This is a genomic window from Actinomycetota bacterium (assembly GCA_019347675.1).
GTDB lineage: Bacteria > Actinomycetota > Nitriliruptoria > Nitriliruptorales > JAHWKO01 > JAHWKW01.
In genome coordinates this window covers 56,872-105,674 of record JAHWKW010000017.1, presented here as the reverse complement: position 1 = coordinate 105,674, position 48,803 = coordinate 56,872, and the positions used below count along the sequence as shown (strand labels likewise).

The following is a 48,803-nucleotide window of genomic DNA, read 5'->3' as shown; positions in this document are numbered from 1 at the left end:
CACCCCACGCCGCCGCAGACCCCCGCAACCCGGAACGAACCGACCCAGCGTCGCATCACTGACCGCCGGGGCGGCCAACCAAGGTCAAGCGCCGGGCGCGAGGCGCGCCCCCGCCAGCTCGGCGACCTCGACGAGGATCTTGGTCAACTCGTAGTCCTTCGGGGTGAAGATCGCCGCCACCCCCGCCGACCGCAGCCGCTCGTCGTCGCCGATCGGGATGATCCCCCCGGCGACGACAGGGACGTCGTGTCCCTCGGCCTTCAGACCCTCGACGATCTGCGGGATCAGGGCGAGGTGGGAACCCGACAGGATCGACAGGCCGACGAGGTGGACGTCCTCGTCGACCGCGGTCCGCACGATCTGCGCCGGGGTCAGCCGGATGCCCTCGTAGATCACTTCCATGCCCAGGTCGCGGGCGCGGACGGCGACCTGCTCGGCGCCGTTGCTGTGCCCGTCGAGTCCCGGCTTGCCGACCAGGATCCGGAGCTTCCGCCCGAGCCGGGCCTCCACCGCCCGCACCCGGACCCGGGCCTCCTCCAGGCGCTCCCGCAAGGGCCCGCCGTCGGCGACGGTCCGTGCGCTGACCCCGGTCGGGGCGCGGTACTCGCCGAACAGCTCGCGCAGTGCGCCGGCCCACTCCCCGGTCGTGGCCCCCGCCTTGGCCGCCGTGATCGATGCCGGCATGAGGTTGTCGCCGGCCTCCCCCGCGTCACGGAGCCGTTCGAGCGCGTCCTTCACCGCGGTGTCGTCGCGCTCCTCGCGCCACGCCTTCAGCCGGGCGATCTGCTCGTCGTCGGCCACGTCCGGGACCTTCAGGATCCCCCCGTCCGCGTCGATCAGCGGTGATGGCTCGTGCTCGGTGAAGCGGTTGACGCCGACGACGGTCTGCTCGCCGGACTCGATCCTGCGGATCCGCTCGGCGTTCGACCGCACCAGCTCCTGCTTCATGTGATCGAGGGCGGCCACCGCGCCGCCCAAGTCGAGGATCCGCCCGAGCTCCTCCCACGCCGCCTCGGCGATCTCAGCGGTGAGCGCCGCCATGGTCTGCGAGCCGGTGAACAGGTCGTCGTGGTCCAGCAGGTCGGTCTCGAAGGCGAGGATCTGCTGCATCCGCAGGGACAGCTGCTGGTCCCACGGACGGGGTAGACCGAGCGCCTCGTTCCACGCGGGCAGCTGGATGGCACGGGCTCGCGCGTCCTTCGACAGGGTCACGCCGAGCATCTCGATCAGGATCCGGGCGATGTTGTTCTCCGGTTGCTGCTCGCTCAGGCCGAGCGAGTTCACCTGCACCCCATAGCGGAAACGCCGCAGCCTGGGATCCTCGACCCCGTACCGCTCGCGGGTGATGCGGTCCCACAGCTCGACGAACGCCCGGGTCTTGGCGACCTCCTCGACGAACCGGATCCCGGCGTTCAAGAACCACGAGATCCGCCCGACCACGACCGGGAACCGCTCTTCGGGCACCCGCCCACGTTCGCGGACCGTGTCGAGGACCGCGCAGGCGTTCGCCAGCGCGAACGCCACCTCCTGCACCGGCGTCGCGCCCGCTTCCTGCAGGTGGTAGCTGCAGACGTTCAGCGGGTTCCACTTCGGGATGTGACCGACCGTGTACTCGATCAGCTCGGCGGTCAGGCGCATCGACGGTTCCGGCGGGAACGCGTACGTCCCCCGTGACAGGTACTCCTTCAGGATATCGTTCTGGGTCGTGCCCCTCAGCGCCGAGACGTCCGCGCCCCGCTCATCGGCCACCGCCACGTACAACGCCAGCAGCCACATCGCGGTGGCGTTGATCGTCATCGACGTGTTCATCTGCTCCAGCGGGATGCCGTCGAACAGCCCGCGCATGTCCGCGATCGAGCTGATCGGCACGCCGACCTTCCCGACCTCCCCGCGGGCCAGCTCGTGATCGGCGTCGTAGCCGGTCTGGGTGGGCAGGTCGAAGGCGACCGACAGGCCGGTCTGTCCCTTGGCCAGGTTGCGGCGGTACAGAGCGTTCGACGCGGCCGCCGAGGTGTGCCCTGAGTAGGTGCGCATGATCCAGGGTGGGTCGCGGTGTGAGCCTCGCATCTGTTGCCTCCGGCGCCTGGACGCCGTGCGAGCGTAACCACACGGTGTTCGCGCACCGAACCCACGCGTGGCCGTCAGTGGCGAGGCCGGACGACTTCTGGCAGGCTCCTCCGATCGGAGGGACGATGCAGGCCGACCGAGCCTGCCACGATGTTCGCGGCGACGGGGCGATGGGTCCACCCCGGGGGCGCCCACGTCGACTGACCGAGGGGACAACCCAGCAGCATGCTCGCTGACGCAGGCGCGCGCCGAGCCGCGCGGCCAGGTCTCAGCAACCGACCACCGGTAGGCACGCGACCCCGGCGGTTGCTGCTGGCGTTGGTCGTCGCCCTTTCGGTGATCGTCCCCACCGGCGCCTGGGCCCAGGACTTCGAGGCCGTCGAGCGCCAGAAGAACGCGCTCGAGGACCAGATCGACAAGGCCGCGGCCGAACTCGACGACCTGACGGCGCGCATCGCCTTGACCCGCGACGAGCTCGGTTCCCTCGAGCAGCGCGCCGCCGACCTCGAGGCCGAGGCGCGCGAGGCCGGCGAGGCCCTGGAGGTACGGGCGCGTGCCACCTTCAAGCGGGGCGAGTCCAGCGGGCTCGAGTCGCTGTTCACCTCCGACGGACCCGACGGCGCGCGCGAGCGTGCCCGCTTGCTGGCAGCGCTGTCGCGGCGGGACCTGGCCGCCTTGCAGCACTCCTCGGCGCTGCGCACGCAGCTGCAGCAGACCGGCGAACTGCTGGCCGCCAGGGCCACCGATCTGTTGCAGCTCGAGGCGCAGATGGTGCAGCGCGGGGAGGAGCTGCAGGCACGGTTCGTCGAAGTGTCGGAGGTGTACCGCGAGTTGAAGACCCGCAAGGACCGCCAGCGGCTGATCACTCGCGGCGCTCAGCAGGGCCTGTACGCCTGCATCATGCAGGGGGCCTACCACTTCCGCGACACCTGGGGCCATCCCCGATCCGGTGGCCGGCGCCACAAGGGCACCGACGTCATGGCCCCGTACGGGGCGCCGGTCTATGCCTTCACGACCGGGCGGATCCGGCAGTTCTCGAGCAGCGGGCTGGGCGGCATCGGGCTATACCTGTGGGGCGACGACGGCGTCCAGTACTACTACGCGCACCTGAAGGGCTACGCGGCCGGGATCCACCCGGGGAAGCGGGTCGAGGCCGGCCAGCTCGTCGCGTACAACGGCAGCACGGGGAACGCCGACCGGGGCGCCCCCCACGTCCACTTCGAGGTCCATCCCGGGGGGGGCGGAGCGATCAACCCGTATCACTGGCTGACGCCCGTGTGCTGAACACGCCCGTGTGCTGAACACTCACGCCACCCGGAGTGCCACCACGACACCGTCGCGGAGCGGCACCAGGCTGCTGACGAACCGTCGATCGTCGGCCACCAGCCGGTTGTGCTCGCGGATCGCCTCGGTCCAGCCGGGACGGCCTGGGGTCGGTTCTCCGGTCGCGGCCCGCCCGAACCACAGCGTGTTGTCGCACAGGTACACCCCGCCGACCCGGATCCGTTCGGCGGCCGCCCGCCAATGGTCGGGGTAGCGATCCTTGTCCGCATCGCAGAAGATCACGTCGAACGCCCCCTCGGTGGCCTCCAGGACGTCGAGCGCGTCACCGACCTCGAACCGGACCCGGTCCCACAGCCCGGCCGGCGCCAGGAAGCGCTCGGCCGCCTCGGCGTTGGACGGGTCGAGGTCGGTGCACACCACCTCTCCGTGCGCACCGACCGCCTGCGCGAACCAGTACGCCGAGTACCCGAATCCCGAGCCGAGCTCGAACACCCGCCGGGCATCGACCGCGCGGGCCTGCAGCTGCAGGAACCGCCCGACGGTGGGGCCGACGATGGGGAAGTCCCGCTCGCGGGCGTGTCGCTCCAGCTCATCCACGACGGGGTCGTCGACGGCGACCAGCTGGCGCAGGTAGTCCTCGACCGCGGGATCCACGATCCCGTCCACGGGCGCTCCGTCGTTGGCTGGGGGGCGAGCCTACGATGACCCGGCGGATCGGAGGGGAACATGGGTCGTCACCTGCTGGTGTGGGACGCCCCGAACGTCGACATGACCCTGGCCAACATCATCGATGGGAAGCCGACGGCACGGGAACGCCCGGACCTGGACGTGCTCGGCCGTTGGCTCGTGGACCGGGCCGGCCCGCACGACGAGGCGGAGGCCTGCATCTTCGTGAACGTCGCGCCGCACGTGGCCGGACCCATGCGCGGGTGGGTGATGTGGTTGCTGGAGGAAGGGTTCCGGGTCTTCGCCAAGCCCAAGGTCGGCGACAGCGACGTCGATCGCGACATGCTCGACCACGTCCAACGCCGCCGCGCCGAGGGGGATCTCGCCGCCGTGTACGTCGGATCCAACGATGCGCGCAACTTCCTCGAGCCGCTCGAGGAGATCGCCGCCGACGGGCTGGACGTGACCGTGCTCGGGTTCGCCGAGTACGCCGGCGGGCTGTCGTCCAGCGATCGGTTGGCGTTCATCGACCTCGAAGACATCGCAGGCCTGTTCGCCCAGCCGCTGCCGCGGATCACGCTGGAGACCCTCCCGCCCGACGGCCGCTGGTTCGAACCCACCGGGCAGCTGGGAGCCACCGGTGGCGAGCAGCCCGACGCCGTCCTCCCCGAGGACGTGGCAGTCTGATCTGCTCGCGACGGTGCTGTGACTCCTGTACGGTCGCGAGCCATCCGTAGGCTGCTGTTCCTTCCCTTGTGGAGGCACCGTGCGTCCGACCCGCCGCCTGGTCGTCCTCCTGGCCGTCGTCGCCCCGCTGCTGGTGTGGCTGCCGGCCCCGTCGGCGATCAGCCAGCCGCCGCAGGCAGCGGCCCGCGCCTTCCAGGTGACCGCCTGGGAGCGGCCTGTTCCCGCCGCGGGCGAGAACCGCTGGGTCGTGTCGCGCCCGGTCGCGGCCGGCGACACGGTCCTGGTCGGCGCCGACTGGGGCGGCGACCCGGAGGTGGAGGTGCACCTGCGCGTCCGGCGCGGTGAGCGCTGGGAGGAGTGGGGCGACCTGCACCTCCCGCACGACGAGCACGCACCCGATCCGGGGACGGCTGAGGCTGCACGCGAAGTGCGCACCGCGACCGACCCGGTGTGGGTCGGGAAGGCTGACGCGCTGCAGCTGCGGGTGGCCGACACCGCACCCGACGCGGTCACCCTGCACGCCGTGGAGATGCGGGGCGGCGACGGGATCGACTGGCTCCCCCCGGAGCTGCGGGCCCGCCCCGGCGCGGCCGTGGCCGCACCGACCGAACCCACCATCGTCCCCCGCCGCTCGTGGGACCCACGCGACCAGTGCACGCCGAAGTCCCCGCCCGGGTACGCCGGCGACGTGCGCCTCGCCTACGTGCACCACACCGCGTCCACCAACAGCTACAGCGCGTCGCAGGGGCCGGCGCAGATCCTGTCGTTCTGCCTGTACCACCGTGACGTCCGCGGCTGGGACGACATCGGGTACAACGCCCTGGTCGACCGGTACGGGACGATCTACGAGGGACGTGCCGGGGGCTTGACCGAGCCGGTGATCGGCGCGCACGCGTCGGGCTTCAACGCCGGGTCGTTCGGCGTGGCCACCGTCGGCAACTTCGCGGAGACGCCCCCGCCCGACGCGCTGAAGGCCGCTTTGGCCCGCCTGCTGGCGTGGAAGCTGGATCTGCACCACGTCGACCCGCAAGGCGACACGACGGAGATCTCCGGCGGCGGCGCGACGAACAAGGTCCCCGAGGACCGGGTGGTGACGCTCCCCACCATCCTCGGCCACCGCGACACGGGGACGACCGATTGTCCTGGCGGGTACCTCTACCAGTACGTCAGCGGGCAGCTGCCGGCGGACGTCGCCGCCAGCGGGGCACCCAAGCTGTACGGCGGGCCACGCGCCCGCGAGGAACAGCCGGTCATCGGAGAACGCCCACGGTGGGACGTCACCGTGTCGCCGTCGGGCGGGTGGGAGCTCGCGATCCGCGACGCGAACGGCCGGCCGGTCCGCGCCACCCGCGGGGCTGGGAGCAGCGTCGAGCTGGCCTGGGACCTGCGCGACTCGACCGGCCGTGAGGTCGCGCCCGGCACCTACACCGCCCGGCTGTCCACCGCCGACGCCACCCCGATCGATACGACCTTCGCCGTGAGCCCGGCGGTCGAGCGGCGCTCCGCCTCCGAACGCATCGGTACGGCCGTGGCGCTGTCGCGGTGGGCGTTCGACCACCCCCAACGGGTGCAGGCAGGCTTCCCGATCACCGGGCACGTCGTGATCGCCTCGGCGGAGGTCTACGCCGACGCGCTGGTCGCCTCGCCGCTGGCGGGGTCGGTCGGCGCCCCGGTGCTGCTGACCGGCCGTGACACGCTCGACCCGTCGGTGGTGCAGGAGATCAAGCGTCTGGGTGCCACGACCGCGTGGCTGGTGGGCGGCGAGGCGCGCCTGTCGAAGCAGATCGAAACCGATCTCGATCAACGCACCGACGTGGGCGCGGTCCGGCGGCTCGCCGGCCCCACCCGGTACCACACCGCCGGCCAGGTGGCCTGGGAGATCGTCAAGCGCGAGAAGCCTTCGGAGGTCCTCCTCGCGCTCGGCGACCACTCGCAGCCCAGCCGCGCCTTCCCGGACGCGTTGGCCGCCGGGGCGTTCGGCGCCGCCGAGGACCTGCCCGTCCTGCTCGTCCAGCAAGACAGCCTGCCCGAGCCCACCCGCCGGGCGCTGAGCCACCGCCCCGCCGGCGACCGCGCCGAGCCCGGCGCGTGGGCCAAGACCGTCACCGTGTTCGGTGGGCGCAAAGCGGTCACCGACCAGGTCGTCGCCGAGGCCGTCCGCGTCGCCGGTGGCGCCACCCTGGAGCGTTTCGCGGGGGTGACCCGGTACCACACCGCCCAGCTCGCGGCGGACGACCTGCTCCGCCGCTGGGCGGAAGCGCCCGCCGATCCCAACTCCTACAGCAAGGGGCTCGAGGTGGTGCTGGCCACCGGCGACAACTGGCCGGATGCTCTGGGGGCCGGTGCCGCCGCCGACCAGCGCGACGCGGCGTTCCTTCTGGTTCCCACCGGCACACTGGCGCACGGGTCGGCGACTCGGGCCTGGCTGGAGGAACGCGCCGACGCCCTGGTCCACGCGGTCGTGGCCGGCGGCGCGGCGGCCGTCTCCGACACGGTCCTGGTCGAGGTCGAGGAGACGATCCGGTCGGCCGGCCCGCACCGTGCACCTGTGGAGACGTGGGGCCTCGGTGGGGACGTCGGCCAGGCGCTGCCGCTGGGGTGATCCGGTGACCACCGTCGGGATCCGTTCCGAGGTGGGACGCCTGCGGTCGGTTCTCGTGCACCGCCCCGACCTCGAGCTCGCCCGGGTCACACCCGACAGCATGGACGAGCTGCTCTTCGACGAGCTGATCTGGGTCGACCGGGCCCGCGACGAGCACCGGCAGTTCACCTCGATCCTCCGCCAGGCCGGGGCGGAGGTGCTGGTCCTCGGTGAGCTGCTGGCTGAGGTGCTGGCCGATTCGGAGCTGGCCCGGCAGGTCGTCGCCGCGCACGTCACCGACATGACGTGCGGTCCGGCGCTGGCCGCACGGGTCCGTGGCTACCTCCTGGACCTGCCGCCAGACCAGCTCGTCCGCCACCTGATCGGCGGGGTCACGCTCGAGGAGGTCTCGGTTCAGGCCGACCGGGACAGCCTCGTGGCAAGCGTCCACCAGCCGTTCGAGCTGTTGGTCCCGCCGCTGCCCAACGCGGTGTTCACACGCGACTCGTCGGCGTGGATCGGCGACGGGGTCGTGATCTCGCCGATGAACCGGCTGGTGCGCCGGCGCGAAGCCGACCTGCTCCGGCTGGTCTACAGCGCCCACCCGCGGTTCGCTGACGCCTCGATCTGGTTCGGCGCCGAGCCCGTCGAGTACTTCCCCGCCACGGTGGAGGGCGGCGACGTCCTCGTCGTCGCCGACCGGGGCCTGGCGATCGGGTTGTCGGAGCGCAGCACCGCGTCGGGCGTCGAGATGCTGGCCGCGCGGCTGTTCGAGGCGGACGTGGTCGAACGCATCGTCGTGGTGGACCTGCCCAAGGCGCGCACCACCATGCACCTGGACACGGTCGTGACCATGGTGGACTTCGACGCGTTCGTCCTGTACCCGCGGATACGAGCGCAGGTCCGATGCCTGCGGATCACGCCCCGCGACGGTCTGCTCGACGTCCGTCCCGGCGGCGACCTCCTGGACGAGCTGGCGTGGGCCGCCGACCTCGACCAGGCCCGCGGCATCGAACCGGAGTTCGGCAGCGTGCGGGCCGAACGCGAACAGTGGAACGACGCCAACAACGTCCTGGCGATCGCCCCCGGCGAGGTCGTGGCCTACGAACGCAACGCCGCCACCAACGCGATCCTGGAGGACGCCGGGATCACCGTCCACCGCATGCCGTCCAACGAACTGCCGCGCGGGCGGGGCGGTCCGCGGTGCATGACTTGCCCGGTGCGACGGGACCAGCTGTGACACCCGGCCCCTACGATCGCGCCTCGCGAACAGGTGGTGGGCATGGGTGAGGCGTTCCTGCGGCGGGATCGCACCCAGCGAGAACGCGAGGAGCGACGACTGGCTCCCGCCGCGACCCGCTCCACGGCATCGCAGGGTCGGGTCCGTCACGAGCCGGAGGACCCCTTGCGCACCTGCTTCGAGCGGGATCGCGACCGGATCCTGTACTCCAAGGCCTTCCGCCGCCTCAAGCACAAGACGCAGGTGTTCCTCAATCCCGAGGGGGATCACGTCGTGACCCGGCTGACCCACACCCTGCAGGTCAGCCAGGTCGCCCGTTCGCTGGCCACCGGGCTGGGGTTGAACGAGCCGCTGGCCGAGGCGATCGCCCTGGGCCACGACGTCGGCCACACGCCCTTCGGACACACCGGCGAGGAGGCGCTGTCGCCGTACGTGGACGGCGGCTGGCACCACGCGGCGCAGAGCGTGCGGATCCTGTCGGTCCTGGAGGACCTCAACCCCACCGCTGAGGTGCTCGACGGGGTCCGGGCCCACTCGTGGCGGGTCGAGCCCCCGCCGGCGACCTGCGAGGGGGAGGTGGTCCGCTTCGCCGACCGGATCGCCTACCTCTCGCACGACGCGCTGGACGCGATGCGCGCCGGCGTGCTGTACCGGGAGGATCTACCGGCCGGCGCCCGCCGCTGCTTCGGCGAGCCCGGCAGCCAGTGGATCGGGGCGATGATCGACGCGGTCCTCGACGAGAGCCTGGCGACCGGGACCGTCGCGATGGACCCGGCGGCCCTCGAGGTGATGCACGAGCTGCGGGCGTTCCTGTTCGAGCGGGTCTACCGAGCCGAGGACACCGCCCGGAAGAAGCAGGCCGCGACCACGATCATCCGCCAGCTCGTCGACTACCACCTGCAGCACCCCGGCGAGATGCCATCGTCGTACCGCGACACCGAAGCCGACCGGGCCACCCAGGTGATCGACTACGTGTCGGGGATGACCGACCGGTACGCCCTGGCGCTGCACGACCGCCTGTTCCGCCCGGTCCTCCCGGTCGACGTGCTCGCCCCTTGGACATCGGCGTGATCTCAGCGCTGATTGCGGGGCCGATGGGCTGGCGGGTGAACGCCTACCGCATCAGAGGTCCGGCGGAACAGGCGGGGCGCCGTTCCCGCCGAGCAGCCCGGCGAGGTCGACCACACCCACGGTTGGCACGGTGGGCGCCGGCGCAGGCAGCAACGCGGGATGGATCTTGCCTGCCACCAGGTCGGTGAGCTCGAGCAACCCCTGCAACGGCGCAGCCAGTTGCAGGATGGTCGCCGCCCCTTCGTCCGCCAGCAGGTCCTGTGCCTCCTCGTCGTCGTCGCCGGCTTCAGATCGAACGCCGCCGTGGTGGTGCGGGCGTCGTTGGTCACCCGCAGCGTGTCCGACACGGTCTCGATCTGGTGCGGGGCGGTGGTCGGGGCGGTCTCGAACCAAACCCGCACCCACGTAACGCGCACCTCCCCCGACGCCAGGAACTGTCGGTAGGCCTCCCCCCACCACGTCGCCGAGCCAGCCGGGCAGATTCACCGGCGACGGAGGACGGGCAGTCAGGCGCAGGTCGAGGTCACCGAGCGCGTCGGGGAGGACCCCCCCACACGGAGCGAGCACCGCGCGGTCGCCCCGTCCGCGGCCAGGCGAACCCGGACCGGCGACGACCCGCCGATCGACACCTCGAGGTCGGCGCCGAAGACGCTTGCGGCGTAGTCGATCACGAGGTGAACCACGCTGATGGCGCGGCCGCCGGCGAGCCGCTCACCGATCGCCCGAGCCAAGGTGTCGAAGTGTCCCGCGAGCCGGGGGTCGAGCAACGCGGGCTCGAAGTAGCGCCGGTACTCGACGATGTCCTCGTCGGTGAAGACGGGCTCGTCCTTCTTGACCTGCGCGACCAGGGGCACAGCCCGGATCTCCAGCACGTCCTCGACGTGACTGGTGACGGCGTAGTTCTCGTACAGCGTCCAGCGCAGCAGGTTGGTCACCCGCGACAGCAGCGGCGACACCTGATCGACGCTTCGCCGGGCCTGACGGGTGACATCGTCGAGCGTCGACGTCGCCTGCCGCACCGCCCGGTTGAGCTGGGAGGTGGCGGTCTGCAGCAGGGAGTTGGCGTACAGGGATGTGGCGGTCCGGGTTCGACCGGCTGCTTGGTCATCGTCGGCAGCAGGTGGACGCGCAGAGGTTCTCGGAACCTGTCGATCTCGGCCGCGGCCAGGCGCGCGGTGTGCTCCTCCGAGGCCGTGTCCACGATCTCGTCGAACCGCGCACGGCCGATCACCTCGGCGACGCGGGCGGTGACGCGTTCGCCGACGGCGTCACCCAGGTCGATCCTGTCATCCGGCCTGTCATCCGGCCTGTCATCCGGCATGGCGTCCCCTACCCGACGAGTGATCGATTATTGGTCAGGGTCGGGGAGTACGGTCGTGGCGCTCGTTCCCCGTCAACGGGGCCGCGCTAGGGCATCACGTTCTTGACGGCGTCGCGGGCGCGGTCGAAGACGCCGGCGATCGGTCCGACGCTCAGGCGAACCTCGGGCGTCTGCGGTGTCCTGGGGTGTGGGTGCGTGGGCGCCTGCTCCTTGACCCGGCGGAAGCCGTCCGCCATCTCGTGGAGCCGCTGACCGGTGAGCTCCGAGCGCAGCTGCGGGTGCTCCTCGCGTTCCTCGTGCTCGGCGTGGTTCAGGACCATGTCGCGTAGCCGGCGGAAGGCGTCGAGGAACTGGGCGCCCTCGGGGTCCATCTTCTCCATGTCCGCCAACAGCCGTTCAGCTTCCTCCTCCTCGTTGAGGATGGAGGTCGCAACCGCCTCACCCTGGGCCACCTCGTCGCGCAAGGTGGGGTGCACGAGTGCCTCCTCGGTGGCTTCGTGGCGGGCGAGCTCGTGAACCAACCGGCCGAAGAGCTCGTCGCGCTCGTTGGCCGGCGCCTTGTCGATCTGCTCGAACAGCCTGCGGATCTCCTCGTGGTCGTCTCGGATCAGGTCGATGACGTCCTTGTCGGCCATGGTTTCTCCCTGTCGCTGGGTCTTGGCCGACTGTGGCGGCGATCCCCGCGGTGTTCACGGGCTGGAACCGCCCCATCGACCCCGGCCAGGGTTCGCCGGTGGCTGCCGTGCAGATCTCGGACGGCGGTGGCTAGCGTCGACTGGGTGGCGCGTCAACCTGCCGTGGAGGAACGGCCCCAAGGGCTGGTGTCCCAACGTGACTTTCTCGACAAGGACGAGGAACGCCGCGCCCTGGCCGTGGTCGCGGAGATGGAGTTCGACGAGATCCGGATGCGCGGCCAGGCGGCGCGACGGACCGTGCGACACTTCGGGTACGCCTACGAGTACGAAACGTGGCGGCTGCACCCGACCGAGCCGCTGCCACCGGAGCTCGGATGGCTGCGGGACAGGGCCGGCGCGTTCGCCGATGTGCGCCCCGCCGACTTCGCACAGATCCTGGTGTCGAGGTACCCGCCCGGCGCGACGATCGGCTGGCACCGCGACGCACCGATGTTCGGGGCGAAGGTCGTCGGCGTCTCGCTGGGGGCACCTTGCCGGCTACGCCTTCGGCGGATACGCGGAGGGACGCGCTCGGTCTTCGCCCTCGACCTTCCGCCCCGCTCAGCCTACCTGCTGTCGGGTCCTGCCCGCTCCGCCTGGCAGCACAGCATCCCCCCGGTCAAGGACCTGCGCTACTCGGTCACCTTCCGGACCGTCCGACGGCGCGACCGCGGCGACGAGTGATCCCGCACGGGCGTGGACTGTGTGGTGCACCGCGACAGCCCAGGCGCCGGACCCATGTGGTGCGCCGGGGAACAGCCCGGACTCTGGACCCATGTGGCACGCCCGGAACGGCGCAAGCGCTGGACCCGGCCGGCTGTCGTTGACAGGATGGACCACCCGGCAGGACCGACCGGCAGACAGGAGCCCCGGATGAAGGTCGCGTACGTGTTGGCCACGCCGAGCGCAGCGGCGTACAAGCTCGGCCAGATGATCCTCCCGCAGCTCGAGGAGGACGGCCACGGCGCCGATGTCCTCGGCATCTTCTTCTTCGACGACAACAACTGGGTGCTGCGCAAGGGCGACCCACTCGGGGAGCGCCTGGCCCGCCAGGCGTCGGAACGCGGCATCCTGCTGATGATGTGCGACCGTTGCGCGATCGCCCGCGGCCTGGCCGAAGGTGAACCCGGTGACTGCAAGCCGACGAACGTGGTCGAGGGCGTGCAGGTCGGCTGCTTCCCGGACCTGTACGCGGCACTGGCAGCCGCTCCGCCCGACCACGTCATCACGCTGTAAGGGTTCGTCTCGAACGACACAGTGAGCGCCACGGACGGTCGCCCGCCCGTCGGGCGGATGCACCCGTCGAACTGGCCCATGCGGATCATCAACCCCGTGACGCGGTTCCTGATGGACCGCCACCGCGCCCGAGACGGTGCCAAGACGACGACCGGTCGGGTCTGGGCTCGGCCACGTCGGCGTCACGGCGGCCGATCGGCTGCGGCTCGCCACGGGTGGTGTCGCGCCGGGTCTGATGCTCCAGCTGCGCGTCCAGTTCAGCGCCGATGAGGATGGCGAACGCGGTGAGGAAGAACCACAGCATCAGAACGATCACGCCCGCCAGCGAACCGTAGGTCTCGGCGTAGGACCCGAACGAGTTGACGTACCACGCGAAGCCGCCGGAGGCGATCAGCCAGATGATGGTCGCGACGACAGAGCCGGTACTCATCCAGGTCCAGCGGGGCTCGTCGCGGTCGGGGGCGTACCGGTAGATCACCGCCAAGCCGAGGACGACGGCGATCGCCAGGATCGGCCAGCGGCCCCAGCGGATCAGCGTCTGGCCGATCTGGCCCAGACCGAGATCGCCGAGTACAACCGGAACCACAGCGATCAACCCCATGGTGATCAGAGCGAAGAAGATCGCGCCGATGGTCAGCGCCAGCGCGATCCCCCGCACCCTGAGGAACCCGCGCGTCTCATCTTCGTTGTAGGCGGCGGTGACCGCGTTCATGAGGCCTTTGGTGCCCGAGGAGGCGGCCCACAGAGCACCCAGCAGCGATGCCAGCAGCGCCCAACCCAGGGTCCTCGAGGATGTCGCCGCGATCCGCCCGACCTGTTCGCTGATGAGCTGCGCTGCGCTCTCCGGCAGCGCGTTCGACCAGGTGGCGACGGTCTGCTCGATCTGCGCGGGCTGCGACACCAGCCCCCACAGGGTGATCGCCGCGATCAGCGTCGGCACGATGGCCAACATCGCGTAGAAGGCGACACCGGCCGCCATCAAGCCGACCCTGTCCGCCTTGATCTCGTCCTTGGTTCGCAGCAGGATCTGCTTCCATCCCCCGGCAGGGCTGTCGCTGGGTTCGGTCGCAGTCGCTCCGGGGAGACGTTCCTCGTCCGGATGCTCGGCCTCCATCCCGTCTTCGGTACCTGCCCGGCCGTCCGCCACGGCCAACTCCTCGCTCGATCGAGTCGTCGAACAGCCTGGCCTCGCGGCGACGGATGCGTTCGTCGGTGCCGGGCCGGTTGGACGGGAACCACCCGGCCGCCGGATACGGCGGCACAGCACTACGCGTCGTAGTCACCCGGCTGATCGGCTGCGAGCATGAATCGGTCACGGCCCGGTGTGGTCAACGCGGCCCGGGCCACATCCGGGTCGTGGTCGACGAACCGCCCGTCGGCCGCCCACAGCTTCGTCCCCTGCGGCAACCACAGGTACAGGCCACGCGCCGCACCGAGCGTCCGCTCGGGATCGCGCGGCCAGCTGAGCCGTCGTGTCGCGACATCGAGACGGCGACGTTCAACGGCCGACGGCGAGAACCGTCCGACCCAGCGTTCGAGGTGCGGATGCACGGCGGCGAAGGCGTTCCGCTTCGCGTTGTTGCAGCCGCTGTGCGCTGCGACGAGGTTGTCGAGCCCGTTGTCGGGATGGCGCGACCACGGGATGAAGTGGTCGACCTCGACACGGCTGCGGAGTTGACCACGGCAGTAGAAGCAACGGCCCCGCTGAGCTCGGGCGAGCGAACGTCGTACCGGCGTGAGGGAGATACGCGCCGCTCCGAAGAGGAACTCGTCGAGGTACGCCTCGTCGGTGCGTTCACGGTTCCGATCAGCGACGAACGCCGCCCACTGCTGACGGATCAGTGGTCGCAGCAGGCCGGAGAGCCGCACGAGCAGCTCTCCCGCTCGTTTTTCGAGCCACAGCCGGTCATCGAAATCCGGACGTCGGACGCGCGACGCCGCGACTTCGTCCGGCCAGCCGATCCGGTAGATGAAGCGATCCTCTGAGACCGCGACTCCGCTCCCGAAGCGCTGCAGCTTCGGCAGCGGCATCCGGATCACGGTCTCGATGACGTCGCACTCCAGCGACGCCATCTCGCGCGGGAACGCCGCCTGGGCCTCTTCCAGCGAGGTGCCCGCCACCACGCCATGTTCCAAGCGGAACCGCAGGATGCGCTCGGCGATATCACCGCACGTGGTGCTCTGACGGAGTGGTACTCCGTCGAAGGGAACAGCTTGCGGCCAGTACATCGCGAAGACCCGGCGGCCGATCTCACGTCCCGACAGCGACGGAGGTGGTAGCCCGTTCTCGTCGGCCGACTCCACACAGAGGTCGATCAGCGACAGAAGGACCGCGTACTTGTACGTCGCCGTGAACCGGCCGGTGTCGAGGATCGAGATCACCTTCTCGCCGAAGGCGATCGCGTCGTCATCTCGCCACGTAGTCACGGCGCCTCCCAGTACCGCGCCTTGTGGGGAACCACGCAGCGAACGCCCCCTCGAGGGTCAGCGACATCACCGTGGTACCGAGGGATCAGGTGGACGTGCGCATGGTCGACCGTCTGGCCTGCAGAAGCCCCGACGTTGACGCCGATGTTGAAGCCGTCCGGCGACAGTTCCCGACGCAGCCGCCCCATCTCGCGCCTGACGGCGCGCCACATGGCGATGAACTCCTCTCCTCCGAGATCATCGAGGGCCGCGACGTGGCGAACGGGGACGACCAGCGTGTGACCGTCGGTCAGCGGGTAGCCGTCAGGGAACGAAGCGGCGACGCCGCCGCGACGCAGCACGTCTCCGCGCGCGATGCGGCCGCAGAAGGGACACACTTCCCGATCGACGGAAGCGCCCGGTGCGTCCACGTTCGGACATCCCTCCGTTCGCCCTCCGGAACAGTAGGTCGGCGATGCCGGCTTCGAGGTCGGGGCCGACAGAGGTCGCCACCCGCGCTGTCGCACCCCACGGTTACCGTGAGCGACCCATGGACAACCTCGAACTGTTCACGACACCGTACGGCCGCGACGCCGCGGCGCTGCTGCGCGAGCGGATCTCGGCGGCCAAGGCCGACGACCCGCTCGCGCCGGTCGCGGTCGTCGTGCCGACCAACTACGTCGGCGTGTCGACGCGTCGGCTGCTCGCCAGCGGTGAGCTCGGACCGATCACCGCACCCGGTAACGGCATCGCCGGGTTGACGCTGCTGACGGTCTACCGGCTCGCCGAGCTCCTCGGCGCCCCGCGCCTGGCCGCCGCCGGTCGCCGTCCGGTGTCCACGCCGGTCATCGCCACCGCCGTCCGCGGGGTCCTCGCCGACGACGCCGGCGTCTTCGGGCCGGTCCGCGAGCACCCGTCGACCGAGGAGGCGCTCGTCCGCTCGCACCGCGAGCTGTCGGAGCTGCGCCCGGCCAGCCTCGACACGCTCGCCGCGCAGAGCCGCCGGGCCTGGGACGTGGTCCGCATCCACCGGGCGGTGCGCGACCGCCTCGCCGACGACTGGTTCGAGGAGGCCGACCTCATGGCGGCCGCGTGCGACGCGGTCGCCGACGGCTCCAGCGTCGTCGCCGACCTCGGCACGGTCTTCGTGTACCTGCCGCAGGACCTGTCGCTGCCCGCCGCGGACCTCCTCCGCACGGTGGCACAGGTCGCCCCGGTGGAGGTGATCGCCGCACGGACCGGCGCGAGCGACGCGGACGCCGACGTCGACCGGACCCTGCGCCGTGTCGGGCTCGAACCGCCTGCGACGCGGGAGGCCGACCCGCCGGTCGCGACGCGGATCGTGTCGGTCTCCGACGCCGAGGAGGAGGTCCGGTCGGCCGTCGAGGCGGTCATCGCCGCCGCCCGCGAGGACGCCACCGCGCTCGAGCGGATGGCGGTCTGCTACCCCTCCCCTGAGCCGTACGCCCGCATCGTCGCCGAACAGCTAACCGCGGCGGGCATCGCGTTCAACGGTCGTGCCGTCCGCCCCCTCGCCGACCGGCTGCTCGGACGCTGGCTGCTCGACCTGCTCGCCCTGCCCGACGAACGCTACGCCCGCCCGGCGGTCACCAGCCTGCTCGCCGAAGCACCCGTGCGCACCGGACACGGTCGGCCCGTCCCGTCGGGGGCGTGGGAGCGGATCAGCCGCGACGCCGGCGTCGTCCGCGACCGCGCCGAGTGGACCGACAAGCTGCGCCGCTACGCCGACACCCACCGCGCCGAGGCCGACACCGAGGCCGCTTCCGAGGGCTGCCGCGAGTGGCTCGTCGAGCGGCTGCGGCGCGACGCCGACCACGCCGACGCGCTGTGCGGGTTCCTCGGCGGCCTGTTCGACGACCTCACGCGCGCCCAGCGGCTCACGCGGTGGTCGAAGTTGGTCGCCTGGTGCCACGATGCGATCGGCCGCTACCTGGGTGGCGAACGGGCCCACGAGCGCTGGCCGGAGGTGGAGCGGGAGGCTGCCGAACGGGTGGAGGCGTCGCTGGACCGGCTCGCCGGACTCGACGCCGTCGAGGCGGCCACCGACCTGCGGGTCTTCCGCCGGACGTTGCAGCTGGAGCTCGACGACGACCTCGGTCGCGTCGGCGACTTCGGCCACGGCGTGCTCGTCGGCACCCCGTCGGCCGCGCTCGGGGTCGATCTCGACGTGGTGATCGTCCTGGGCCTGGCCGAGGGTGTGTTCCCGACGCGTCCGCGCGAGGACTCGCTGCTGCCCGACGCCGAACGTCGCCCGGTCGCCGACGAGCTGCGTCCCCGCGCGGTGACCTGCGCCGCAGCATCGAACGGGCGCCGTCGCGGTGGCTGCTGGACTCCGTCGAGGCGCTGCGCGGCGACGACACCGACGTCCCGCGGTCGCTGCCGCGCGCCGCCCCGTGGTTCGAGCAGGTCGCCTCGTTCGCCGGCCGGGTGCACCACGTCGCGTTCCCGGCGACCCGGCAGGAGTACGGGCTGCGGGCGCTCGCTGACCGCGGAGGCGTGCCGCTCGCCGGCCACCCGCTCGTCGCCGGTGACGACGCGCTGCGCCGTGGTGTCGAGCTGGCGACCGCCCGGGGCGACGATGCCTTCACCCGCTTCGACGGCAACCTCGGCCACCTGCGCGGTGAGCTGCCGTCCCCGGTCGACCGGGTCGTGTCGGCCTCGCAGCTCGAGACGTGGCTGAACTGCCCGCACAGCTACCTCATGCAGTACGTGCTGAAGGTGCAGCGCGTCGAGAACCCCGAGGAGCTGCTCGAGATCGACGCGCTCGAGAAGGGCTCGCTCATCCACGACGTCCTCGAGGGCTGGCTGTGCGAACTGCTCGAGCGGGACCTGCCGCAGCCGACCCACCCCTGGCCGCAGGAGGCGCGGGCCCGCCTGCGTGAGATCGCCGAGGCGGCCTGCGCGGACGCCGAGGCGCGGGGCGTCACCGGCCACCCGCTGCTGTGGCGGCGTGACCGCCGGCGCATCCTGGTCGACCTCGAGCTGTTCCTGCGCCACGACGACGCACGCCGCCGCAAGTTGTCGGCCTCGCCGGTTGCGGCCGAGCAGCCGTTCGGGATGCCACGCGGGTCCGGTCCACCGGTCGAGATCGACCTCGGTGACGGGCGCACGATCTCGGTCCGGGGCCGCATCGATCGGATCGACCGCACCAGCGACGGCACGCTCGTCGTCGTCGACTACAAGACCGGCAGCACCCGTCACTACGACGATCTCAGCGACGAGCAGCCGCTCGGCGACGGGACGAAGCTGCAGTTGCCGATCTACGCGCTCGCCGTGCAGGCCGCCGACCAGGACGCACCGGGGGTGTGGACCGAGTACTGGTTCGTGTCGACGAAGGGTGAGTTCCGGCGCGTCGGCTACGGCCTCACCGACGAGGTGGTCGAAGAGCTGCGCGAGGCGCTGCGCGTCGCGGTCGGTGGCATCGAGACGGGGTTGTTCCCGCTGCGGCCGCCCGAACCCGGCTGGAGGCCGTTCACCGAGTGCATCTACTGCGATCCCGACGAGCTCGGCACCTCCGGCCGCTACCGCGACTGGGAGCGGATCCGGCGGGTACCCGAGCTGCGCGACTACGTCGCGTTCGTCGAGCCGACGCCATCGAGGACCCCGAGGAGCAGCGGTGACCGCCCTGCGTGACCAGGCAGCGCGCGACCGGATCGCCGGCGACCTCGACGCGACGCTGTTCGTCGAAGCCGGCGCCGGCTCGGGCAAGACCCGATCGCTGGTGCGACGGGTCGTCGAGCTCGTCGCAGCCGGCGTCGAGATGCGCGAGATCGCCGCGATCACCTTCACCGAGAAGGCCGCCGCCGAGCTGCGCGACCGCATCCGTACGGCGTTCGAGACGCAGTCGAACGGCGCGTCGCTCGACGACACCCAGCGGACCCGCTTCCGGACCGCCGTCGAGCAGGTCGACACGGCGGCCATCTCGACGCTGCACGCCTTCGCCCAGCGCATCCTCACCGAGCACCCGATCGAGGCCGGGCTACCACCCAACGTCGACGTGCTCGACGAGGTCGCCTCACAGATCGAGTTCGCCGACCGCTGGGCCCGATTCCGCGAACAGCTCCTCGACAGTCAGGACCTCGAACGCTGCCTGCTGCTCGCGTTCGCGGCCGGCATCCGCCTGGATGACCTGCGCCACCTCGCCACCACCTTCGACGACAACTGGGACCTGGTCAGCGAGCCGCAGCGTCTGCCGTGGGAGCGCCAGGACCCGCGTCCCTGCGACGTCGAGCGGTTTATCGCGCGCATCGAGGGTGTGCTGGCCCGCCGCGCCGAATGCTCAGACGACGCGGACCTGCTGTACCGCCATGTCGAGGACCAGATCGCGCCCTACCTGCAGCGCCTGCAGGACGCGCCGGACGAGTTCGAGCAGCTGCGGCTGCTGAAGTCGCAGTACCCGCGCTTCGGTTTCGGGTACGGGCGGCAGGACAACTGGGACGACAAGGAGTCCGTGAAGCAGGAGCTCGCCGCGATCGGCCAGGACAAGGCCGCGCACGCCGACCAGGTCGCGCTCGCGAGCCTCTACCGGGTCGCGCGCGAGGTCGCCGACTTCACCCTCGAGGCGGCCGAGCAGCGTCGCACGAGCGGCCGGCTGGAGTTCCACGATCTGCTGGTCCTCGCCCGGCGGCTGCTGCGGGGACCCGACGGTGTCGAGGTACGACGGGCGCTGCGGCGCCGCTACCGGCGCCTGCTCCTCGACGAGTTCCAGGACACCGACCCGATCCAGATCGACCTCGCGGTCCTGATCGCGTGCGACGACCCCGACGCCGCGCGCAAGAACTGGTGGGAGATCGACGTCGAGCCGGGGCGGCTGTTCTTCGTCGGCGACCCGAAGCAGTCGATCTACCGCTTCCGCCGTGCCGACATCGACCTGTTCCTGCGCGCCCGCAGCGTGTTCGGCGAGCCACCGGTGCAGCTCACGACGAACTTCCGCACCTCCCCGCCGGTCATCGGGTGGGTGAACGCGGTGTTCGCCCAGCTGATCACCGACGAGGCCGGCTCGCAGCCCGAGTACCAGCCACTCGATGCGGCCCCGACACGGCAGGCGCCGCCCGACGGGATGCCGGTCGTCGTCCTGGGTCGTGACGAGCACGTCGACGACCCGAACGCCGACGAGCTGCGCCGCCGCGAGGCCGAGGACGTCGCCGAGTCGGTGCTGACGGCGCTCACCTGGCAGGTCAGCGAACGACGAACCGACGGCTCGGAGACCTGGCGCCCCGCGCAGCTGGGCGACGTGACCGTCCTGCTGCCGGCGCGGACCTCGCTGCCCGCTCTCGAGCGGGCGCTGGACGCCCGCGACATCCCCTACCGGGCCGAGACCAGTTCGCTCGTCTACTCCACCCGCGAGGTCCGTGACCTGCTCATGACCGTGCGGGCGCTGGCCGACCCCACCGACCAACTCGCGCTCGTCACGGCGCTGCGTTCGCCGGTGTTCGGTTGCGGTGACGACGACCTGTTCACCTACAAGGTCCGCTACGGCGGGGCGTTGAGCTTCCGGTGGCGTCCCGACGGCGTGCCCGACGACCATCCGGTCGCCGAGGCGCTCGCCTACCTCGCCGACGTCCATGCCGACGTCGCGTGGCTGAGCCCATCGGAGCTGCTCGACCGCATCGCGCGGGGCCGGCGGCTGTTCGAGTTGGGTTACGCCCAGGGCCGTCCGCGCGACCTGTGGCGGCGGCTGCGGTTCGTGATCGACCAGGCTCGGGCCTGGAGCGAGGCCGAGGGCGGGACGCTGCGCGAGTACGTCGACTGGGCGCGCATGCAGGCCTCGGAGAGCGCCCGGGTCGCCGAGACGATCCTGCCCGAGACCGATGACGACTCGGTACGGATCATGACGATCCACGCGTCCAAGGGGCTGGAGTTCCCGATCGCGGTCGTGTCCGGGATGACGACCCAGGCGCGCGGGCGCAACCAACGGGTCGAGGTGATGTTCCCGCCGGACGGGGCGGTCGCTCTCAAGGTCGGCAAGGAGGTCGTCACGCCGGAGTTCGAGGCGTTCCAGCCGATCGACGAGCAGATGGACCACCACGAGCGACTGCGACTGCTGTACGTGGCCTGCACGCGGGCGAAGGACCACCTCGTGGTGTCGCTGCACCGCAAAGCGCGCAGGAACCCCCAGACGGACCCGCGCAAGTGCACCAACGCCGAACTGCTCGCGCAGGCGTCCCAGGACGCGCCTCACGCCGTCGAGTTCACGCTCGGCGGAGGCGGTGCGCTCACCCCCCCAGCCAGGGCGTGGCCGCAGCCGCTGCCCACGCTCGACGAGTGGGAGGTCGAGCGGGCTCAGAAGCTGTCGGCGAGCTCGGTGCGTCGCAGCCTGGCCGCCACGGACGTGGGGAAGCTGGTGCTCGACGCGGAACTCGACGAGGAAGCGCGGGCTGGCGTTGAGAAGGGTCCGCGCGACCTCGAGCTGCCGCCGTGGCAGAAGGGCCGCTACGGCACCGCGATCGGGCGGGCCGTGCACGCGGTGCTCCAGACCATCGATCTGGCGACCGGCAACGGGCTGGAGTCTGCCGCGGCCGCGCAGGCGGCCGCCGAGGGCGTCATCGGGAGGGAGGAGACGATCATCCAGCTGGCCCGAGCAGCGCTCGACTCCGAGGTCGTGAAGGAGGCGCTCGGCTACCCGCGCTGGCGCGAGACCTACGTCGCCGCCCGGTTCGACGGCCGCACGCTCGAGGGCTACATCGACCTGCTGTTCCGCGCCGACGACGGCCTCGTCGTCGTTGATTACAAGACCGCGTCGGCATCGGCCGACCTCGACCGTCGGATGGCTGAGTACCGCGCACAGGGCGGTTCGTACGCGCTGGCGGTCGAAGAGTCGGTCGGTGAGCCCGTCAGCCGGGTCGTGTTCGTGTTCCTGACCCCGAACGGAGCGCTCGAGCGTGATCTGGCCGACGTCCGCGCGTCGATGGAAGCGGTCCGCGCGGCGGTCTTCACCCGGACCTCTCGCGACGGCCACGGCGTCCGCCGAAGTTCACGAAGTTAGCGACAGCTCGCGCACCGGCCACGATGCATCGAACGACCACGGGCGGTGCCCGCCGCGCCCGGACGCGCGGGATCGCGCGGCCCGACCTCGGCGGACCCCCCTACGCAGCGGTTCGGCTGCCCAGCTCTGCCGGCGGCTCTTCATCGAGCTGCGTCATCCGTCGCGTGTTCCACCACAGAGTGACCAGCAGGGCTGCGACCGCGGCGGGGAAGAACCAGCTGCGCACGGCGACGAGGAAGACGGTGAATTGAGCACCGACGACGAGGGCGACTGCCGGAACGCAGCAGACGAAGCCGCCGAGGAACGCGGGAAGGGCGCCGAGGATCCCACCGAACGCGTTGGTCTTGCATGCGCGCGCCGTCGCGACGGCATGCCAGGCGACCGCGACGTTCAGACCGACGAGCACGCCGAGCAGCGTTCCCATCGCGATGTTCATGGGGGCGACGAGGATGGTCACGTGGTTGACGGGATAGACGGCTGCGACCGGCTCGAAGGCGAACGGCGCGATCTGCTCGAACATGCGCGAGGCCCAGCCCGGGACGACCTGCACGCTGGGGACGTCGACGAACCTGCGCAGGTCACGTCCCGGGGAGACCCTGATGTCCTGGATCGCCAGCAGGTAGATGAGCAGATAGACGGCGCCGGAGAGTGCCGCGGCCCACCGGTACCGCCGTTGACGAAGCGTCTCGGTGACGGCTCCAAAGGTCACGCGACGACGTCCGTGTGCGGGAAGAACGCCACCCACGAGAACCACATGACGTCGTAGGCGAGGACCCGTTGGAGCATGCGACCGGCCAGCGGCCCGTCGACGGCCTCGCCGCGTGCGTTCCACCGGGTCCCTGCCGTCGCGTCGAGGTACGTCCCGTCGCGTGAGTCGGGCGAGAGGTCCAGACGCTGGCCGTCGACCTGCGCGAGGAACGCTCTGCCGGTGTCCAGGGCGGGGTCGTACAGGAAGATGACCGGCCCGTCCGGAGCCGAGGCCGCGACCACGCGCCGGTCGCGGACCAGTGACTTCCGCACGGCGAGACGCCCATCGCCGACCTTCGCCCCGAAGAAGACCTCCTTCGCCGGGAACCGCTCGTCCTCGTGCATGACCGGGAACAGGCGTCGACTCTCGGCCTCGTAGTAGCCGCCGAGCGGGTTGTACGAACCGTACGGATCGGATCCGTAGTCGCGGAGGTAGCCGGTCTCCGTCGACAGGACGGCCGTGTCGGGGTGAGCCTCGCGCCACCGTCCCCACGTCGTCCACTCGACCGGGAACTCCTCGAGTTCGTCGCCGCGCCGCGGGCCGTCGATCGCCTGGCCGAGGATCTGCGGCCAGTTGCTCTCGTGCGCCCGGTCGTACATCAGCAGGTTGGAGTTGACCAGGTTCCCGCTCGTGCCGAGCTCGTCGATGCCGGCATGGGGTCGGAAGCCAACGACGGACCCGGTCAGGGGGCAGTAGGTGACGGAGATGGGTCCGCGGCTGTCGTGATCGTTGACGATCTCGTGCCAGACGAGCACGAGCTGCGGGTAGGCGCGCGGTTCACCGTCGACGACGTGACCGAAGACGACGTCGGCATCGTCGAGGAAGTCCGCATCGCCTGCCGACACGTACACCGGATCGTCGATGGGTGGGATCCCATCCGGGGGCGGGCCGCCACTTTGGATGGCGGACACGAAGTCGTCGAGCTCGTGAGGCCCGACCAGTGGTTCGGACCCGACCGGTTCGTCGCCCGGCAGCCCACCACCGTCCGGGGACCCGGCGGTTTCCTCGTCGAGGAGACGTCGGGCGGCCAGGTACCCGCCCGCGCCGACGAGACCAGCGACGCCGATGCCCTTGAGGATCGCTCGCCTGCTGACGTGGGTCCGGTCAGGTCCCTCAGGCGGTTGAGGTGTGTCCGTGTGGGGCTCCACGATCGTCTCTTCCGCCGCTACGAACGGCAACCCGCCAGCCGCCGTCCTCCTTCCAGACGCCACGGCCGCGTCGAGGACGTCGGCGCGGTTCACGCTGAGGCGCCGATCGTACGCACCGATCACGTTGAGCTTCCACCTGCAGGAACGTTTACCGTGTCCCACGAACCGATGGGAGGAGCACGTATGGCGACCCAGACGACGCTGCAGATCGCTGGGATGGACTGCAGTCACTGCGCGTCGCGACTCGGCCAGGCGTTGGAGCGGGCGGAGGGTGTGATCAAGGTGGAGGTGGATGCCGGTGGGACGGCGACCGTCCGCTATGACGAGTCGCGGATCGACGAGGACGAGCTCGGCGAGCGGGTCCGCGCCGCCGGCTTCGAGGTTGCCTGACTAGAGGATCGAGGCGAGGAACCATGGCTGCAGCAGAGCAGCAGGCCGAAGACGGCCAGCAGGGCGGTCGGCAGGCGTCGTACCGGATGAAGATCGGTGGGATGTCGTGCTCGTTCTGCACGAACACGATCCGCAAGGCGTACTCGCGGATGGATGGTGTGCACGACGTGGGGGTGTCGCTGGCCCACGAGGAGGGCCTGGTCCGCTACGACCCCGACAAGCTCAGCGAGGACGAGCTGCGACGCACGCTCGAGCAGGTGGGCTACACCTACCGCGACCCGGAGAAGGTGCGCTCGTTCGAGGACGAGGAAGCCGAGCTGCGCACCGCGCGCGACCGGCTGTTCGTCGCCGGTGCGTTCACCGCGATCGCCGCGGTGCTGATGTTGCTGGGGATGGAGCCGTTCTGGACGGTGCTGGAGCATCCGTTCCTGATGTGGGTGATGTTCGCGCTGGCGCTGGAGACGATGTTCGTCACCGCGTGGTTCGTGAAGAAGATGGCGTGGGCGTCGCTGCGTCGGGGGATCTTCAACCAGCACGTGCTGTTGGAGTTCGGCGCGTTCGCGGGGCTGGTCGGCGGGTTGCTGGGGATGTTCGTCGATCCGCAGTTCCCCGCGGGGCACTTCTTCGCGGTCTCGGTGTTCGTCACCGCCTACCACATCCTGTCCGACTACGTCTCGCAGGTGGTCCGCACGCGCTCGTCGCAGGCGGTGCGCCAGCTGATGGACCTCCAGCCCGACACGGCGCGGGTGATCCGTGACGGGCAGGAGGTCGAGGTCGACGTCGACGAGCTGGAGGTGGGTGACCGTGTGCGGGTGCGTCCGGGCGAGTCCGTTCCGGTGGACGGCGCGGTCGTGGATGGCGCTTCGGCGGTCGATGAGTCAGTGGTCACCGGTGAGCCGATCCCGGCGGAGAAGGTCGAGGGCGACGAGGTGATCGGCGGGTCGATCAACCAGACCGGCAGCCTCGTCATCGAGGTGACACGGGTCGGTGAGGAGTCGTTCCTGTCGCAGGTCGCCCGTTCGATCGAGGAGGCTCGGGCGCTCAAGCCGGGCGTGCTGCAGCTCGTCGACACGGTGCTGCGCTACTTCGTTCCCGGCGTGCTGCTGTTCGCCGCAGGCGGGTTCGTGGCCTGGACACTGGGGCCGCTGCTGTTCGGGGGCTCACCGAACTTCTTCCGTGCGACGTTCGCAGCGCTCGCGGTGCTGGTGCTGGGCTACCCGTGCGCGCTGGGCATGGCGACACCGTTGGCGATGATCCGCGGTGGTGGGGAGGCGGCCCGTCAGGGGATCCTGATGCGGTCGGGCGAGGCGTTCCAGATCATGGGCGAGATCGCCTCGATCGTGCTCGACAAGACCGGGACGATCACCGAGGGTGAGCCCTCCGTCGGTGAGGTCGTCGGTGTCGGACACGGTGAGGACGAGGTGCTGCGCGTCGCGGCGTCGGCGGAGTCGGCCAGCGAACATCCGCTGGCGCGGGCGATCGAGGACGCCACCGAGCAGCGCGGGCTGGAGGTCACCCTCGCTGACGACTTCGCCAGCCACACCGGCAAGGGGGTGCAGGCCACGGTCGACGGAACGCGGGTGGTGGTCGGCAAACCGGGGTTCCTCGACGAGCAGGGCGTCGACCTGACCGGCGCCCGCGAGCGCTTCACCCAGCTCGAGGAGCGGGGCTTGACCGTCGTGGGGGTCGCCCGCGACGCCGAGCTGCTGGGGATGATCGGCATCGGTGACGAGACGAAGCCCGACGCCGCCGAGACGATCCAGCGGATGAAGGACGCCGGGATCACGCCGGTGATGATCACCGGCGACAACCGCCGCACCGCCGAGGCCGTCGCGGGTGAGGTCGGCATCGAGCGGGTGCTGGCCGAGGTCCTGCCCGACGACAAGGCCGCCGAGGTGCGCGAACTGCAGGACGAGGGCCAGCGGGTCATGATGGTCGGCGACGGCATCAACGACGCGCCGGCGCTCACCCAGGCCGACGTGGGGGTGGCGATCGGGGCGGGCACCGATATCGCGATCGAGTCGGCTGACATCGTGATCATGAGCGAGCGGCTGGGCGCGGTGATGGATGCCCGCGACATCGGTGTGCGTTCGTACGCGAAGACGAAGCAGAACCTGGGTTTGGCGTTCACCTTCAACGGGATCGGGGTGCCGGCGGCCGCCACCGGGTTCGTGCACCCGATCTGGGCGATGATCGCGATGGTCGCCTCGGTCACCGCCGTCCTGGCGAACTCGTTCGGCGGGCGGATGCTGCGCCGTGCGCGTGGCGAGCGCGAGCCCGAGTCCGACGAGGTGCTGGCCGAGCAGCACCGTCGTGAGCACGATCACGGCGGGCTCGACACGCCGGAGGAGGCCGAGCACGTCGAGCATGCCCACGAGTCTCCGCCGGCCGAGCACGCCGGGGCGGGAGAAGAGGCGGCCGAGCGCGCGGAAGAGGTGCAGGAGACGGTCGACCAGGGTGCGCGGACGTTCGCGCTGAAGGTCCCGATGCACTGCAGCAACTGCTCGCAGCGGATCGAGGACCGCCTGGCAGCCCTCGATGGGGTCCGCCGGATCCGCGCCGACCACGAGGCCGACACGGTCACCGTCGAGCACACGCCGAAGCTGTTCGAGGGGCAGGTCCGCGCGAAGCTGCACCAGATGGGCTTCGACGTCGTCGGGTACGCAGAGTCCCGACAGGAGGCACGCTCATGACCGACACGAGCCAGGCGACACAACCGGACGACGCCGCGGGCGTTCAGACGCGCTCGTGGCTGGAGGCCGACGTCGACGGGCGGCCAGTGAAGTTCTGGATCGCCGTCGCGGTCGCCATCGCCGTCGTCACGCTTGGGGTCGGCGCCTTCTGGGTGTGGGGGCTCGACCGCGGGATGCAGATGGCCGGCGACATGGGAGGCATGGGCGGCGAGATGGGCGACATGCCCAGCACCGACGTCCGTCTACCGCCGGTCGCGGGCTTCTACGCCGGAGAGGAGATCTTCTTCGTCCACCCCGAGGCGTCCGACCCGAAGGTGGCGGGGATGCTCACCGAGATGATGGGCGGCTCTCCGGTCCTCGTCGTCCCCGAGCTCGCTGCGGTGCCCGCCGCCGCGCGCGGCGACATCTACGTGTTCACCAACGGCGTCGAAGGCCACGGGCCGTTCGGGTTCCAACCGGACGTGCTCCCCTCCGCCCCCGGCGACCCCGGCTACTCGCCGCTGCGGACGATCGTGCTCGTCTCGTGGGTCGACGCGGCCGAGGCACGTGAGCTGCGCTCCGCCGACGAGGTCACCGCGGCTGCGGACGCCGGCGAGATCACCCTCGAACGAAAAGACGTGGTCGTGAACATGCCGTTCCTGACCTGGCCCGAAGGGGGTCGCTGATGCCACAGTTCATCGACCGTGACGACGTTCAGCGCCTGGTCGACGAGCGCGACGCGACCGTCGCGGAGGTGCTGCCCGCCGCGGAGTACGAGTGGGCGCACCTGGCGGGCGCGATCCACCTGCCCCTGAAGGGCTGGGACGTCGAGAAGGTTCGGGCGAAACTCGACCGTGAGCGGCCGGTCGTCGTCTACTGCAACGACTACCAGTGAGACATGAGCCCCCGAGCCGCGTGGCGGCTCGACAGCCTCGGCTACGACGCGTACGACTACGTCGCCGGCAAAGCCGACTGGCTCGCGTTCGGACTCGCCTCCGAAGGTGCCGCCACGCTGGCCGCCCGGGCGCTGACCACTGACGTGCCGACGTGCGGCTTCCGCGACCGGCTCGGCGACGTCCGGAACATCCTCGAGGAGAGCCGGTTCGGGATGCTCGTCGCGCTCAACGCCGAGGGGATCGTCATGGGTCGCCTCGACGCCCGCACCGCGGAGAACGCGGACGACGACGAGACGACCGTCGAGCAGCTCATGCGCGAGGGGCCCACGACCGTGCGTCCCAGCGAGGAGCTCGGCCCGTTGGCCGAGCGGATGCGCCGCGCCGACGTCGACGCCGTTTTGGTGACCAGCTCCGACGGGCGACTTCTGGGCCTGCTCGAACGGCATCAAGCAGAAGAAGCACAGAAGGAGTAGCCAGGCGCATCGGCGAACTCGGCCGAACAGGTCAGCGTCAACGCCAAGACGATGCGCGACGACGAGTCCATCCGACGTGCAGCCCCGAAGGTCGACCATGTGATGTTGAGTCTGTGGGATTACCGGCGCCGCGTCTTCGCGCTGTACGACGCCGTCCGTGCTGGTCCCGGCGACGCCGGTACATGGAGCGAGTGGGTGGAGGGGCGCGATCGACTCTTCGGGACGCACCCGCAGTCGCCGCTGGCATCTGCGGCCCAGGCAACGTTTCCCGGCCTTGCATACTTCGACCACGATCCCTGCCTGGTCTTCGACGTCACCGTCGAGGACACTGAGCCGGTCACCGCCGAGGTGGCGCACAGCGGCGAGGGGACCACCCGGTTGATCCGCTTCGGGCGTGCGAGGTTCACGGTCGAAGGTGAGGCGTGCGCGCTCTCCCTCTATTGGCTCGATTCCTACGGCGGTGGGATCTTCCTTGCCTTCCGGGATGCGACCTCAGGCGACGAGACCTACAGCGGTGGTCGCTACCTCCTCGACACCGTCAAGGGAGCCGACCTCGGGCACACAGGGCGTACGGTGCGTCTCGACTTCAACTACGCCTACCACCCTTCGTGTGTCCACGATCCCCGCTGGTCGTGTCCACTCGCCCCGCCGGAGAACTGGCTCGACGTCGCCATACGCGCGGGCGAGCGTCTCCCTTGGCAGGACGGGGAACGAACGAGCATGAGTGCCGTGGCTGAAGCGACGCAGCCCCTCACCGGTGGGAGTCGATCGGAAGAACAAGCCGAGTACGAGACCGCCTACTACCGTGCCACTCCGCCCTCACCGAGGTCGGATGAAGCCCAGAGAACGCCCTCGACGCAACGCGGGGCGGTTCAGAGCCCGAGGAGAGCATGGTCGGAAGGCTTGTTGCGGCTCTCAACCAGGTCGGGCATTACACCCAGCAGCCTCAGACCTGGGCCGGATTCGCGGTTGTGCTCGCCGTCGGTGGAGGCCGGAAGGGTCGGCGGGCGGCCCTACGAGGCAGCGCCTGCTACACGATCACCGCAGCCGTCGCCAACCTTGTCATCAAACCCCTCGTCGACCGCAGCAGGCCCTCCGGCGCACACGAGGGTGAACTCGGGCCGCTGACATCGTCGTTCCCGTCCGGACATGCCGCTTCGGATCTGGCCTTTACCTTCGGCGCGGCCCAGGAGCTCCCGGCGCTGTTCGTGCCATTGGCGGCGGCGACCTTCCCCGCTCATTGGTCACTGGTGCGCAGCCACGGCCATCACACAAGTGACGTGGTGTTCGGTGGCATGGTCGGGATCGCCGTGGCCTGGGGCACATGGAAGCTTTGGCCGGTCGCACACGGAAACGAGGACCGCACCGTCCCAGCCAGGAGGAGATCGGCCGATGACCGACCTCCGGCTGGGATTTGAGCCACGCCCGCCGGGCTCGATCCGAGTCCAGGATGAGGACGTCCCCGCCCCGCCGGCGAGCAGCGCGCGAAGGTGGCCGCCAGCACCGACTTGAGCCGCCCCGCCGTTGCCCACGAACGCCACTTCGCATGGTGCGGCCGTAGAGGGCGGGGCGGCCCCCTTCGGCCAAGAATCAGTTATGCCGACTCGCTCGCCGTCCGGGTGCTCGCGATCTGCGTGGTCGCGGTGCGGTCCCGGGTGGTGACGGCATGGGCGATGCCGGCCACGATCACCAGCAGGGCTGAGGCGAGGGACAACCAGGCCCAGATGTGGATGTCGGAGGTCTCCTCGAACTGGCCCGCCACGGCCGAGCTGTGGAACGGCGGGGCGATGATGCGGTAGGCGATCCTTGAGATGGCGATGAAGCCGAACAACCCGATGAGCGCCCCGGCCGCACTGGGGCTGACGGGTGCGCGGCTGCGGGCGGCCGAGATCACGAGGACCAGCACCGCGAGGCTCATCAGGAGCACGAGGCTGCCGGTGTGCGGGGTGGCCAGCCATCCGCTCCACGAGCGGCTGCCCCCATCGCCCGTGAAGTTGGCGGTGTAGAAGTTGAACACGGTGTAGCCGAACACGAATTGCCCGACTGCGCCCAGTGCGGCCAGTCCGAGCCACGGGGTCATGCCGATCTGCCGGTCGGCGATCCAGGGGCGGGCCGGCGTCCGGGCGGCGGTGGCGCTAGCCGCGTGGACGATGCCGCCCACGACGGCCCCGATCGTGCCGACGAACGCGATCCACATGCCGGGCAGGATGGTCGCGTCGACGTTGGGTGAGAACCCGCAGTTGTAGGTGAGGCAGCCTTTGAAGGGCGGCACCAGCATGCGGTAGCCGGTCTGGAGTAGAACGATCAGCCCGACCGCCGCGATCGCGCCGCCGACCCAGCGCCCCCGCACCGGCTGGCGGTTCGCGGCCGACAGGCCCGCGAGCGAGACCGAGGTGAGCGCCGACGCCAGGAGCAGCGCCGACACGTGCGGCACGCCGAACCAGGCGTCCTTGATGTTGTCCTCCCAGCTGTAGAAGTCCGAGCCGAGCGCCGTGAACTGCAGCACCGCCCCCGCCAGCGCGATCCAGAGGCCGATCGAGAGCCGTGACATACCGCGCTCGTCGACGGCGAGGTCGGACCTGTGCGTCGCTGCATCGGTCATGGCGTGTGCCTCTCCTGCTGTCTCGGTCTGCTCGCCAGTGGCAACAACCTACGTCGCCAACGGTAGGGAGGTGGGTCCGTTGGAGTAGATGCGGACGACATCTAGCTGCTCGGTGCATCTCGTGCACCCTTGCCTATCTTCCAACCTGTCTGTGCCGAGGTTCCAAGGGTGGAGGGGGGAGGCGGTGGCCGAGGACGGGCGCGCCGGAGCCGGCCGCCGGCCCGCTGGGCGGCTGGTAGACCTCGTGTCGTCGCCCCGCTTCCGCTTCGCGCTGCTGGTCGTGCTGCTGGCGGGCGCCGCCGCGGCGGTGTTGCTCATGGGCGGACCCAGCCGCGAGGGAGTGCAGCGGTTCGTGGAGTCGGCCGGAGTGGCCGCCCCGCTCGTCTACGTCCTGGCCTACGCCGGTCTGACGGTGCTGCTGGTGCCAGGCGCGGTCCTGACCATCGCGGGGGGTGTGCTGTTCGGGACGGCGGCGGGGACGGCCCTGGCCGTGGTCGGGGCGTCGCTCGGTGCCGCCGCCGCCTTCGCGGCGGGGCGACGCCTCGGCCGCGACCAGGTGGAGCGGATGGCGGGCAAGCGCCTCGGGCGCCTGGACCGGTGGCTGGAACGCCGGGGCTTCCTCGCAATCCTCTACCTGCGTCTCTTCCCGGTTGTGCCCTTCAACGCCCTGAACTACCTGGCGGGTGTCACGGGGTTGCGGACGCGTGATTACCTCCTGGCGACCGTGGTCGGCATCGTCCCCGGGGCGTTCGCCTACGCCGCGCTGGGGGGTTCGTTCGACGACCCCACCGCCCCGGAGTTCATCACCGCCGTAGGCCTTCTCGTCGTCCTCGTGATCGGCGGCCCGTTCATCAACCGGTCCCTCCGGCGGCGCGGCGCAGGCCCCCCCGAACTGCCCGACGAGGACCAGACCGGCGAGGACCGGACAGAGGCGACCGAAGAGAGGGGGCCAAGCACGCGATGAATGGGAGGATGTGGCAATCGGCCGCGGCTGGACGTTGGATCCCGGTGGTCCTCTCCGCCGTTTTGCTGACCGCCTGCGGCGGCGAACAGACGACGGCGGCTCCCACCGCCAGCGCCACGCCCACCGCGACGGCTGATAGCGACTGGGCGCGCACGCTGGAGGAGGCGGAAGGACAGACCGTGCGGTGGTGGCTCTTCGGCGGCGACGAGCGGGTCAACCGCTACATCGACGAGTACGTGGTGCCTGCCGCCGAGGAGCTGGGGGTCACGCTCGAACGTGTGCCCGTCGACGACACCGCCGACGCGGTGCAGCGGGTCGTGGCCGAGAAGCGCGCCGGCAGGCGACAGGGCGGCAGCGTCGACCTCGTCTGGATCAACGGGGAGAACTTCGCGCAGGGCAAGGAGGCCGACCTGTGGCTCGAGGATTGGTCGCGTGACCTGCCCAACGCGGAGCTCGTCGATTGGGAGGACCCGACCATCAACACCGACTTCGGGGTGCCCGTGGACGGCCAGGAGTCACCATGGAGCCGCGCGGTGTTCATCTTCGCCTACGACCAGCAGCGGACGCCGGAGCCGCCCCGCACCTACGACGAACTGCTCGAGTACGCGCGCGACAACCCCGGCCGCGTCACCTATCCCGCTCCGCCGGACTTCACGGGGTCCGCGTTCGTGCGTCAGGCCGTGTACGCGCTGGGCGAGGAGGAGGCCCTCCGCCTGCTCGAGGAGCTGAAGCCGCTGCAGTGGCGCGAGGGCGAGGCGTTCCCCTCCAACGAGGCGGAGCTCAACCGCCTGTTCGGGGACGCGCAGGTCGACTTCGCCATGAGCTACGACCCCGCGTTCGTGGAGACGGCGGTGGCCAAAGGGATCTTCCCCGACAGTGCACGACCGTTCACGTTCGAGACGGGTGCTCTGCGCAACACCAGCTACGTCACCATTCCCGACAACGCGGGTCGCCGGGCCGGTGCGCTGGTCGTGGCGAACCTGCTGCTGCGCCCCGACCTCCAGGCCATCAAGGCCGATCCGGAGGTCCTTGGCATCCCCACCGTCCTCGACGTGTCGCGCCTCCCCGGGGAGCAGCGGTCGAGGTTCGAGCAGCGGACCAACAGTCCCTACCTGCTGACCAGCGAGGAGCTCGGCGAGGGGCTGCGCGAGCTACCCGCTCACCAGGTGCCCGAGATCGAGGACCGCTGGGAAGAGGTGGTGCTGCGATAGGGGCGCCGACACCGCATCTGCACTGCCGCGGGCTGGTCGTCGCGCCGGGCGGCACGAGAGTGCTCGAGGACGTCGATCTGGAGGTGCCGGCCGGGCGGCTGACGGTGCTTCTCGGACCCTCCGGCGTCGGGAAGACCACGCTGCTGCGCGCGGTTTCCGGATTGGAGCCGATCGAGGCGGGCGAGATGAGGCTGGGGCACCGTGACCTCCGCAGAGTGCCCGCGCATCGCCGCGGCCTCGCGATGGTGTTCCAGGAACCGCGGCTGTTCCCCAACCTTTCCGTCACCGACAACGTGGCGTTCCCGCTGCGGGCCCAGGGAGCCGGCCGCGCCCAGCGGCGTCGCCGCGCCCGGGAGCTGTTGGACGAAGTTGGCATCGCCCAGCTCGCGGACCGGCGCCCACGGGGGCTGTCGGGCGGCGAGGCCCAGCGGGTCGCGCTCGCCCGGGCACTGTGCGCCGAGCCCGAACTGCTGCTGCTAGACGAACCCCTCTCGGCCGTGGACCCCGAGCGGCGCGAGGAGCTACGCCGGCTGCTGCGCGCCGTCCAGCGCGAACGGTCGCTGACCACCCTCTACGTGACCCACGACCGGGCGGAGGCGGCGGAGCTGGGCGACGAGCTGGCGCTTCTTCTCGGCGGTCGAGTCGTGCAGCAGGCGTCACCGCGCACGCTGTTCGAGCAGCCGCACACGGTGGAGGCAGCCCGGTTCCTCGGCGCCAACGTGCTGCGGGGCGCGGTCACCGCTGGACGTCTCCACCTTGATGCCGGCAGCGTCCCGGTCGACGCGCCGGACGGGCAGGCGACTTTCTCGATCCGTCCCGAGCACCTCCAGCTCCGCACCGACGCCCCGTTGCGCGGACAGGTGGTGGCCAGCGACTACACGGGCGGCCACAGCCGGGTGGTGCTGCGGGTCGGGGCGCAGCAACTGGCTGCCCTCCTGCCGCCGGATCAAGCGCCGACCACGGGCGCGACCGTCCGCATCGACCTACCCGAAGCGCATCTGTGGCGCATCCCCGAGGGCATCGACGACGGCTCGACTCCGGAAGGGCATCCTGCGACGGGACGGACGGCGACATGACCGCGCGCTACGGGCTGGTCGTCATCGGCGGGGGCACCGCCGGGCTCGTCGCGGCCGTCGGTGCCGCGGGGGTCGGGGCACGGGTCGCCCTGATCGAACGTGACCGCACCGGCGGCGAGTGCCTGTGGACGGGCTGCGTGCCCAGCAAGAGCCTGATCGCCGCGGCCGATCTGGCCCACCGCATGCGTGACGCGGCCGCGGTCGGCCTCGACCCGGTCGAGCCGCACGTCGACTTCGAACGCGTGATGGCGCGGGTACACGCCGCCCGCGAGAGGCTCGCCCCGCACGACTCGCCCGAGCGGCTCCGGGAGGAGGGGGTGGAGGTCATCCACGGCCACGCCCGATTCGCGGGACCGGGGCGGGTGATGGTGGGCGACCGCATCCTGCACTACCGCCGTGCCCTGGTCGCCACCGGCTCCTCCCCGGTCGTCCCCCCGGTCGAGGGCATCGACCGGTCCGGCGCGCTCACCAGCGACGACGTGTGGGACCTCGAGGAACTCCCGAGCCGCCTGGTGGTCCTCGGTGGTGGACCCACCGGGTGTGAGCTGGGCCAGGCGTTCGCGCGTCTCGGCGCCCGGGTCACGATCGTGGAGATGACCGACCGGCTGCTGCGACGGGAGGATCCGGAGGCGAGCCGGCTGGTCGCCGAGCGGCTCCGTTCCGAGGGCATCGACGTCCGCCTGGGTGCCCGCGCAACCCGCATCGACCACGACGGCGGCGAGCAGCGCCTGGAGATCCGCCAGGACGGCGAGGTGGGGGCGGTCGCATTCGACCGGCTGCTGGTCGCGGTCGGTCGGCGGGCGGACGTCGACGGGCTGGACCTTGACACCGTCGGGGTGGAGACGGCCGGCGACGGCAGCGTCGTCGTGGACGGCACCATGCGCACCACCGGACGGGGGATCTACGCCGCAGGCGACGTCACGGGCGGCCCGCCATTCACCCACGTCGCCGCCTACCAGGCCGGCCTGGTCGTGACCAACGCCCTGTTCCATCTGCGGCGCAAGGCCTCCTACGCAAACATCCCATGGGTGACGTTCACCGACCCGGAGGTGGGCCGCGTGGGACGCACGGAGAAGAAGGCCCGTGCCAGGTGGGGAGCGGGCGCCATCGTGCGGCGCTTCGACTGCGCGGAGCTGGACCGGGCAGTGTGTGCGGGACAGGCGTACGGTTTCGTGAAGCTGGTCGCTGACCCGCGCGGCCGGCTGGTGGGGGCGACAGTCGCAGCCCCGTGGGGCGGAGAGACGATCGCAGGCATCGCGTCCTTCATGCGGCACGGCGCCACGATCAGCGACGTCTCCCAGACCGTCCTTCCCTACCCCACGTTCAGCGAGGGCGCCCGACGCGCCGCCATCGAGCACCTGCGCGACAAGTGGCTCAGCGAACGGGTGCGTCGCGTGACCCGCCCGGTCCTACATGTGCTGCGCGCCATCGAACGGCCATGACGGGGCGCGGCCGGCCGTCACCCGGCGCGGAGCACGCGCATGCCCCACACGATGCGCTGGAGCGCCGTGATCCCGACCGCGACCGCGAACCCCCACGCGATCGGGGCCGCCCGCTGCGGGAACAGGCAGAAGAGGCTGTGGACGAGGATGGTCTCCCCGCCCTCCGCCAGGCCGCCGACGAAGTGCAACGACCGCTCGTCGGGGCGCTCGCGGGCGCGTCGCTCGGCCAGCGACGACAGAGCAAGGAACGCGCTGCCGTTGACGTAGTAGGTCGCGAGGAGCACGGCGCAGGCGAGGCGGGCCTCGGGCAGCGCGACCGCCACTCCGACCACGAACCCGCCGTACACCACGAAGTCGGCCATGACGTCGAGGAACCCGCCGCGCTCGTGTTCGCCGTCCCGGGCACGGGCAACGTGGCCGTCCACACCGTCCACCGCGCGGTTGAGGAGCCACAGTGCGAGCGCCAACCACCAGCGGGCGAACCCCGCAGCGACGCAGGCGCCCAACCCGACGACCAGGCCCAACGCGGTGAGCCGGTCCCCAGTGAAGCCCGCCCGTACCAGCGGACGCGCGATCGCGCGCTCGAGTGGAGCGGCCATGGCGCGCAGGTGGCGGTCGAACACGGGGGGATCATGGCATCGGGCGGCCGCTGATGGCGTCACGCGTCGCGCGTGTTGCGTGGGCGGGTGGCACACGACCGGCCGCCTTCGTCGTCGTGGTCCTGTTCGGGGGGGCGCTCGCCGGAGGGATCCTCACCAGCGTGCAGCCGCTGCCCGACGGCGAGGTGAGCCTCGACGCCTGGCGGGTGGTGCTCGCCGACGGCGCCTTTCACGACGCACTCGTGTTCACGTTCCGCACCGCGGTTGCCGCCACGCTCGTCTCTGGGGTCCTCGCGGTGGCGTTCGCGGCGGTGCTGCGACATCACCGCACGTTCCTGCGCGCACTCTTCGCACTCCCGGTTCCCATGCCCCATCTCCTCATCGCCGTGGTGGCGGTCGTGTGGCTCGGAGCCGGCGGGCTCATGGACCGAGTCGGTGCGCTGCCATGGCCCCTGGTCCGGGACCGGGCCGGCATGGGGGTGCTCCTGGTGTACGTCTACAAGGAGCTGCCGTTCCTGGCGCTGCTGGTCCTCGCCGTGTGGGGGCGCGGAGTCGACGATCTAGCCGAGGCCGCCGCCGTGACGGGAGCCGGCCCTTGGCAGCGGCTGCGCTGGGTGGTGTGGCCCCAGATCCTCATGCCGCTCGCCGTGGGTTGTCTGATCGTCGCGGCGTTCGTGCTCGGCGCCTTCGAGGTGCCGCTACTCGTGGGGCCCACCTACCCCCCCATGGTGGCGGTGTACGCGCTGCGGGAGACGCAGACCGTGGACCTCACGGGCCAGGCCCGTGCAGCCGCCAGCCTGCTGACGATCGCGGCCGCGACCGTCGCGCTGGCTCTGCTGGCGGTCCGCCCGGTGCGGCGTTCCGGTCTCTGAGATGCGCCTGTCGCCACGTCTGGTCCGCGGTGTCACGGCGATCCTCGTGATCACGTACGTCGTCCCTTTCCTGGCGCTGCCGGTGCGCGTGTTCGCCAACCAGTGGCGTTTCCCCGCGATCGCCCCCCAGGAGTGGGGGCTGCGCGGCTGGAACTACGCGCTGTCGCCCGGCGTGGGCGCGGTCCAGGCGCTGCAGAACTCGCTCCTGGTCGCGCTCGCGGTAACGGCGGTGGGGCTCGTCGTCGGGTGGCCCGCCGCCCGGGCACTGGGCGAGGGCCGGGTGCGCCGCCCGATCGCCACGGTGACGCTCGTCGCCCTGCCGCTGCTGGTCCCCCAGTACGCCGTCGGCACCGGCCTGGCGGCCTGGTTCATTCGGGTCGGGCTGGCTGACCGCCTCTCGGGGGTCGCGTTGGCGCACCTTCCCTACGTGCTGCCCTACGTGGTCCTGCTTCTCGCCCCCGGGTTCGGCGCTCGCGTCAAGGCGCTTGAGGAGGCGGCGCGGAGCCTCGGGGCGGGTCCGCTCCGCCGCATCCTCGTCGTGACCGTCCCGGCGGTGCTGCCATCACTCGCCACGGCGGCGCTGCTGGGGTTCCTGGTGTCCTGGAGCCAGTACGGGACCAGTCTCGCGGTCGGCGGTGGGCTGCCGATGCTCCCGCTGGTGCTCGTGCCGTTCGTCGGCCCGGATCCGCAGGTGGCGTCGGCGTTGGCTCTGCTGCTCATGGCACCGGCGGTGGCGGCCCTGGTGGTCGCGTTGCGCGCGGCGCGCGAACCGATCTAGTGCATCAGCCGATCGGCTAGCTCAAACCTGGAGCAGCTCCCGCTCGCCGCGTGGAACCTCCACGGCGGCGTCGCCCTCGAGGTCGTCCAACTGCCGCTTGAGCGCCGCCCAGGCGGGCTCCTCGGCCGCTCCGCCCCAGCGGCGGAACATCCAGATGGTCGCGGCGAGGAAGAAGACGCCGACAAGCCCCAGGATGGCGATTTCGCCGGCCCCGAGATGCGGCACGAGGTTGGACTTCACCGGTGGCCCGGCCCGCACGATGCCGCAGAAGCACACACCCCTGGCAGGAAGGTTTCGCACGGCACACACCCCCGAACTGCGTGGCTTCACGGTAGAGAGCGTTCAGCCCTTCGGTCAACGGCCGTTGCTCTACCCATCGGCGCCGGCAGCGAGTCGCTCCAGGCGATCGACGAGCTCACCGACGGGTGGGCGATCGTCGCGCCGCTGCGGGCGCGAATACGCGACCGTGCCGTCCGGCGCCACCAGGAAGGCGCCTCCCAACTGCAGCGGATCCTGCCCGGATTTCCGCAGGCGGTCGCCACCGACCATGATCTTGAGGTACTGCCACCACACCTTGAGGTCGAGAAAAATGGTGGGCGCGCTCGCGCGCCGCAGCCCCCATGCGGCGTACGCCTCGCGTTCCAGATCCACGAGCACGGGATAGGGCAGCTCGACGTCCTCCAGCATCGTGCGCTGCACCAGGTCGGGCTCGTCGTGGACCACGAACACAGGCAGTGCGCCGACCTCGTCGAGCCGGTCCCGGCGCTGCACCACCTTCACGAGGTGGTTGCGGCAGATCAGTCAGCCCGCGTGCCGCAGGAACGACACCAGCACGGGGCGGCCGCGGTGATCCTCCAGCCGGAAGTCCCCTCCTTCCAGCTGCGGCACGATGAGGGGCGGTGCGGGGTCACCGACCGCCGGCGCGTCGTTGCCCATGGTCACCTCCGCGGAACACGGCATCAGGCTAGTGACGGTCCCCGATGTCCGAGCCGGCGTTCGTCCGACCGAACCACTGCCGCAGCCGCGGCCGGAGGAGGTACAGGACGAGCGCGACCATCAGGACCAGCTCGACGATGCGCACGATGTCCCCGTAGTGGCGCGAATCCCAGTAGCTGACCGGGCTCTGGAAGCGGATGGTCCACTGGAAGGGGAAGAACAGCAGCGGGCCGTCGTCGTGGTGTACCGGGATGTCCAGCGCGACGTGGACCACCGCCCCCAGGAGGAACCACAGCATGCTGTGCGCCGCAGCGGGGCGCCGACGCCGGAACAGCGTCAGCCCAGCGAGCATGACCAGCAGCATGGTCGGTGACTGGAGGAGGTTGTTGGCGGCGATCCACAATGGGTTCTCGAAGTAGAGGCTGCGGAAGATGCGCTCGAAGCTGCGGCCGAGCGACCAGCCGTGGCGCAGCGGATACCAGGCCATGGCACCGGCGGTCATCGCGATCAGCGGCAGGTCCGGCGCCGCCCCGCCCCACAGGAACGATTTCGTGGCGATGGGGTGGTCTCCGGAGGCGTCCCTTGCGGACCGGTGCTCCCGCACCCGCCGGTCGATGGCGGCGTTCACCAGGACGTGCGTGACGGTGTTCACGCCGCGAGCACCGCTCCGCGCTCAGAGAATCTGCGACATGAAGGGCTTGGTGCCCTCGTCGCGGGGATTATCGAAGAAGTGCTGCGGCGTGCCGGACCGCCGAGGGGGCAGCCGCCGAACCGCGGCGACCCGCCTCTCCGTGGTTCCACAGGTTCCTCGACGCGGCCGCCGGCACCCCGATCTCCCTCGGCCAGGCCCAGGACGATCACGACGTCGAGATCGACGCCGGCGAGCAAGCGACGCTCGCCAGTATCCGGGGCCGGCTCGCCTCGTTCCCCGGCGTCGCGCTGGGCGCTCGTCGACCACCACGAGGAGCAGGTCCGACATCGGTCCCACGTCTTTTGTGTTCGGACAGCATCCGGTCGTTGGGCCGTCCTGCACGCCTCTTGGTTGCAACACCAATGAGCGGAGCCGGCGGTGGCGGTGCTCGTCGAGGAAGCGGCGGCAGTGGACATCTCCTCCCTCATTGTCCAAGCCTACGTTTCGACCGATGCCGCACGACGTGTCTGTCGGGGCCTGTCGACCCGACAGACAAACTGCGCGCAGGCCGGGCGTTGCTTTTCGGGTTGGGGACCATGTCGGTGGCCGGACACACGACACCACCGTGCCGGCCGTGGAGCCGGCCGTAGGCTGCTACCGAGGGGTCATGCACCACGACGAGGTTGAGCACCGCCACCACGAACCCCGGACGGGGTGGCGGTGCGCGCTCGCGACCGTGCGCGCGTTCCTCGGCCTGGGCGGCCAGCACGAGCACCACCACGGTCATCCCCTGCCGGGCGACCTTGAGGACGACCGCCGGGGCGTCAAAGCCGTGGTGGTCTCGCTCGTCGCCCTCGGGGTGACCGCGGCGTTCCAGCTGGTCGTGGCGCTGGTGACAGGCTCGGTCGCGCTGCTCAGCGACACGCTGCACAACCTGGCCGACGCGGGGACGTCGTTGCCGTTGTGGGTCGCGTTCGTGGTGGGGCGGCGTCGCCCAAACCGGCGGTTCACCTACGGCTACGCGCGAGCCGAGGACCTGGCGGGTCTGGTCGTGCTGGCCGTGATCGCCGCGTCGGCGGGCCTGGCCGCCTGGCAGGCGGTGGAGCGGCTGCTCGACCCGCACGCCCCGCGCCACCTGTGGGCTGTGGCGGCCGCCGGCGTGCTCGGGGCGCTCGGCAACGAGGCCGTCGCCCGCTACCGGATCCGGGTGGGACATGACATCGGCTCGGCCGCGCTGGTCGCCGACGGGCTACACGCCCGCACGGACGCGTTGACCTCGCTGGGCGTGGTCGTCGGCGCCGCCGGGGTGGCGGTCGGCTTCGCGCTCGCCGACCCGCTGGTGGGGCTGGTCATCGCCGCGGTGATCGTCCGGATCCTCATCGAGACGGCCCGCGACCTGCTCCTGCGCCTACTGGACGGCATCGAGCCGGGCCTGGTCGACCGGGTCGAGGAGGTCGCCCGCTCGGTGGACGGCGTGCTGGACATCGGCCAGGTCCGGCTGCGCTGGCTCGGCCACCGACTTCACGGCGAGGTCGAGGTAGCCGTGGCCGGCGACCTCACCGTCGCGGACGGCCACGAGGTGGCCGAGGCGGTCCGCCACGAGCTGCTCCACGAGGTGCCGCACCTGTCCAGCGCCATCGTGCACGCCGACCCGGTGTCGGCCTCGGGTATCGACCCCCACCTGGACCTGGCGCACCACCAAGACCCGCTGGCAGCCACGGACAAGGAGGCGACAGATCCCCGGCGTTAGCCGACCGGTCGCAGCCGCACCGGCAACCGATCCTCGGGACCGGCACACCGTACAGTCCGGGGCAGCTCGTAGCCGTCCCCAAGCTCCCACCGGAACCGCCGCAGCACCTGCGGGTCCGTCACTTCTTCGAATGATCCCGACGGTACGGTCGTCAACGTCATGTCGCACGGAGCGAGTCCGGCGCCCTTAGGGACGTTCCGTACGCGTCACCCGACCCCGGGGGACCGTCGCCGCCTACGTGTGGGACTACGACGATCCCGACTTCTTCCTCACACGCTTCTGGCGACCCGTGGCTCGTGCGACCGGGACCGGACGCCGAACGACGAGCGAGGGCGGTGCGCCTCTGCTCGTCCACACCGCTTGTCGCACCGCTCCGCCCACAACGGCCCGTTGGCCACAACGTCGGTCCATTGATCCCCCCCTGCGATGCGACTACTCGCCAGGCGGCCGTTGCTCTCATCTTCTGCTCAACGGAACCGTGCACACTTTGTACACACCACGGGAGTGCGGCCGGCCAGCAGAGTCCCCGGAAACAGCGAAATCCGGCCGTTAGGGCCGGATCCGCGTTGCGCGCTGGGAGGGATTCGAACCCCCGGCCGCCTGATCCGTAGTCAGGTGCTCTATCCGGACTGAGCTACCAGCGCATGTTGTGGGTGAAGCGGAGGCTGAGGGATTCGAACCCTCGAGGGGCTTGAGCCCCAACGGGATTAGCAATCCCGCGCCATAGACCAGACTAGGCGAAGCCTCCGGATGATACGACCACACGGCCACGGCAGGGTAGCGGCGGCACGACTCGGCGACGAGCCTCGCGGCCGACCGCGCCCCGCATGCGAACCGCCCCGCGTACGGGAGCTTGGCCCGCATCCGGACCTGACGAGCCGTACGGTCGCAGCGAAGCAACAACAGCAACGGAGGACCGGATATGCCGACACGCACCGCCGAGGCTCGCTGGGAGGGGACGCTCGACGAGGGCAAGGGCACGCTACGGCTGCCGAGCCAGGGTTACGAGGGCCCGTACACGAAGGGTTCACGCTTCGCCGACGCTGCCGGGACCAATCCCGAGGAACTGGTGGGGGCCGCGCACGCCGGGTGCTTCTCGATGTTCCTGTCAGCACTGCTGTCGGACGCCGGTTACGAGCCCAACAGCATCGCCACCACCGCTGACGTCACGATCGAGACGACCGACGCCGGACCGACCATCACCCGGATCGACCTACGCACCGAAGCGGACGTCCCGGGCCTCGACGAGGACGAGTTCCGTGACAAGGTCCAGGCGGCCAAACAGGACTGCCCGGTGTCCAAGGCCCTGGCCGGCGTCGGCGAGGTCACCGTCGAGGCGTCGCTGCGCTAGCGCGAACACCGCCCCGCCACACGGGGCACGTGTGCGGCGAGGCGCGGGCACACCGCCGGGAGCGCGAACACCGCCCCGCCACACGGGGCACGTGTGCGCGGACGCTCGCGAACACCGCCGGGAGCGCGAAGGCCGCCCCGCGAGGGCCGCCGCGACGCGACGACGGACCTCCAAGCTGCCAACGCGCCCCGCGAACTCATCAGGCGCGCTCGCCCGGACGGTCCGAGCGCGGGCCGGGCATCTCGCGTCGTCCCGGCAGCGGCTCGCCCCAGTCCTCGCTGCTGCGCTCCTCGGGCCGTCCCGCCTTGGTCGGCATGAACTCCCGCGCCGGCGTCGGCCGTCCCGGTTCGCGCTCCGCTACCTCGGCGACCGCGACCCACGTCCCCGCCGCGGTGGCGTAGATGGTGCCGTCCTCGCCCACCAAGGCCGACACCCCATGCAGGTAGCGGTCGGGGTCGTCGGCCTCGAACTCCAGCGACCGGCCGCTGGCGCCCTCGAACCCGACGGTGCGCAGAACGGTGCTGGGCCGCGCGTCGGCGTGGAAGTGGACGTCGAGGTCAACCAGCGTCGCCGCCGGCTCTGGCCGGGCCCCGAGCTGCTCACGGCAGGCCCACAACGTGGGGCAGGCCAGCATCGCGCAGATCAACAGCGGTGAGACCGCCGGAGCGGCCGGCCCGCCTTCGGCGTAGCGCTCGTCGGCGATCAGCCGCGACACCACCCGCCCGTCGGCGAACCACCCGGGAACCAGCTGGAGCCCTTCCGGGTTGTCCTGACCGCACACCCAGCAGTCGGCGAACAGCTCGTGGGATTCGGCGTCGGGCTTCGGCACGGCTGCCAGCTGTCGAGCGTCGGCGAGGTCGGGTGCCGGCTCGTATCCCCCGAACCGCACCACCCCCTCCACCAACCGCTCGACCGTGTCGGTCTCGAGGTCCGGCGGGAGCAGCCGTTGGATGGTGGCCTGGTGGGCGGCTTCGTCTCCCGGGCGGAGCACGACCTGCAGGTGATCGCCGAGCGGGACCGGCCGGCGCACCGATACGGCCACCGACGTGGGCGGCTGCGCATCCAGCCCAAGCAAGCGGCCGGCTGCGACCAGGGCCGCCGCGGCGACGCCACCGTGCAGGTACCCGGGGGCCTTGTGGTACTTGGTCGCCGGATAGAACGCCCGCTCCAGGCTGCCCTCATCGCGCTCCGTCGTGTGGTGTCCCCAACTCAGCTCCAGCAGCGGTGGTCCGGTCGTGACCAGGTCGGTCATCGGCTGTCTCCCTCGGGATCCGGCGTCACCCCCAGCATTCCGGCCTGAGCGGGCATCCCCTGATGCCCGAACGTCCGAGCCCGGTGCGGCGCCCGCGTCGCGCACGCGCCAGCCTTGCCTCATGCGTCGGGAGGTCGCCATGGAGCTCGGCTACCACCTGTCAGCCGAGGAGCACGGCCCCGACAAACTCGTTCGCACCGCTGTGTGCGCCGAGGAGGCGGGCTTCACCTTCGCGCTCGTCTCCGACCACTACCACCCGTGGCTCGAGGCACAGGGCCAGAGCCCGTTCGTGTGGGTCGTGGTGGGGATGCTGGCGCGGGCCACGCAGCGGATGCGGATCGGCACCGGCGTGACCTGCCCGACGATGCGCATGCACCCGGCCATCGTGGCGCATGCGGCGGCGACCGCCGCGGTGGCGCTCGACGGCCGCTTCTTCCTCGGGGTGGGGTCGGGTGAGTGGCTGAACGAGCACATCCTGGGCGGTCGTTGGCCGCCACCGGGCGTCCGCCTCGACATGCTCGAAGAGGCGATCCAGGTGATCCGCGCGCTGTGGTCGCAAGACGGCGTCACCCACCGGGGGACGCACTTCACGGTCGAGGACGCCCGCCTGTACACCCGACCGGAGCGTCCACCGCCGCTGCTGGTCGCGGCCGGCGGACCCCGTTCGACCTCGATCGCCGCGGAGCACGGGGACGGGGTGATCGCCATCAGTCCCGACTCGTCGCTGGTCGAACGGTTCGTGCAGGCCGCCGGCCAGGACGCCTCCCGGTACGCGAAGATGACCGTGTGCTGGGCTCAGGACGAGGAAGAAGCTCGGCGCACCGCCCTGCGGTGGTGGGGCAACGACGGGATGGGGCCGTTGGGCACTGACCTGCGCACCGTCGAGCACTTCGAGGCTGCCCTGGCCCGTATGCGCGACGACGCGGCGATCGCCGGCGTGTTGACCGGACCGGACCCGGAACGGTACGCGGCCAGGATCGGCGAGTTCGTCGACGCTGGCTTCGATCACGTGTACCTGCACCAGGTGGGCCCACAGCAGGACGCGTTCATCGACTTCTTCACGCGCGAGGTCCGCCCACGTCTGGAGTGACGCAGAGACCGCCACTGGATCTCCGCAACGGCCAGTTCTCCGCTATCCCCAGGGCCCAACCACGCCGATCCCCGTCCCCGCCAGCGGCGGGCGAAGCTGCCTCCGACGAGCGGGAGGTCGCCATGCGCGCGCGCTGGGAGGACGCGGAGCGGTTCCTGGAGGCAACCGCCGAGCTCGACCTACGCGCCGAGGGACAGGTGCGTCCGAGCCTGGTCGCGTTCGACGGTGAGCAGCTGCTGTTCGTCGCCTGGCCGCGGCCGTTCGACGAGGGCCGCTACCACGCCCCGCTGGTGGAGTTGCTGGCGCTGGCGGCACCGCTCGGCGCCGACCGTCTGGCGGCGGCGCTCCCCGGCCGGGCGTGGTCGTTCGCCGATCCCATCCCGCCCGTGGTCGACGGTGTGGGTGATCTCCGCCAGCGGGTCCTGGCGATCGAGTCGGTCGACGCGCACCGCCACCCGGCCCGCCGTGAGAGCATCGTTCGGCCGTTCGATCTGCTCGACGGAGAGGTGCGCTGGCACGAACCGCTGCGCCCTGGCCCGTCGGAGAGCTGGATCGGACGTGCGTTGGAGACCGCGGCCACCACCCTGCGCCGCAGGATGCGGGGCAGCCAGCACCACGTCGCCGTCGATCAGGCGACACGGTGTCTGGATCTGGGCCACGAGCTCGCTTTCTCACAACCGGTCGCCGAACGGCTGCTGTTGCAGGCGGTGGCCCGTCGTCAGCGCTGACGACGTCACCGCTCAAGACAGGAGGTCGCGCACCAGCGGTGGGACGTCCTCGGGCCGGTCGGCCGTACGGTCGGCGTCGGCCAGCTCTCCCGAGTCGCCGTAACCGTAGGCCGTACCGATCACCAGCAGCCGGTGGGCGTGGGCAGCTTCGACGTCGTCGCGGCGGTCGCCGACCAGCAACCCGGCGTCGCCGAGTCGATGGACCAGATCGGCCACGACCGGATCCTTCCCGACCTCATGGTCGCGGCGGGGACGGACCAAGTCGAACCGGTGGCGGATGCCGGTCTGGTCCAATACCGCGTCGACGTAGCCGCGGCGGCCGTTGCTGTACAGCACCAGGTCGTCCGCGACCTCGCGGACCTGATCGAGCATGTCCTCGACGCCCGGGTAGAGCGCGGCTTCTGCGGCCATCAGCTCCCGTTCGTGGCGGTGGAACTCCTCGGCCACCCGATCGGCGAGGCGTTCCGGGACCTGCTCGGCGAGCCAGGTCGTGAACTCCTCGATCGGCCGTCCGATCCACCGGCGGATCGCGTCGTCCTCGGCGGTCACCCCTGCCTCGTCCAGGACCGCCCGTGCCGCCTGCACCGTCATGCCAACCGAGTCGAACAACGTCCCGTCGAGGTCGAACGCCACGAAGGCCACCGTTTCTCTCCCCTAGAATTGCAACACCGTGGCCCCGACCTCCGCCCCGTGTCGAGCGCGGGACAGGAGCCACTGGAGCCGAGCCTTCAGGGGTTGGCGCGCGGCGAGAGGTACCGCACGTGTGCCCGCCGCAGCTGGCGGAACGGCACGCCGCTGCGCTGCTGGTCCTCGCCGCGTCTTCGCTGCGTCGGCGGAGCGTGTGAGACTCGAACCCACGGACCCTCGCGGGGCCGCGCGGTTTTCCAGACCGACCGAGCCCGTGCCGGCCTGTTCCGCCACGTGCCGGCCTGTGCCTGGAAAATACCGCCCCGAGCGGATCAGCGACGTCACCGGCCAGCCGCACGAGTGGGTCGTACCGCGCGGATCTGCCTGACCGAGCGCTCGAGGACAAGGATTTCGGCGGAGGGTGTGGGATTCGAACCCACGGGACCCCTCGCGGGGCCCGGCGGTTTTCAAGACCGCTGCCTTCAACCGGACTCGGCCAACCCTCCGAACCTTTGAGGATACCGCCGGTCACCGCCCCGACGGCGGTGCAGCACGACACTCAAGCGCGGGCGAACAGCACCTCGCGACCGAGGTGGGGCTGCAGCACCTCGGGCACCACCACCGACCCGTCCGCGTTCTGGTGGGTCTCCACCAGGGCGATGATCGTGCGCTGCACCGCCAGCGCCGTGCCGTTGAGCGTGTGAACCAGCTCGGTACTGCCGTCGTCACGTCGCCACCGGACCCGCAGCCGTCGCGCCTGGTAGTCGGTGGTGTTCGAGCAGGAGGTGACCTCGCGGTAGGCGTCCTGGCCAGGCAGCCACGCCTCGAGGTCGAACTTGCGAGCCGCCGACGCCCCGAGGTCACCGCTGGCGATGTCGACCACGCGGTAGTGCAGCCCGAGCCCGCCCATGATCTCCTCCTCGATGGCGAGGATGCGCTCGTGCTCGTCGCTGGACGCGTCGGGCCCCACGAACGAGAACAGCTCCACCTTGTCGAACTGGTGCACGCGGAAGACCCCGCGCGTGTCCCGCCCGTACGAGCCGGCCTCCCGACGGAAGCACGAGGAGAACCCCGCGTACCGGACCGGAACCGTGTCGAGGATCTCGTCCATGTGCATCCCGGCCAGCGACACCTCCGAGGTGCCCACCAGGTACAGCGGATCGTCGCGCATGGCGAAGATCTGCTGCTCGTCGGTGGGGAAGAACCCGGTGCCGTACAGCGCCTCGTCGCGGACCAGGACCGGGGGGATCACCGGCTGGTGGCCGTGGCGCATGGCGACGTCCAGCGCGTAGCGCACCAACGCGAACTCCAGTAGCGCGCCCTCACCTTTGAGGTAGAAGAACCGCGCCCCGCTCACCTTGGCAGCGCGAGCCAGGTCCAGCGCACCCGGCGGTTCGAGGAGCTCGACGTGGTCTCGGACACCGAAGTCGAACTCCGGCTTGGACCCTTCGCGGCGGAGTTCGACGCTGTCGTCCTCGCCACCGGCGGGCGCGTCCGGATGCGGGAGGTTGGGGATCGCGGCCAGGGCCTCGTCACGGGCCTCGGCGACCGCGACCTGTTCCTCCTCCGCCCGACGCAACGGTTCTTTGAGCTCAGCCGCAGCCGCGATCAGCTCCTGGCGCTCCTCCGCCGGCGCGGTCCCGATCGCCCGAGACCGGACGTTCTGCTGGGCGCGCAGCCCATCGACCTCGGCGGTGACCTCCCGCCAACGGCGGTCCAGGTCGATCACGCGCTCGACGTCGCTGCGGGCGATGTCACGGCGCGCCAGCGCCGCGATCACCGCCTCGGGATCGTCACGCAGGAGTCGGACGTCGATCACGGTGGGCGAGGCTACGCCACACGCGCCCCCGCGGCAGCGACCGCGTCACCGACACGGCGACCGCGTCAGCGGCGGATGCGCTCGCGCCACTCCGCCAGCCACTCAGCCGCCTCACGGTACGCGGCGTCGTCAGCGGCGATGCGTTGCGATTCCTCCGGCTGGCGCGCTCCCGAACGCCGGTAGGAGCCCAGCACCTTCACCTCGCGGTGGGTGCGTTTGACCGCGGCGAGGGCGTCACCGACCCGTTCGTCGGCCAGGTGACCCTCCACGTCGACGAAGAAGCAGTACTCGCCCAGCTCCTCCTTGGTGGGCCGCGACTCGATCTTGGTCAGGTTCAGATCGCGCTCGGCGAAGATCTCCAGCAGCTGCAGGAGCGCGCCCGGCCGGTTCTCCTCGATGAACACCACCAGCGATGTCTTGTCCCACCCCGTCGGGCGTGGCAGACGATGGCCGACCACCACGAAGCGGGTCACGTTGCCCTCCCGGTCCGCGACGTTGCGGGCCAGGAC

Annotated in this window: 45 protein-coding genes, 3 tRNA genes and 1 pseudogene (1 of these 49 running past the window's edge); 26 read left to right on the top strand and 23 right to left on the bottom strand. The window is 71.0% G+C overall.

All coding sequences use genetic code 11. The annotated features are described in order from the left end of the window. Positions 1-84 precede the first annotated feature (84 nt). Positions 85-2,067 (bottom strand): protein meaA, encoded by a 1,983-nt coding sequence (locus KY462_12770; protein MBW3578586.1) that lies wholly within the window; start codon positions 2,065-2,067, stop codon positions 85-87. Between the two features lie 306 nt (positions 2,068-2,373). Between KY462_12770 and KY462_12765 the strand changes: the two genes are divergently transcribed. After that, the gene (locus tag KY462_12765) at positions 2,374-3,351 is read left to right on the top strand and encodes a peptidoglycan DD-metalloendopeptidase family protein (GenBank protein MBW3578585.1); all 978 of its coding nucleotides are present in this window, start codon (positions 2,374-2,376) and stop codon (positions 3,349-3,351) included. A 21-nt stretch (positions 3,352-3,372) separates the two neighbouring features. On the opposite strand, the gene KY462_12760 is transcribed toward KY462_12765, so the two are convergent. Beyond that, a complete protein-coding gene (locus KY462_12760; GenBank protein ID MBW3578584.1) occupies positions 3,373-4,017 on the bottom strand; it encodes an O-methyltransferase in 645 nt (214 codons plus the stop codon). Between KY462_12760 and KY462_12755 the strand changes: the two are divergent. From KY462_12755 to KY462_12740, 4 genes and pseudogenes are all read left to right on the top strand, one after another. Then, positions 3,973-4,635: pseudogene (locus KY462_12755) on the top strand (NYN domain-containing protein). The gene KY462_12760 and the pseudogene KY462_12755 sit on opposite strands and share 45 nt — an antisense overlap. Before the next feature lie 148 nt (positions 4,636-4,783). After that, on the top strand, positions 4,784-7,306 hold the full coding sequence (locus tag KY462_12750; GenBank protein MBW3578583.1) for a cell wall-binding repeat-containing protein: 2,523 nt from the start codon (positions 4,784-4,786) through the stop codon (positions 7,304-7,306). A 4-nt stretch (positions 7,307-7,310) separates the two neighbouring features. After that, positions 7,311-8,525 (top strand): arginine deiminase, encoded by a 1,215-nt coding sequence (locus KY462_12745; GenBank protein MBW3578582.1) that lies wholly within the window; start codon positions 7,311-7,313, stop codon positions 8,523-8,525. Between the two features lie 42 nt (positions 8,526-8,567). Beyond that, complete coding sequence (locus tag KY462_12740) at positions 8,568-9,596, top strand: HD domain-containing protein (GenBank protein MBW3578581.1); 1,029 nt, start codon at positions 8,568-8,570, stop codon at positions 9,594-9,596. 51 nt (positions 9,597-9,647) lie between these two features. On the opposite strand, the gene KY462_12735 is transcribed toward KY462_12740, so the two are convergent. The 3 genes from KY462_12735 to KY462_12725 all read right to left on the bottom strand — a co-directional run bounded on the left by KY462_12735 (position 9,648) and on the right by KY462_12725 (position 11,552). Further along, complete coding sequence (locus KY462_12735; protein ID MBW3578580.1) at positions 9,648-10,001, bottom strand: hypothetical protein; 354 nt, start codon at positions 9,999-10,001, stop codon at positions 9,648-9,650. 101 nt (positions 10,002-10,102) lie between these two features. Beyond that, entirely contained in the window at positions 10,103-10,615 is a 513-nt protein-coding gene (locus KY462_12730; GenBank protein ID MBW3578579.1) for a hypothetical protein, read from the bottom strand. Between the two features lie 388 nt (positions 10,616-11,003). Continuing rightward, on the bottom strand, positions 11,004-11,552 hold the full coding sequence (locus KY462_12725; protein MBW3578578.1) for a hemerythrin domain-containing protein: 549 nt from the start codon (positions 11,550-11,552) through the stop codon (positions 11,004-11,006). A gap of 249 nt (positions 11,553-11,801) precedes the next feature. On the opposite strand from KY462_12725, the gene KY462_12720 reads away from it, so the two are divergent. Next, positions 11,802-12,275 (top strand): alpha-ketoglutarate-dependent dioxygenase AlkB, encoded by a 474-nt coding sequence (locus KY462_12720; protein MBW3578577.1) that lies wholly within the window; start codon positions 11,802-11,804, stop codon positions 12,273-12,275. A gap of 189 nt (positions 12,276-12,464) precedes the next feature. Then, positions 12,465-12,827 carry a sulfur reduction protein DsrE gene (locus KY462_12715; protein ID MBW3578576.1) on the top strand — a complete coding sequence of 121 codons (363 nt, stop codon included), beginning with the start codon at positions 12,465-12,467 and terminating at the stop codon, positions 12,825-12,827. Positions 12,828-12,915: 88 nt separating this feature from the next. Here KY462_12715 and KY462_12710 read toward each other — a convergent pair whose 3' ends face one another. From KY462_12710 to KY462_12700, 3 genes are all read right to left on the bottom strand, one after another. After that, positions 12,916-13,974 (bottom strand): YihY/virulence factor BrkB family protein, encoded by a 1,059-nt coding sequence (locus KY462_12710; GenBank protein ID MBW3578575.1) that lies wholly within the window; start codon positions 13,972-13,974, stop codon positions 12,916-12,918. Positions 13,975-14,093: 119 nt separating this feature from the next. Next, entirely contained in the window at positions 14,094-15,254 is a 1,161-nt protein-coding gene (locus KY462_12705; protein MBW3578574.1) for an HNH endonuclease, read from the bottom strand. Beyond that, positions 15,251-15,664, bottom strand: a complete 414-nt coding sequence (locus KY462_12700; protein ID MBW3578573.1) for an HIT family protein — start codon at positions 15,662-15,664, stop codon at positions 15,251-15,253. Before KY462_12700 ends, KY462_12705 begins: the two co-directional genes overlap by 4 nt. 119 nt (positions 15,665-15,783) lie before the next feature. Between KY462_12700 and KY462_12695 the strand changes: the two genes are divergently transcribed. Genes KY462_12695 through KY462_12685 form a run of 3 tightly spaced genes read left to right on the top strand, consistent with a single transcriptional unit; the run spans position 15,784 to position 22,239 of the window. Continuing rightward, the gene (locus KY462_12695) at positions 15,784-17,934 is read left to right on the top strand and encodes a hypothetical protein (GenBank protein ID MBW3578572.1); all 2,151 of its coding nucleotides are present in this window, start codon (positions 15,784-15,786) and stop codon (positions 17,932-17,934) included. After that, the gene (locus KY462_12690; GenBank protein MBW3578571.1) at positions 17,904-18,887 is read left to right on the top strand and encodes a PD-(D/E)XK nuclease family protein; all 984 of its coding nucleotides are present in this window, start codon (positions 17,904-17,906) and stop codon (positions 18,885-18,887) included. The genes KY462_12695 and KY462_12690 overlap by 31 nt, the downstream gene beginning before the upstream one ends. Then, positions 18,880-22,239 carry a UvrD-helicase domain-containing protein gene (locus KY462_12685; protein ID MBW3578570.1) on the top strand — a complete coding sequence of 1,120 codons (3,360 nt, stop codon included), beginning with the start codon at positions 18,880-18,882 and terminating at the stop codon, positions 22,237-22,239. Before KY462_12690 ends, KY462_12685 begins: the two co-directional genes overlap by 8 nt. Before the next feature lie 100 nt (positions 22,240-22,339). On the opposite strand, the gene KY462_12680 is transcribed toward KY462_12685, so the two are convergent. Together KY462_12680 and KY462_12675 are read right to left on the bottom strand one after the other, a co-directional pair. After that, positions 22,340-22,948, bottom strand: a complete 609-nt coding sequence (locus KY462_12680) for a hypothetical protein (protein MBW3578569.1) — start codon at positions 22,946-22,948, stop codon at positions 22,340-22,342. After that, positions 22,945-24,018, bottom strand: a complete 1,074-nt coding sequence (locus KY462_12675) for a DUF3179 domain-containing protein (protein ID MBW3578568.1) — start codon at positions 24,016-24,018, stop codon at positions 22,945-22,947. The genes KY462_12680 and KY462_12675 overlap by 4 nt, the downstream gene beginning before the upstream one ends. A 300-nt stretch (positions 24,019-24,318) precedes the next feature. Between KY462_12675 and KY462_12670 the strand changes: the two genes are divergently transcribed. From KY462_12670 to KY462_12645, 6 genes are all read left to right on the top strand, one after another. Beyond that, complete coding sequence (locus KY462_12670) at positions 24,319-24,525, top strand: cation transporter (protein ID MBW3578567.1); 207 nt, start codon at positions 24,319-24,321, stop codon at positions 24,523-24,525. Positions 24,526-24,548: 23 nt separating this feature from the next. Then, on the top strand, positions 24,549-27,218 hold the full coding sequence (locus KY462_12665; protein ID MBW3578566.1) for a heavy metal translocating P-type ATPase: 2,670 nt from the start codon (positions 24,549-24,551) through the stop codon (positions 27,216-27,218). Continuing rightward, entirely contained in the window at positions 27,215-27,883 is a 669-nt protein-coding gene (locus KY462_12660; GenBank protein ID MBW3578565.1) for a hypothetical protein, read from the top strand. Before KY462_12665 ends, KY462_12660 begins: the two co-directional genes overlap by 4 nt. After that, positions 27,883-28,092 (top strand): rhodanese-like domain-containing protein, encoded by a 210-nt coding sequence (locus KY462_12655; protein ID MBW3578564.1) that lies wholly within the window; start codon positions 27,883-27,885, stop codon positions 28,090-28,092. The genes KY462_12660 and KY462_12655 overlap by 1 nt, the downstream gene beginning before the upstream one ends. 3 nt (positions 28,093-28,095) lie before the next feature. Next, positions 28,096-28,566: a CBS domain-containing protein gene (locus KY462_12650; protein MBW3578563.1), complete on the top strand. Its 471-nt coding sequence runs from the start codon at positions 28,096-28,098 to the stop codon at positions 28,564-28,566. A 99-nt stretch (positions 28,567-28,665) separates the two neighbouring features. Continuing rightward, on the top strand, positions 28,666-29,694 hold the full coding sequence (locus KY462_12645) for a DUF1684 domain-containing protein (GenBank protein MBW3578562.1): 1,029 nt from the start codon (positions 28,666-28,668) through the stop codon (positions 29,692-29,694). A 466-nt stretch (positions 29,695-30,160) separates the two neighbouring features. On the opposite strand, the gene KY462_12640 is transcribed toward KY462_12645, so the two are convergent. Next, entirely contained in the window at positions 30,161-31,117 is a 957-nt protein-coding gene (locus tag KY462_12640; protein MBW3578561.1) for a hypothetical protein, read from the bottom strand. A 235-nt stretch (positions 31,118-31,352) separates the two neighbouring features. Between KY462_12640 and KY462_12635 the strand changes: the two genes are divergently transcribed. Genes KY462_12635 through KY462_12620 form a run of 4 tightly spaced genes read left to right on the top strand, consistent with a single transcriptional unit; the run spans position 31,353 to position 35,861 of the window. After that, the gene (locus KY462_12635) at positions 31,353-32,132 is read left to right on the top strand and encodes a TVP38/TMEM64 family protein (GenBank protein ID MBW3578560.1); all 780 of its coding nucleotides are present in this window, start codon (positions 31,353-31,355) and stop codon (positions 32,130-32,132) included. Between the two features lie 44 nt (positions 32,133-32,176). Then, positions 32,177-33,343, top strand: coding sequence for an ABC transporter substrate-binding protein (locus KY462_12630; GenBank protein ID MBW3578559.1), 1,167 nt, complete (start codon positions 32,177-32,179; stop codon positions 33,341-33,343). A 59-nt stretch (positions 33,344-33,402) separates the two neighbouring features. Next, entirely contained in the window at positions 33,403-34,419 is a 1,017-nt protein-coding gene (locus KY462_12625; GenBank protein ID MBW3578558.1) for an ABC transporter ATP-binding protein, read from the top strand. After that, complete coding sequence (locus KY462_12620; GenBank protein ID MBW3578557.1) at positions 34,416-35,861, top strand: FAD-dependent oxidoreductase; 1,446 nt, start codon at positions 34,416-34,418, stop codon at positions 35,859-35,861. Before KY462_12625 ends, KY462_12620 begins: the two co-directional genes overlap by 4 nt. Before the next feature lie 17 nt (positions 35,862-35,878). Here KY462_12620 and KY462_12615 read toward each other — a convergent pair whose 3' ends face one another. Continuing rightward, positions 35,879-36,484 carry a CDP-alcohol phosphatidyltransferase family protein gene (locus KY462_12615; protein MBW3578556.1) on the bottom strand — a complete coding sequence of 202 codons (606 nt, stop codon included), beginning with the start codon at positions 36,482-36,484 and terminating at the stop codon, positions 35,879-35,881. A gap of 29 nt (positions 36,485-36,513) precedes the next feature. Between KY462_12615 and KY462_12610 the strand changes: the two genes are divergently transcribed. Together KY462_12610 and KY462_12605 are read left to right on the top strand one after the other, a co-directional pair. Further along, the gene (locus KY462_12610; protein MBW3578555.1) at positions 36,514-37,332 is read left to right on the top strand and encodes an ABC transporter permease subunit; all 819 of its coding nucleotides are present in this window, start codon (positions 36,514-36,516) and stop codon (positions 37,330-37,332) included. Between the two features lies 1 nt (position 37,333). Further along, complete coding sequence (locus KY462_12605) at positions 37,334-38,110, top strand: ABC transporter permease subunit (GenBank protein MBW3578554.1); 777 nt, start codon at positions 37,334-37,336, stop codon at positions 38,108-38,110. Positions 38,111-38,131: 21 nt separating this feature from the next. Here KY462_12605 and KY462_12600 read toward each other — a convergent pair whose 3' ends face one another. The 4 genes from KY462_12600 to KY462_12585 all read right to left on the bottom strand — a co-directional run bounded on the left by KY462_12600 (position 38,132) and on the right by KY462_12585 (position 39,698). Continuing rightward, positions 38,132-38,410: a hypothetical protein gene (locus tag KY462_12600; GenBank protein MBW3578553.1), complete on the bottom strand. Its 279-nt coding sequence runs from the start codon at positions 38,408-38,410 to the stop codon at positions 38,132-38,134. Positions 38,411-38,479: 69 nt separating this feature from the next. Continuing rightward, a complete protein-coding gene (locus tag KY462_12595) occupies positions 38,480-38,881 on the bottom strand; it encodes an AhpC/TSA family protein (GenBank protein ID MBW3578552.1) in 402 nt (133 codons plus the stop codon). Positions 38,882-38,911: 30 nt separating this feature from the next. Beyond that, a complete protein-coding gene (locus KY462_12590) occupies positions 38,912-39,046 on the bottom strand; it encodes a peroxiredoxin family protein (protein ID MBW3578551.1) in 135 nt (44 codons plus the stop codon). 28 nt (positions 39,047-39,074) lie between these two features. Then, positions 39,075-39,698, bottom strand: coding sequence for a metal-dependent hydrolase (locus tag KY462_12585; protein ID MBW3578550.1), 624 nt, complete (start codon positions 39,696-39,698; stop codon positions 39,075-39,077). 646 nt (positions 39,699-40,344) lie between these two features. Between KY462_12585 and KY462_12580 the strand changes: the two genes are divergently transcribed. Beyond that, positions 40,345-41,427 (top strand): cation diffusion facilitator family transporter, encoded by a 1,083-nt coding sequence (locus KY462_12580; protein ID MBW3578549.1) that lies wholly within the window; start codon positions 40,345-40,347, stop codon positions 41,425-41,427. Positions 41,428-41,996: 569 nt separating this feature from the next. On the opposite strand, the gene KY462_12575 is transcribed toward KY462_12580, so the two are convergent. Both KY462_12575 and KY462_12570 read right to left on the bottom strand, forming a co-directional pair. Next, positions 41,997-42,071 (bottom strand) — tRNA-Arg (locus KY462_12575). Positions 42,072-42,086: 15 nt separating this feature from the next. Further along, positions 42,087-42,175: transfer RNA gene (locus KY462_12570), tRNA-Ser, on the bottom strand. A 174-nt stretch (positions 42,176-42,349) separates the two neighbouring features. Here KY462_12570 and KY462_12565 point away from each other — a divergent pair. Continuing rightward, positions 42,350-42,778 (top strand): OsmC family protein, encoded by a 429-nt coding sequence (locus tag KY462_12565; GenBank protein ID MBW3578548.1) that lies wholly within the window; start codon positions 42,350-42,352, stop codon positions 42,776-42,778. A gap of 199 nt (positions 42,779-42,977) precedes the next feature. Here KY462_12565 and KY462_12560 read toward each other — a convergent pair whose 3' ends face one another. After that, positions 42,978-44,030 carry a hypothetical protein gene (locus KY462_12560; protein ID MBW3578547.1) on the bottom strand — a complete coding sequence of 351 codons (1,053 nt, stop codon included), beginning with the start codon at positions 44,028-44,030 and terminating at the stop codon, positions 42,978-42,980. A gap of 139 nt (positions 44,031-44,169) precedes the next feature. On the opposite strand from KY462_12560, the gene KY462_12555 reads away from it, so the two are divergent. Both KY462_12555 and KY462_12550 read left to right on the top strand, forming a co-directional pair. Next, the gene (locus tag KY462_12555; GenBank protein ID MBW3578546.1) at positions 44,170-45,120 is read left to right on the top strand and encodes a TIGR03557 family F420-dependent LLM class oxidoreductase; all 951 of its coding nucleotides are present in this window, start codon (positions 44,170-44,172) and stop codon (positions 45,118-45,120) included. A 122-nt stretch (positions 45,121-45,242) separates the two neighbouring features. Next, a complete protein-coding gene (locus KY462_12550; GenBank protein MBW3578545.1) occupies positions 45,243-45,848 on the top strand; it encodes a hypothetical protein in 606 nt (201 codons plus the stop codon). A gap of 12 nt (positions 45,849-45,860) precedes the next feature. On the opposite strand, the gene KY462_12545 is transcribed toward KY462_12550, so the two are convergent. The 4 genes from KY462_12545 to pheA form a co-directional block, all read right to left on the bottom strand. Continuing rightward, a complete protein-coding gene (locus KY462_12545; protein MBW3578544.1) occupies positions 45,861-46,490 on the bottom strand; it encodes an HAD family hydrolase in 630 nt (209 codons plus the stop codon). Between the two features lie 400 nt (positions 46,491-46,890). After that, a tRNA-Ser gene (locus KY462_12540) sits at positions 46,891-46,981 on the bottom strand. Between the two features lie 53 nt (positions 46,982-47,034). Continuing rightward, positions 47,035-48,294, bottom strand: coding sequence for a serine--tRNA ligase (gene serS, locus KY462_12535; protein ID MBW3578543.1), 1,260 nt, complete (start codon positions 48,292-48,294; stop codon positions 47,035-47,037). A gap of 65 nt (positions 48,295-48,359) precedes the next feature. Further along, positions 48,360-48,803: the 3' portion of a prephenate dehydratase gene (gene pheA / locus KY462_12530; GenBank protein ID MBW3578542.1), read on the bottom strand. 477 nt of this gene lie beyond the right edge of the window; 444 of the gene's 921 nt are visible here — the last part of the coding sequence; its start codon lies off the right edge, out of view; the stop codon is at positions 48,360-48,362.

What these genes read in the sequence shown, in the direction of transcription:
- KY462_12655 (MBW3578564.1), top strand. Translation starts at nt 27,883, where the DNA reads ATGCCACAGTTCATCGACCGTGACGACGTTCAGCGCCTGGTCGACGAG.
- KY462_12670 (MBW3578567.1), top strand. Translation starts at nt 24,319, where the DNA reads ATGGCGACCCAGACGACGCTGCAGATCGCTGGGATGGACTGCAGTCAC.
- KY462_12695 (MBW3578572.1), top strand. Translation starts at nt 15,784, where the DNA reads ATGGACAACCTCGAACTGTTCACGACACCGTACGGCCGCGACGCCGCG.
- KY462_12565 (MBW3578548.1), top strand. Translation starts at nt 42,350, where the DNA reads ATGCCGACACGCACCGCCGAGGCTCGCTGGGAGGGGACGCTCGACGAG.
- KY462_12715 (MBW3578576.1), top strand. Translation starts at nt 12,465, where the DNA reads ATGAAGGTCGCGTACGTGTTGGCCACGCCGAGCGCAGCGGCGTACAAG.
- KY462_12605 (MBW3578554.1), top strand. Translation starts at nt 37,334, where the DNA reads ATGCGCCTGTCGCCACGTCTGGTCCGCGGTGTCACGGCGATCCTCGTG.
- KY462_12590 (MBW3578551.1), bottom strand. Translation starts at nt 39,046, where the DNA reads ATGGGCAACGACGCGCCGGCGGTCGGTGACCCCGCACCGCCCCTCATC.
- KY462_12660 (MBW3578565.1), top strand. Translation starts at nt 27,215, where the DNA reads ATGACCGACACGAGCCAGGCGACACAACCGGACGACGCCGCGGGCGTT.
- KY462_12725 (MBW3578578.1), bottom strand. Translation starts at nt 11,552, where the DNA reads ATGGCCGACAAGGACGTCATCGACCTGATCCGAGACGACCACGAGGAG.
- KY462_12555 (MBW3578546.1), top strand. Translation starts at nt 44,170, where the DNA reads ATGGAGCTCGGCTACCACCTGTCAGCCGAGGAGCACGGCCCCGACAAA.
- KY462_12640 (MBW3578561.1), bottom strand. Translation starts at nt 31,117, where the DNA reads ATGTCACGGCTCTCGATCGGCCTCTGGATCGCGCTGGCGGGGGCGGTG.
- KY462_12720 (MBW3578577.1), top strand. Translation starts at nt 11,802, where the DNA reads ATGGAGTTCGACGAGATCCGGATGCGCGGCCAGGCGGCGCGACGGACC.
- KY462_12610 (MBW3578555.1), top strand. Translation starts at nt 36,514, where the DNA reads ATGGCGTCACGCGTCGCGCGTGTTGCGTGGGCGGGTGGCACACGACCG.
- KY462_12740 (MBW3578581.1), top strand. Translation starts at nt 8,568, where the DNA reads ATGGGTGAGGCGTTCCTGCGGCGGGATCGCACCCAGCGAGAACGCGAG.
- KY462_12550 (MBW3578545.1), top strand. Translation starts at nt 45,243, where the DNA reads ATGCGCGCGCGCTGGGAGGACGCGGAGCGGTTCCTGGAGGCAACCGCC.
- KY462_12665 (MBW3578566.1), top strand. Translation starts at nt 24,549, where the DNA reads ATGGCTGCAGCAGAGCAGCAGGCCGAAGACGGCCAGCAGGGCGGTCGG.
- KY462_12620 (MBW3578557.1), top strand. Translation starts at nt 34,416, where the DNA reads ATGACCGCGCGCTACGGGCTGGTCGTCATCGGCGGGGGCACCGCCGGG.
- KY462_12770 (MBW3578586.1), bottom strand. Translation starts at nt 2,067, where the DNA reads ATGCGAGGCTCACACCGCGACCCACCCTGGATCATGCGCACCTACTCA.
- KY462_12650 (MBW3578563.1), top strand. Translation starts at nt 28,096, where the DNA reads ATGAGCCCCCGAGCCGCGTGGCGGCTCGACAGCCTCGGCTACGACGCG.
- KY462_12580 (MBW3578549.1), top strand. Translation starts at nt 40,345, where the DNA reads ATGCACCACGACGAGGTTGAGCACCGCCACCACGAACCCCGGACGGGG.
- KY462_12560 (MBW3578547.1), bottom strand. Translation starts at nt 44,030, where the DNA reads ATGACCGACCTGGTCACGACCGGACCACCGCTGCTGGAGCTGAGTTGG.